Annotated in this window: 57 protein-coding genes, 1 pseudogene and 1 riboswitch (1 of these 59 running past the window's edge); of the genes and pseudogenes, 25 read left to right on the top strand and 33 right to left on the bottom strand. The window is 67.1% G+C overall.

The annotated features are described in order from the left end of the window. The 8 genes from Q8814_RS02650 to mnhG all read left to right on the top strand — a co-directional run. Positions 1-99, top strand: the final stretch of a protein-coding gene (locus Q8814_RS02650; protein ID WP_330150444.1) for an AAA family ATPase. The gene continues 2,082 nt to the left of window position 1, outside the view; only the last 99 of its 2,181 coding nucleotides appear in the window; its start codon lies off the left edge, out of view; the stop codon is at positions 97-99. A gap of 227 nt (positions 100-326) precedes the next feature. Then, positions 327-1,274: a hypothetical protein gene (locus Q8814_RS02645; RefSeq protein WP_330150443.1), complete on the top strand. Its 948-nt coding sequence runs from the start codon at positions 327-329 to the stop codon at positions 1,272-1,274. Positions 1,275-1,456: 182 nt separating this feature from the next. Next, entirely contained in the window at positions 1,457-4,294 is a 2,838-nt protein-coding gene (locus Q8814_RS02640; protein WP_330150442.1) for a Na+/H+ antiporter subunit A, read from the top strand. Continuing rightward, positions 4,291-4,947: a Na(+)/H(+) antiporter subunit C gene (locus Q8814_RS02635; RefSeq protein WP_330150441.1), complete on the top strand. Its 657-nt coding sequence runs from the start codon at positions 4,291-4,293 to the stop codon at positions 4,945-4,947. Before Q8814_RS02640 ends, Q8814_RS02635 begins: the two co-directional genes overlap by 4 nt. Next, complete coding sequence (locus Q8814_RS02630; RefSeq protein ID WP_330150440.1) at positions 4,944-6,530, top strand: Na+/H+ antiporter subunit D; 1,587 nt, start codon at positions 4,944-4,946, stop codon at positions 6,528-6,530. The genes Q8814_RS02635 and Q8814_RS02630 overlap by 4 nt, the downstream gene beginning before the upstream one ends. Next, complete coding sequence (locus Q8814_RS02625; protein ID WP_330150454.1) at positions 6,530-7,078, top strand: Na+/H+ antiporter subunit E; 549 nt, start codon at positions 6,530-6,532, stop codon at positions 7,076-7,078. Before Q8814_RS02630 ends, Q8814_RS02625 begins: the two co-directional genes overlap by 1 nt. Further along, positions 7,075-7,335, top strand: coding sequence for a monovalent cation/H+ antiporter complex subunit F (locus Q8814_RS02620; protein ID WP_330150439.1), 261 nt, complete (start codon positions 7,075-7,077; stop codon positions 7,333-7,335). The genes Q8814_RS02625 and Q8814_RS02620 overlap by 4 nt, the downstream gene beginning before the upstream one ends. Beyond that, positions 7,332-7,667 (top strand): monovalent cation/H(+) antiporter subunit G, encoded by a 336-nt coding sequence (mnhG, locus tag Q8814_RS02615; protein WP_330150438.1) that lies wholly within the window; start codon positions 7,332-7,334, stop codon positions 7,665-7,667. Before Q8814_RS02620 ends, mnhG begins: the two co-directional genes overlap by 4 nt. On the opposite strand, the gene Q8814_RS02610 is transcribed toward mnhG, so the two are convergent. From Q8814_RS02610 to Q8814_RS02595, 4 genes are all read right to left on the bottom strand, one after another. Next, a complete protein-coding gene (locus tag Q8814_RS02610; protein WP_330150437.1) occupies positions 7,668-8,789 on the bottom strand; it encodes a glutamate--cysteine ligase in 1,122 nt (373 codons plus the stop codon). It lies immediately after the preceding gene. A 78-nt stretch (positions 8,790-8,867) separates the two neighbouring features. Then, a complete protein-coding gene (locus tag Q8814_RS02605) occupies positions 8,868-9,524 on the bottom strand; it encodes a superoxide dismutase family protein (RefSeq protein ID WP_330150436.1) in 657 nt (218 codons plus the stop codon). Positions 9,525-9,621: 97 nt separating this feature from the next. Further along, complete coding sequence (locus Q8814_RS02600; RefSeq protein ID WP_330150435.1) at positions 9,622-10,242, bottom strand: LytR C-terminal domain-containing protein; 621 nt, start codon at positions 10,240-10,242, stop codon at positions 9,622-9,624. 31 nt (positions 10,243-10,273) lie between these two features. Next, positions 10,274-10,600, bottom strand: a complete 327-nt coding sequence (locus Q8814_RS02595) for a DUF3263 domain-containing protein (protein WP_330150453.1) — start codon at positions 10,598-10,600, stop codon at positions 10,274-10,276. A gap of 168 nt (positions 10,601-10,768) precedes the next feature. Here Q8814_RS02595 and Q8814_RS02590 point away from each other — a divergent pair, with 168 nt between their 5' ends. Genes Q8814_RS02590 through Q8814_RS02580 form a run of 3 tightly spaced genes read left to right on the top strand, consistent with a single transcriptional unit; the run spans position 10,769 to position 13,142 of the window. Further along, positions 10,769-11,365, top strand: coding sequence for a peptide deformylase (locus Q8814_RS02590; RefSeq protein WP_330150434.1), 597 nt, complete (start codon positions 10,769-10,771; stop codon positions 11,363-11,365). Then, positions 11,355-12,329, top strand: coding sequence for an N-acetylglutamate synthase, CG3035 family (locus Q8814_RS02585; protein ID WP_330150433.1), 975 nt, complete (start codon positions 11,355-11,357; stop codon positions 12,327-12,329). Before Q8814_RS02590 ends, Q8814_RS02585 begins: the two co-directional genes overlap by 11 nt. A 9-nt stretch (positions 12,330-12,338) precedes the next feature. Continuing rightward, positions 12,339-13,142: an exodeoxyribonuclease III gene (locus Q8814_RS02580; protein WP_330150432.1), complete on the top strand. Its 804-nt coding sequence runs from the start codon at positions 12,339-12,341 to the stop codon at positions 13,140-13,142. A gap of 19 nt (positions 13,143-13,161) precedes the next feature. Here Q8814_RS02580 and Q8814_RS02575 read toward each other — a convergent pair whose 3' ends face one another. Beyond that, complete coding sequence (locus tag Q8814_RS02575; RefSeq protein ID WP_330150431.1) at positions 13,162-13,509, bottom strand: GNAT family N-acetyltransferase; 348 nt, start codon at positions 13,507-13,509, stop codon at positions 13,162-13,164. A gap of 152 nt (positions 13,510-13,661) precedes the next feature. On the opposite strand from Q8814_RS02575, the gene thiD reads away from it, so the two are divergent. Further along, positions 13,662-14,507 (top strand): bifunctional hydroxymethylpyrimidine kinase/phosphomethylpyrimidine kinase, encoded by an 846-nt coding sequence (gene thiD / locus Q8814_RS02570; RefSeq protein ID WP_330150429.1) that lies wholly within the window; start codon positions 13,662-13,664, stop codon positions 14,505-14,507. A 30-nt stretch (positions 14,508-14,537) separates the two neighbouring features. Here thiD and Q8814_RS02565 read toward each other — a convergent pair whose 3' ends face one another. The 6 genes from Q8814_RS02565 to thiO all read right to left on the bottom strand — a co-directional run bounded on the left by Q8814_RS02565 (position 14,538) and on the right by thiO (position 19,864). Next, complete coding sequence (locus tag Q8814_RS02565; RefSeq protein ID WP_330150428.1) at positions 14,538-16,022, bottom strand: M20/M25/M40 family metallo-hydrolase; 1,485 nt, start codon at positions 16,020-16,022, stop codon at positions 14,538-14,540. Positions 16,023-16,045: 23 nt separating this feature from the next. Next, positions 16,046-16,813, bottom strand: a complete 768-nt coding sequence (locus tag Q8814_RS02560) for an ABC transporter permease (RefSeq protein ID WP_330150452.1) — start codon at positions 16,811-16,813, stop codon at positions 16,046-16,048. 14 nt (positions 16,814-16,827) lie between these two features. Further along, positions 16,828-17,757, bottom strand: coding sequence for an ABC transporter ATP-binding protein (locus tag Q8814_RS02555; RefSeq protein WP_330150426.1), 930 nt, complete (start codon positions 17,755-17,757; stop codon positions 16,828-16,830). A gap of 52 nt (positions 17,758-17,809) precedes the next feature. Then, positions 17,810-18,595, bottom strand: coding sequence for a thiazole synthase (gene thiG, locus Q8814_RS02550; protein WP_330150425.1), 786 nt, complete (start codon positions 18,593-18,595; stop codon positions 17,810-17,812). After that, on the bottom strand, positions 18,588-18,803 hold the full coding sequence (gene thiS / locus Q8814_RS02545) for a sulfur carrier protein ThiS (protein ID WP_330150424.1): 216 nt from the start codon (positions 18,801-18,803) through the stop codon (positions 18,588-18,590). Before thiS ends, thiG begins: the two co-directional genes overlap by 8 nt. Then, positions 18,800-19,864: a glycine oxidase ThiO gene (gene thiO, locus Q8814_RS02540; RefSeq protein WP_330150422.1), complete on the bottom strand. Its 1,065-nt coding sequence runs from the start codon at positions 19,862-19,864 to the stop codon at positions 18,800-18,802. The genes thiS and thiO overlap by 4 nt, the downstream gene beginning before the upstream one ends. Beyond that, positions 19,862-19,974, bottom strand: a riboswitch (TPP riboswitch). (Overlaps the previous gene by 3 nt.) 26 nt (positions 19,975-20,000) lie before the next feature. Here thiO and thiE point away from each other — a divergent pair. The 3 genes from thiE to Q8814_RS02525 all read left to right on the top strand — a co-directional run bounded on the left by thiE (position 20,001) and on the right by Q8814_RS02525 (position 22,688). Beyond that, a complete protein-coding gene (thiE, locus tag Q8814_RS02535; protein WP_330150421.1) occupies positions 20,001-20,690 on the top strand; it encodes a thiamine phosphate synthase in 690 nt (229 codons plus the stop codon). Between the two features lie 244 nt (positions 20,691-20,934). Continuing rightward, entirely contained in the window at positions 20,935-22,452 is a 1,518-nt protein-coding gene (locus tag Q8814_RS02530) for a molybdopterin-dependent oxidoreductase (RefSeq protein WP_330150451.1), read from the top strand. Between the two features lie 14 nt (positions 22,453-22,466). After that, entirely contained in the window at positions 22,467-22,688 is a 222-nt protein-coding gene (locus Q8814_RS02525) for a heavy-metal-associated domain-containing protein (protein WP_330150420.1), read from the top strand. A 67-nt stretch (positions 22,689-22,755) separates the two neighbouring features. Here Q8814_RS02525 and Q8814_RS02520 read toward each other — a convergent pair whose 3' ends face one another. Beyond that, positions 22,756-23,610: an NUDIX hydrolase gene (locus tag Q8814_RS02520; RefSeq protein WP_330150419.1), complete on the bottom strand. Its 855-nt coding sequence runs from the start codon at positions 23,608-23,610 to the stop codon at positions 22,756-22,758. 99 nt (positions 23,611-23,709) lie between these two features. Here Q8814_RS02520 and Q8814_RS02515 point away from each other — a divergent pair, with 99 nt between their 5' ends. Genes Q8814_RS02515 through Q8814_RS02505 form a run of 3 tightly spaced genes read left to right on the top strand, consistent with a single transcriptional unit; the run spans position 23,710 to position 28,360 of the window. Beyond that, positions 23,710-25,047, top strand: a complete 1,338-nt coding sequence (locus Q8814_RS02515; protein ID WP_330150418.1) for a hypothetical protein — start codon at positions 23,710-23,712, stop codon at positions 25,045-25,047. Beyond that, entirely contained in the window at positions 25,044-26,018 is a 975-nt protein-coding gene (locus tag Q8814_RS02510) for a glutamate ABC transporter substrate-binding protein (protein WP_330150417.1), read from the top strand. The genes Q8814_RS02515 and Q8814_RS02510 overlap by 4 nt, the downstream gene beginning before the upstream one ends. 8 nt (positions 26,019-26,026) lie before the next feature. Then, positions 26,027-28,360 carry a serine/threonine-protein kinase gene (locus Q8814_RS02505; protein WP_330150416.1) on the top strand — a complete coding sequence of 778 codons (2,334 nt, stop codon included), beginning with the start codon at positions 26,027-26,029 and terminating at the stop codon, positions 28,358-28,360. Between the two features lie 50 nt (positions 28,361-28,410). Here the strand turns inward: Q8814_RS02505 and Q8814_RS02500 are convergent, their stop codons facing one another. The 3 genes from Q8814_RS02500 to fgd all read right to left on the bottom strand — a co-directional run bounded on the left by Q8814_RS02500 (position 28,411) and on the right by fgd (position 32,786). Further along, a complete protein-coding gene (locus Q8814_RS02500) occupies positions 28,411-29,619 on the bottom strand; it encodes an acetate kinase (protein ID WP_330150415.1) in 1,209 nt (402 codons plus the stop codon). 3 nt (positions 29,620-29,622) lie between these two features. Continuing rightward, positions 29,623-31,701: a phosphate acetyltransferase gene (gene pta / locus Q8814_RS02495; protein WP_330150414.1), complete on the bottom strand. Its 2,079-nt coding sequence runs from the start codon at positions 31,699-31,701 to the stop codon at positions 29,623-29,625. Between the two features lie 80 nt (positions 31,702-31,781). Continuing rightward, positions 31,782-32,786, bottom strand: coding sequence for a glucose-6-phosphate dehydrogenase (coenzyme-F420) (fgd, locus tag Q8814_RS02490; protein WP_330150413.1), 1,005 nt, complete (start codon positions 32,784-32,786; stop codon positions 31,782-31,784). Positions 32,787-32,981: 195 nt separating this feature from the next. Between fgd and Q8814_RS02485 the strand changes: the two genes are divergently transcribed. Further along, complete coding sequence (locus tag Q8814_RS02485; protein ID WP_330150412.1) at positions 32,982-33,749, top strand: DeoR/GlpR family DNA-binding transcription regulator; 768 nt, start codon at positions 32,982-32,984, stop codon at positions 33,747-33,749. Between the two features lie 9 nt (positions 33,750-33,758). Here Q8814_RS02485 and Q8814_RS02480 read toward each other — a convergent pair whose 3' ends face one another. The 12 genes from Q8814_RS02480 to Q8814_RS02425 all read right to left on the bottom strand — a co-directional run bounded on the left by Q8814_RS02480 (position 33,759) and on the right by Q8814_RS02425 (position 46,053). Further along, positions 33,759-34,844 (bottom strand): ABC transporter ATP-binding protein, encoded by a 1,086-nt coding sequence (locus tag Q8814_RS02480; RefSeq protein WP_330150411.1) that lies wholly within the window; start codon positions 34,842-34,844, stop codon positions 33,759-33,761. 24 nt (positions 34,845-34,868) lie between these two features. Beyond that, entirely contained in the window at positions 34,869-36,197 is a 1,329-nt protein-coding gene (locus tag Q8814_RS02475; protein WP_330150449.1) for an ABC transporter substrate-binding protein, read from the bottom strand. 32 nt (positions 36,198-36,229) lie between these two features. After that, entirely contained in the window at positions 36,230-37,123 is an 894-nt protein-coding gene (locus Q8814_RS02470; protein ID WP_330150410.1) for a carbohydrate ABC transporter permease, read from the bottom strand. Further along, positions 37,120-38,046, bottom strand: a complete 927-nt coding sequence (locus Q8814_RS02465; protein ID WP_330150409.1) for a carbohydrate ABC transporter permease — start codon at positions 38,044-38,046, stop codon at positions 37,120-37,122. Before Q8814_RS02465 ends, Q8814_RS02470 begins: the two co-directional genes overlap by 4 nt. Before the next feature lie 108 nt (positions 38,047-38,154). Beyond that, the gene (locus tag Q8814_RS02460) at positions 38,155-39,093 is read right to left on the bottom strand and encodes a L,D-transpeptidase (protein WP_330150408.1); all 939 of its coding nucleotides are present in this window, start codon (positions 39,091-39,093) and stop codon (positions 38,155-38,157) included. A 159-nt stretch (positions 39,094-39,252) separates the two neighbouring features. Then, on the bottom strand, positions 39,253-40,932 hold the full coding sequence (locus tag Q8814_RS02455; RefSeq protein WP_330150407.1) for a 4Fe-4S binding protein: 1,680 nt from the start codon (positions 40,930-40,932) through the stop codon (positions 39,253-39,255). A 127-nt stretch (positions 40,933-41,059) separates the two neighbouring features. Next, positions 41,060-41,284 (bottom strand): dodecin, encoded by a 225-nt coding sequence (locus tag Q8814_RS02450; protein WP_330150406.1) that lies wholly within the window; start codon positions 41,282-41,284, stop codon positions 41,060-41,062. Positions 41,285-41,389: 105 nt separating this feature from the next. After that, on the bottom strand, positions 41,390-42,598 hold the full coding sequence (locus Q8814_RS02445) for a serine hydrolase domain-containing protein (protein WP_330150405.1): 1,209 nt from the start codon (positions 42,596-42,598) through the stop codon (positions 41,390-41,392). An 85-nt stretch (positions 42,599-42,683) separates the two neighbouring features. Further along, entirely contained in the window at positions 42,684-43,223 is a 540-nt protein-coding gene (locus tag Q8814_RS02440; RefSeq protein ID WP_330150404.1) for a DUF6764 family protein, read from the bottom strand. A gap of 127 nt (positions 43,224-43,350) precedes the next feature. Beyond that, positions 43,351-44,406: a DNA polymerase domain-containing protein gene (locus Q8814_RS02435; protein ID WP_330150403.1), complete on the bottom strand. Its 1,056-nt coding sequence runs from the start codon at positions 44,404-44,406 to the stop codon at positions 43,351-43,353. Positions 44,407-44,408: 2 nt separating this feature from the next. Continuing rightward, complete coding sequence (locus Q8814_RS02430; protein ID WP_330150402.1) at positions 44,409-45,476, bottom strand: ATP-dependent DNA ligase; 1,068 nt, start codon at positions 45,474-45,476, stop codon at positions 44,409-44,411. A gap of 55 nt (positions 45,477-45,531) precedes the next feature. Continuing rightward, on the bottom strand, positions 45,532-46,053 hold the full coding sequence (locus Q8814_RS02425) for a CarD family transcriptional regulator (RefSeq protein WP_330150401.1): 522 nt from the start codon (positions 46,051-46,053) through the stop codon (positions 45,532-45,534). Between the two features lie 404 nt (positions 46,054-46,457). Between Q8814_RS02425 and Q8814_RS02420 the strand changes: the two are divergent. Next, positions 46,458-47,126: pseudogene (locus Q8814_RS02420) on the top strand (exonuclease domain-containing protein); the annotation flags it as partial. Positions 47,127-47,304: 178 nt separating this feature from the next. Here the strand turns inward: Q8814_RS02420 and Q8814_RS02415 are convergent. Further along, positions 47,305-48,183: a helix-turn-helix transcriptional regulator gene (locus tag Q8814_RS02415; RefSeq protein WP_330150400.1), complete on the bottom strand. Its 879-nt coding sequence runs from the start codon at positions 48,181-48,183 to the stop codon at positions 47,305-47,307. Between the two features lie 154 nt (positions 48,184-48,337). Here Q8814_RS02415 and Q8814_RS02410 point away from each other — a divergent pair, with 154 nt between their 5' ends. The 4 genes from Q8814_RS02410 (at position 48,338) to Q8814_RS02395 (ending at position 52,926) form a co-directional block, all read left to right on the top strand. Beyond that, complete coding sequence (locus Q8814_RS02410; protein ID WP_330150399.1) at positions 48,338-49,948, top strand: acyl--CoA ligase family protein; 1,611 nt, start codon at positions 48,338-48,340, stop codon at positions 49,946-49,948. Positions 49,949-49,982: 34 nt separating this feature from the next. Further along, on the top strand, positions 49,983-50,735 hold the full coding sequence (locus tag Q8814_RS02405) for a TetR family transcriptional regulator (RefSeq protein ID WP_330150398.1): 753 nt from the start codon (positions 49,983-49,985) through the stop codon (positions 50,733-50,735). A 125-nt stretch (positions 50,736-50,860) separates the two neighbouring features. After that, entirely contained in the window at positions 50,861-52,018 is a 1,158-nt protein-coding gene (locus tag Q8814_RS02400) for an acyl-CoA dehydrogenase (RefSeq protein WP_330150448.1), read from the top strand. 53 nt (positions 52,019-52,071) lie between these two features. Continuing rightward, positions 52,072-52,926 carry a 3-hydroxybutyryl-CoA dehydrogenase gene (locus Q8814_RS02395; protein ID WP_330150397.1) on the top strand — a complete coding sequence of 285 codons (855 nt, stop codon included), beginning with the start codon at positions 52,072-52,074 and terminating at the stop codon, positions 52,924-52,926. A 330-nt stretch (positions 52,927-53,256) separates the two neighbouring features. On the opposite strand, the gene Q8814_RS02390 is transcribed toward Q8814_RS02395, so the two are convergent. From Q8814_RS02390 to Q8814_RS02370, 5 genes are all read right to left on the bottom strand, one after another. Beyond that, positions 53,257-53,946, bottom strand: coding sequence for an SDR family NAD(P)-dependent oxidoreductase (locus Q8814_RS02390; RefSeq protein ID WP_330150396.1), 690 nt, complete (start codon positions 53,944-53,946; stop codon positions 53,257-53,259). Between the two features lie 30 nt (positions 53,947-53,976). Beyond that, positions 53,977-54,144, bottom strand: a complete 168-nt coding sequence (locus Q8814_RS02385; RefSeq protein ID WP_330150395.1) for a hypothetical protein — start codon at positions 54,142-54,144, stop codon at positions 53,977-53,979. A gap of 84 nt (positions 54,145-54,228) precedes the next feature. After that, positions 54,229-54,906, bottom strand: coding sequence for a GTP pyrophosphokinase (locus Q8814_RS02380; RefSeq protein ID WP_330150447.1), 678 nt, complete (start codon positions 54,904-54,906; stop codon positions 54,229-54,231). A 28-nt stretch (positions 54,907-54,934) separates the two neighbouring features. Further along, positions 54,935-56,275 (bottom strand): MFS transporter, encoded by a 1,341-nt coding sequence (locus Q8814_RS02375; protein ID WP_330150394.1) that lies wholly within the window; start codon positions 56,273-56,275, stop codon positions 54,935-54,937. 40 nt (positions 56,276-56,315) lie between these two features. Continuing rightward, positions 56,316-57,314 carry an aldo/keto reductase gene (locus tag Q8814_RS02370; protein WP_330150393.1) on the bottom strand — a complete coding sequence of 333 codons (999 nt, stop codon included), beginning with the start codon at positions 57,312-57,314 and terminating at the stop codon, positions 56,316-56,318. 116 nt (positions 57,315-57,430) lie between these two features. Between Q8814_RS02370 and Q8814_RS02365 the strand changes: the two genes are divergently transcribed. After that, positions 57,431-57,671, top strand: a 241-nt coding sequence (locus Q8814_RS02365; RefSeq protein WP_330150392.1) for a maleylpyruvate isomerase N-terminal domain-containing protein, incomplete at its 3' end; no start/stop codon positions are given.

Raw genomic sequence — 57,671 nt, 5'->3', positions numbered from 1 at the left:
GTCACTGCCGAGGACATGGCGGCGGCGCGGCAGAAAGTCCGGCCCTCACTCGATCCGGTGCAGGTCGAACATCTGCGGGCGTACGCGGACGGACGCTGACATGGCGCCGACGTCCACCGCGGTCCGTGCGGCGGGACCCGCCGCGGCTGTCGCCGCGCTGTCCGCCTGCGCAGTGGTGCTGTTCGTGTCGGCCGTCGGCGACTCGGTATTGCCGAGCGGCGCCCGCAGTGATGCCGCGCCGATCGCGACGGCGGTGCTGGCGGTGGTGTCGGTGGCGGGCCTGCAGCGTTCGGCGCCGCACCGCGTGGGCGATCGGCGCCGGAGCGGTGCTGGTACTCGGTTCGGTGCGGTATCTGGTGCCGGCGGAGGCGTCGGCGGACACGGTCACCGCCGTGGGACTGGTGATCTCTGTGACGACAGGGGTGCTCCTGGGCGCTGCGACGGCCGGCGCGTGGAGTGCGGCGACCGACCGATGGGCGCTGCCGGCGGGCGCGTGGGCGGCGTTTCTGGTCGCACCGGTGGTGGGTTCGCAAGTTCCGGTCGCCTGGATGCGCTGGCCTGTGCCGCAGTGGTTGTTCGCCGTCGCGTTGGTGGCACTCGTCGCAGCGATGTCGACGACGCGTCCGGGGGCGCGGGCACAGCGGATAGACGGCCGGGCGCTGATCGTCGCCGTCGTCGCCGCGTGTGTGCTGACCGCCGGTTACGTGCTGCTCGGCGACCTGGTGAGGTCCGAGTCCGCGGCCGGTGCCGTGCGGATGTGGCTCGTGGCGGCCGCCGCCCTGGTGGCCACGGTGATCGGCGCCGAGGTGACAGCGCGTTTTCTGCCGCTCGCCGACGACCGGTTCCCGATCGCCGTGACCGGTGTCGTGGCGGCGGCGTATCCGCTAGCCGTCGAATTGCGGGCTGCCACAGTGTGGGTCCTCCTCGTGGCGCCGGCCGCGGCGGTCGCAGGCGTCCTGCTGGCGCGGCGTCTGCCGTATCCCGGGGCGGGACTGGCGGTCGCTTTCGTGACCTCGACGGTCGCGGTGCTGTGGCCGGCAACGTTCGCCGACCACATTCCACTGCCGGTGCGGGTGGCGCTGGTCGCGGTGGGCACCGGTCTCGCGCTGGGTGCATCGCTGCCGGGTACGGCGACGACCGCGGCGCTGGGAATGTCGTTGCTCGCGCCGGCGGCCGCCGTGTCGGGCGCGGTGTGGGCGCTTCCCGCCGACCCGCGGTGGGTGGTGACCGCACTGGCCGTCACCGCGGCGGCATGTGCCTGGCAGCTGCGCTGACCCGATTCGCAAGCCTGCGAAGACTCCCGTTAGGATGGCGTCAATCCGATTTGCCCTTAATGGCGAACGGCGCGCATGTCGGGGCCCCCGAGTTTCGGCGGTGTGCCGCGCGCGGTTGACAAGCCATTTATATCCGGAAATTGTTACACCCCGCCGCCTGGCCCGACCCCGACGGAGTGCCTTTGCTCGCCATACTCATTGCTCACGCGGTGGCCGCATTGGTGGCACCGCCTCTGGTCAGAGTCATGGGGAGAAACGCATTCCTGCCGCTGTCGCTGGTGCCGCTGGCGAGCCTGGGATGGGTCGTAGCCAACTGGGGAACCGAACAGCGACTGCAGATCGCGTGGGCGTCCGTGCTGTCGATGGATATCGACATGCGGTTCGATTCGCTCGCCGCCGTGATGTCGGTGCTGGTCCTGGGTATCGGCGCACTCATTCTGCTCTACTGCGCTCGGTACTTCGAGGACGACGAACCTCGCCTGGGCATCTTCGCGGCCGAAATGGTCGCCTTCTCCGGGGCCATGTTCGGTCTCGTCACCAGCGACAACATGCTGCTGCTCTACACCTACTGGGAACTGACGACGATCCTGTCGTTCCTGCTGGTGGGCCACTACGCCGAGCGTGCGTCGAGCCGCCGCGCCGCGACGCAGGCACTGCTCGTGACCACCGCCGGCGGTCTGGCGATGCTCGTGGGCATCATCATTCTCGGGCAGCTCGCCGGCAGCTACAACCTGTCGGAAGTGATCGAGGTCGCCCCGCAAGGGTGGCTTGCCGGCGTCGGTATCGCATTGATGCTGATCGGCGCACTGGCGAAATCCGCTGTCGTACCGCTCCACTTCTGGCTTCCGGGTGCGATGGCCGCCCCCACCCCGGTGTCCGGATATCTGCACGCTGCGGCGATGGTCAAAGCCGGTATCTACCTGATCGCGCGTCTCGCACCCGCCTTCGCGGACTCCGCGCCATGGCGCCCGATCGTGATCACGCTCGGTCTGGTGTCGATGATCCTGGCGGGTTGGCGGGCGTTCCGCGCGTTCGACCTGAAGCTCATTCTCGCGTTCGGTACCGTCAGCCAGCTCGGCTTCCTCACCGCACTCGTCGGGATCGGTAGCCGGGAAGCGGCACTGGCGGGGCTCACGATGGTGGTTGCGCACGCCATGTTCAAGGCATGTCTGTTCATGATCGTGGGCGTCATCGACCATTCGACAGGCACCCGCGATATTCGCAAACTCGCTCATCTGGGTACGAAGACGCCGTATCTGGCGGCTCTGGCCGCATTGGCGGCGGCGAGTATGGCCGGTCTGCCGCCGTTCATCGGATTCCTCGGTAAGGAAGCAGCCCTCGAAGCCGCGCTCGTCACGGATGTTCTTCCCGAGTCGGCGCGGATCGCGGTGGTCGCGGGCATGGTGATCGGTTCTGTCCTCACCCTCGCCTACAGCATCCGGTTCATCTGGGGAGCGTTCGGCCGCAAGCAGCTCAAGCGACCGAGCCCGGTGGTGCAGCAACTGCATGCCCCCGGGCCGCTGCTGTTGACCGCGCCGTCTCTGCTGGCGTTCGCCGGTCTCGCCGCCGGACTGGTCGCGCCGTGGATCGACGGCCTCGTCAGTCCTTACGCGCAGACCCTGCCGACCGCCCTCGACAAGCCGTACCACCTGGCACTGTGGCACGGATTCACCCTGCCCCTGGGTCTGACCGCTGTCGTGATCCTCGGCGGTACCACGCTGTATCTCGCGCACCGCACGGTCGCGCGGATGCGGTTCGAGCATCCCCCGCTCGGCAACGCCGACCGCATCTACGACGCCACCCTGCGCGGCATGGACACCCTGTCGATGAGGCTGACGGCGTTCATCCAGCGCGGGTCGCTGCCGCTCACCCAGGCCACCATCCTCATCACCCTGGCGTTGCTGCCCACCCTGCTTCTGCTCGTGTTCGGCCCGAATGCCACCCCCGGGACCCGCATGTGGGACACCCCGTGGCAACTGGCCGTGGGCGTGGTGATGGTCGGCGCCGCGATCACCGCGGCGGTGTTGCGCAACCGGCTCGGCACCGTTCTGGTCGTGGGTGTGACGGGCTACGGACTCGGTGTGCTGTTCGCGTTGCAGGGCGCCCCCGACCTGGCCCTGACCCAGTTCCTCGTCGAAACCGTGACGCTCGTGATGTTCGTGCTGGTGATGCGCAAGCTGCCCGCCGAAGTGGACCCACGAGCCTTGCCGGGAAACAAACTGCCGCGGGCTCTGCTCGGGATCGCCGTCGGCGCGGTGGTGGTCGGTGTCGGCCTGTTCGCGGTCGCCGCCCGCACCGCCGAGCCCATCTCGCTGTTGTTGCCGGATGCCGCTTACAACGTGGGTGACGGCAAGAACGTCGTGAATGTGCTTCTCGTCGACATTCGTGCCTGGGACACCCTCGGCGAGATCTCCGTGCTGCTCGTCGCGGCGACGGGCGTCGCGAGCCTGGTGTTCCGCACCCGGCGATTCGGCACCGCACCGCGGGTCTCCGACGCGCCGGCGTCGCAGTTGGACGCGGTGACGTCGAGCCACGAGACCACCTGGTTGCGGGGCGGCGACCTGATCGACCCGAAGTACCGGTCGCTGGTTCTGGAGGTCACCACCCGCCTGGTGTTCCCGACGATGATGGTGCTGTCGGTGTACTTCTTCTTCTCCGGGCACAACGCGCCGGGCGGCGGATTCGCCGGCGGTCTCGTCGCCGGGCTCGCGCTCGTGCTGCGTTACCTGGCCGGGGGACGCTACGAACTCGGAGAGGCCGTTCCTATCGACGCGGGCAAGATCCTGGGCCTGGGCCTGACGTTCTCGGCCGGTACCGCACTGGTCTCGTTGTTCCTCGGGGCACCGGTCTTGTCGTCGGCGACGATCGAGTTCGCGTTGCCTCTGCTCGGCGACATCAAATTGGTCACCGCGCTGTTCTTCGACCTCGGGGTGTATCTGATCGTCGTCGGCCTCGTGCTCGATGTGCTTCGTAGTCTCGGGGCCCGGCTGGACGCCGAGATCGTGAGTGAGAAGCGATGACCTCGAACCTGACCCTGCTGATACTGGCCGGCATCCTCGTCGCGTCCGGGGTGTACATGTTGCTCGAGCGCAGCATCATCAAGATGCTGCTCGGGCTGCTCCTCATGAGCAACGGCATCAACCTGCTCATCCTCACTGTCTCGGGGCCCTCCGGCAGCGCCCCGATCATCGGAACGACCAGTGCGATCCGCGACGACATGGCCGACCCGCTGGCGCAGGCGATGATTCTGACCTCGATCGTGATCACCATGGGAGTCGCCGCCTTCGTACTGGCACTGACGTACCGGTCCTACGTCTACCGTGCGCGCGACGAGGTCGAGAACGACCCCGAGGACACCCTCGTCTCGAAACGGCGCAGTCCCGCGGATGCGCCGGTGCGCGACCGATCCGACGATCCCCTCACCGGCGAGCCGAGCAAGAGCGGCGACGCCTTCGACGCGGAAGGCAACCCGATTCCCCTGGAGGCTCTCACCAACATCGAGGATCTCGAGGTCTACGAGGATCTCCACGACGGCGACTTCGACGACCCGGAGGATTCGGCCTACACGGACGCGGCGGTATCCATCTCGACTCCCGACGGCAGGAACCGTCCCGAGGCGGACAGTGCCGACGACAGCGGTGCCGGTGGCGAAGGAAAGGGTGACCGCCGATGACGCTGTCCGTGGCCTACCTGATTCCACTTCCGGTGCTGATCCCGCTACTGGCGGCTGCCGGCACCCTCATCCTGGGACGACGTCCCCGCGCCCAACGCGCGGTGACCGTCATCGCGCTGGTCGCGTCCCTCGCCGTGGCGGTGATGCTGCTCTACTTCGCCGACCGCGACGGCATCGAGGTCGTTCAGGTCGGCGGCTGGGAAGCCCCGATCGGCATCTCGCTCGTAGCCGACCGGCTTGCCGCACTGATGCTTGTGGTCTCGGGGATCGTGCTGCTCTCGGTCATGTTGTTCGCCGTCGGACAGGGCATCCACGACGGCAACGAACAACAGCCGGTGTCGATCTTCCTGCCGACGTATCTCGCGTTGACCGCCGGTATCAACATCGCGTTCCTCGCGGGCGACCTGTTCAACCTGTTCGTCGGCTTCGAAGTATTGCTCGCAGCATCGTTCGTGCTCCTGACGTTGGGAGCGAGCGCCGACCGGGTTCGGGCGGGTGTCTCGTACGTCATGGTGTCGATGGTGTCGTCCATGGTGTTCCTGGCCGGCATGGCATTCGCGTACGCGGCGACGGGCACGCTGAACCTGGCACAGATGGCGCTGCGGATGGACGAGGTGCCCTCGGGCACCCGTGCCGCGATCTTCGGTGTGCTGCTGGTCGCGTTCGGGATCAAGGCGGCGGTGTTCCCGCTGTCGACCTGGCTTCCCGACTCCTACCCGACCGCGCCTGCCCCGGTGACCGCCGTGTTCGCGGGCCTGCTCACCAAGGTCGGCGTGTACGCCATCATTCGCGCGCACACCCTGCTGTTCCCGGGCGGCGAACTGGACAGCGTGCTCCTCGTCGCGGGCCTGCTCACGATGCTCATCGGCATCCTCGGTGCCATAGCCCAGAACGACATCAAGCGTCTGCTGTCGTTCACTCTCGTCAGCCACATCGGGTACATGGTGTTCGGTATCGCCCTGTCGTCGCAGACAGGGCTGGCCGGCGCCATCTACTACGTCGGCCACCACATCCTCGTGCAAACCACGTTGTTCCTGGTGGTCGGCCTCATCGAGCGTCAGGCCGGCTCGGCGTCGCTGCGTCGTCTCGGCAGTCTCGCAGTCCTGAGTCCGCTGCTCGCGGTCCTCTTCCTGATTCCCGCGCTCAACCTCGGCGGCATCCCTCCGTTCTCGGGATTCATCGGCAAGGTCGCGCTGCTGCAGGCCGGTGCAGAAGACGGCTCGGCGCTCGCCTGGATTCTCGTCGGCGGAGGCACCCTGACCAGCCTGCTCACCCTGTATGTGGTGGCGCGGATCTGGACGAAGGCGTTCTGGCGTGCCCGCGCCGATGCCCCCGAAGGAGAGCTCGCCGACATCGGCCCCTCGGCGTTGATCGACGAATCCGAGGTGGATATCGCGTTCGACGACCGTGAGGACGTCGGCAAGATGCCGGCGGCGATGCTGGTCCCGACCGTGTGGCTGGTAGCGATCGGACTGTCGCTGACCGTGTTCGCCGGCCCGCTGCTCGATATCAGCAACCGCGCGGCGGACAATCTCCGCGACCGGTCGGTGTACATCGAGGCCGTGTTGGGAGAGCAACCATGATGAAGCGCTCGAACGTCCTGCGCATGTTCGTCCTGGGATGGATGACGTTCGTCTGGGTCTTCCTGTGGGGCACATTCAGCGTCGCCAACATCCTGGGCGGTCTGGCGGTCGCGGTGATCATCACCGTGCTCCTTCCCCTGCCCCGGGTCCCGGTCGAAGGTCGCGTCCACCTGCTGTCCGCTGTACGGCTGGGTGTGGTCATCTTCGTCGAATCGATCCAGTCGACGGTTTCGGTGGCGTGGCTGGCGATCCGCCCGTCGGCACAGCCGGTCACCGGAGTTCTGCGGTGCCGGCTCACCATCAAGTCCGACCTCGTCCTCACCCTGTGGACCGACATCATGAACAACATCCCCGGCACGATGGTGCTGGAGATCGACCAGGTTCGCCGGATCATGTACCTCCATGTGCTCGATGTCAGTACCGACAAGGCGGTCGCAGACTTCTATCGCTCGGCCCGGTTGATCGAACGTCTGCTGATCGACACGTTCGAGCGAGACGAGGAATGGCAGCCGAGTCCCTGGCGGAGCGGAACGGAGGAAGCGATATGAGCGTGATGCTCACGATATCCGGGGTGCTGCTGTTCCTCGCGGCGCTGCTGATCGGCTATCGGGTGCTGGCCGGGCCGAATTCGCTGGACCGGCTCGTCGGCGTCGACTGTCTTCTCGCCATCGCCATGTGCGGACTGACGGTGTGGACGGTATACACCCGCGACACCACCGTTGTCCCCGCCATCGTGGCGCTCGCGCTCGTCGGGTTCATCGGCTCGGTGTCCATCGCTCGATTCCGGGTGCGTGACGAACAATGAGCACCATCCTGGACGTCTTCGGTCACCTGTTGATCCTGTGTGGCGCGCTCATCTCGCTTACCGCCGCAGTCGGAGTGGTCCGTTTCCGCGACACGCTCTCGCGCATGCATCCCGCGACGAAACCACAGGTCATCGGGCTGCTGTTCGTGCTCGGCGGTGCGATGCTGAGCCTGCGCGGCTCGGTCGACCTGTGGATGCTGGCGCTCGCCGGCATGTTCATGGTGCTCACCGCTCCCGTGATCGCACACCGGGTGGGCCGCGTCGCCTACCGGGAGCAACTCGGCCGCGACGGACTGCTCGAGGGCGACGATTTCCCCCCGGACCGCGCCTGATCAGGCTCGAAGTTCGTTCACCAGCGAGTTCACCACCGCTACGAGGTCACCGCCCGATTCCTCGGCGATACGTCGCTGTCGCTGATACGACGCCCCGTTTCGCGGGATGTCGGCGACCTTCGCGAGTTCGTCGGCGCAGCCGAGACGCACCGCGGTGGGGGTCAGTTGCTCGAGAAGGTCGTGTAGGTCGTCGGTGACCAGTCGTTCGTGGCATGCGGGGTCGAGAATCACCTCTGCGTCGAGCCCGTACCGAGCGGCCCGCCACTTGTTCTCTTTGACGTGCCATGGCTGCAAGGTCGGCAGGTCTTCACCGCGTTCGAGACATTCGTCGAAGTAGACGACAAGGGAGTGCACCAGTGCGACGAGCGCCGCGAGTTCGGCGCGGTTGGTGACGCCGTCGAAAACCCGGACTTCGAGGGTGCCCCACTTGGTCGCGGGGCGGATGTCCCAGTGCATACCACCGGGTTTGCTGATCACGCCGGATCTGAGCTGATCTTCGATGAAGCTCTCGTACTGCGCCCAGTTGTCGAAGTGGTAGGGCAGACCGGCAGTGGGCAGCTGCTGGAAAATCAACGCGCGGTTGCTGGCGTAGCCGGTGTCCAGGCCCGCCCAGATCGGGGACGACGCCGACAACGCGAGGAGATGCGGATACTTGACCAGCATCGCGTTGAGGATGGGGATGACCTTCTCGGCGGACGAGATACCGACGTGCACGTGCACACCCCAGATCAGCATCTGCCGGCCCCACCAGCGGGTGCGCTCGATCATCTCGTCGTACTCGGGGCTCTTGGTGACGACCTGGTCCGTCCACTGAGCAAAGGGATGCGTGCCGGCGCACATCAGGTCCACGCCGAGCGGGTCGGCGGCGCGACGCAGCAAGCCCAGCGATTCGGACAGATCGTCGATCGCCTCACCGACCGTGGAATGCACGTCGGTCACCAGTTCGACGGTGTTGCGGAGAAACTCCTTGGTCAGTCGCGGAGTGTGCCCTTCGACGCTTTCGACGGCGTCGAACACCACGGAAGCGGTGTTCGACAGATCGCGGGTGGTCTTGTCGACCAGCGCGATTTCCCATTCCACACCGAGGGTGGGCCGAGGTGATCCCGGAAACTCAACCGCCACGAAATGATCCAACCACAGGGCCCCGCGACCCGCGTACGGGTCGCGGGGCCCTGTGAGTGGGATTACCCGTCCGGGCTTCTACTCGATCACACCGCAGGCGAGGCGTTCGCCGGCGTTGTCGCGATGCACGACCACGGACGTGCCGTCCTCGCCCTGCAGATCTTCGAGCGAGAACTCGGAAGTCGTCAGGGTCGCGGTCGAGGAACCGTCGCCGCGGACGACGAGGGAGAGTAGGTCGCCGCTCTCGGGAATGCTGGTGTTGCCGCCTGCCTGGAGGTGACCGCCGGCCGACAGGAACGCGCCGGTCGGGCCGCCGGCGGGTGCGGCCGAATCGGGCTCGCACACACCGAATTCGTGGACGTGTACGCCGTAATAACCGGGCTCGAGACCTTCCACCTCGACGGTGACCTCGACGCCGCCGTCGCCTTCCGCGAAGGTGACGGTGCCTGCGGAGTCACCCGAGACCGACTCGAGTGCAGCTGTGAGCGAGTCGCCGGACGAGGCAGCGCCCCCGGTTCTGCTACCGGTCTCGCCGCCGGTCGCGCCGCCATGCGACTCACCGCCCTGCGACTGTTCACCTTGCGGTGCGGCCGATGCAGTCCACACCGGCGGCGTGGTGCCCGGCTCGGTGCTCGGCGCCTCGTTGTTCGAGCACGCGCTCAGGCCCACCGCAGCGATCGCAACGATCGGGGCCAGGGCACGCCAGGACATGCGACGGGTGGAACTGGAGGCCATCAAACCGCTCCTTCGAAGTGCCGAAAAGTCACCCGATCATAGCCGGGCCCGGATCGGGACAAACGCCGCGATGGCCGAAGAGCCCTGGCGAGCGGGCTCACTGCTCGGTGACAATCACGATCACACCGGGCGAGGAGTCCTCGATCCCGGCGAACCGCGGCTGCGCGCTCACCCCCAACGCGTCGGCGACGGCCATCGCGGTTTCCCGCTCCCCGGCGCCCGTGCCGTAATACACCGCGGTCTGGGCCAGCAGACCGTCGCTGTAGTTCCCGGTCTCGGCGACCGTGAACCCTTCGTCCTCGAGCAGACTCGCGGTCTGCGCCGCGAGCCCCGCGACGTTGCTGTTGTTGAACACACGCACCGGAGCCGCCGACGCGGGTGCGCTCTCGAGCAGGGCGGAGGTGGGCGCACTCCCCGATGTCGCGCTTTGCGCGGCGGGCGACGGAGTCCGCGCATCCGTCGCCGGGGACGGGGACGCGGCGTTGCCGAAGACCCCGCCACCGGACGGTGCCGCCGCAGAAGTGGACGGCGCCGCGGCTGCTTCGCTGGTCGGCGGTATGGGTGATTCGTCGTCGTCTCCGCCGAACCCCGCGAGACCGAGACCGGCGAACAAGATGGCCAGGGAGATGAGCACCATCGCGAACGCCCGCAGGGGCGGTCCCGATGATCCGGAGGTTCGGCTCGCGTTCTCGACGGTTCTGCTCACGCAGTCGACCATAGTTGCCCTGGCGACCGTCCGCTGCCGTCCGCTACCGCGTGGTTTCGAAACCGAGCCGGCGCGCGGCGCGCGCCTTCTGCCTGCTCGACCGCAATCGACGCAGTCGCTTGACGAGCATCGGGTCGGCGGCGAGCGCTTCGGGACGGTCGATCAATGCGTTGAGCACTTGGTAATAGCGGGTGGCGGAGAGGCCGAACAGTTCTTTGATGGCTTCTTCCTTGGCACCGGCGTATTTCCACCACTGCCGCTCGAATGCCAGGATGTCGTGTTCTCGACGGCTCAGGCCGTGTTCGCCGAGATCGTGGGGGCTGCCCGCGTCGGCTGGTTCGGTGGCGGCGGTGCCCTCCCGGCTTTCCATATCGGACCGGTCCGTACCGCGCGCTGCTGCGCTGTCCATCTCACTCCTCGCCTGCTCGAATCACGCCCACGACAGGTGCCTGCGTGTTTGCGACGTCATTGAACCACGGTGCGCCGACACTCACCGGCCCGACGAGCGAGCGGGCGCGGCACACTATTCTGATTGACCATGGCCATTCTTCCCATCGTCATCGTCGGCGATCCCGTACTCCACAACCCCACGGCACCGGTGACCGAGTCGCCCGACGAAATCGCCCCGTTGATCGCCGACATGTACGAGACGATGGACGCCGCGAACGGGGTGGGCCTGGCTGCCAATCAGGTGGGGGTCGCCAAGCGGCTGTTCGTCTACGACTGCCCCGATCTCGACGACTCCGGCAAGGTCGCGCGACGTCGCGGCGCGGTGATCAATCCGGTGCTCGAAACGTCGGAGATCCCGGAGACCATGCCCGACCCGGAGGACGACCTCGAGGGCTGCCTGTCTGTGCCCGGCGAAAACTTCCCGACCGGCCGTGCCGATTGGGCCAAGGTCACCGGCACCGATGAGAAGGGCGACCCCATCGAGATCGAGGGCCGTGGATTCTTCGCCCGGATGCTGCAGCACGAGGTCGGCCACCTCGACGGTTTCCTCTATGTCGATGTGTTGATCGGCCGCAACGCGCGCGCCGCGAAGAAGACCATCAAACGTGCAGGCTGGGGCACTCCCGGCCTCACCTGGCTGCCCGGAACGGTCGAGGACCCGTTCGGGCACGACGATGACGACTGACGAACCCGCCACCGGCGCGGTACCTCTCGGCAGCCGAGTGGTGCTGCGTTACCGGCTGCCCGCCGGCTACAGCCATCCCATGACGGATGTCATCGGTGAACTGGTCGCGCTCGAACCGGCCGTCGTGGTGCGCACCGAGAGCAAGCAACTCGTGCAGGTGGCCCCCAGTTCGGTGGTCGCACTCAAAGCGCTGGGGGTGCGGCCCATCCGCACCTCGGAGATCCGGGCGCTCGAGCACGCCGCAGCGGCAGGATGGCCCGGCCTCGAGCAGGACTGGGTGGACGGCTGGCTCGTGCGGGCCGGCGCCGGTTTCACCGGCCGTGCGAATTCTGCGACGCCGCTGGGTGAACGCGGCACCGTCGCCGACCCGGCCGATCCGGCTGTCGCCGCGCGCCTGCGCGGCTGGTTCGCCGCGCGCGGGCTGCCTCTGCGACTGCTCCTGCCCGATCGGCTGGCGCGTGTCCCGCACGGCTGGACCGTCGGCGACGAAGTCCTTGTGATGGCCGCGGACCTCGAGAATGTGCCGCTTCCAGACGGCGGCACCCCCGTGCTCGTCGAACCCGTCGCCGACGATCAGTGGCTTTCGATGTATCGCGGCGGCGACGTTCCCGCAGCTCGCGCGGTGCTCGGGTCGGTCGCCGACGGCACGCTCGGATTCGGGCGGATCGGCGCACCCGGACAGCCGCCCCTGGCGATCGGCCGGGCGGCGGTCACCGACTCTCCCGACGGACGACGCTGGGTCGGGCTCACCGCGGTCGAGGTCGCGCCCGAGCATCGCCGGCACGGACTGGGCACATTGCTGTGCGGGGCGCTGTTGCGCTGGGCCCGCGACCGCGGCGCCACTCATGCATATCTGCAGGTCCACGCCGACAATTCGGCGGCGCGCGCGTTGTACCGGGACCTGGGATTCCTCGACCACCACCGTTACCGGTACGCGACGGAACCTGTCGGTCCGGTGTCCTAAAGTGGCGGTGTGCGCCTTGCAACCTGGAATGTGAACTCCGTCCGTGCCCGTACCGACCGGATCGTCGACTGGCTGCAACGGACCGACACCGATGTGCTCGCCATGCAGGAAACCAAATGCAAGGACGAGCAGTTCCCGTTCGCCCGGTTCGAGGAACTCGGCTATCAGGTTGCGCACGTCGGACTGAGTCAGTGGAACGGTGTGGCGATCGTGTCGCGGGTCGGGCTCGACGATGTGCAGATCGGGTTCGACGATCAGCCCGGATTCTCGAAGGATTCCGAAATCTCCCCCGCGCTGGAGGCACGCGCCATCGGCGCCACGTGCGGCGGTGTGCGGGTGTGGAGCCTGTACGTGCCCAACGGTCGCGCGGTGGACGACCCGCATTACGTCTACAAGCTCGATTGGCTCGCCAAGCTGCGCGCCGACGCCCAGGGCTGGCTGGACGCCGATGCCGGGCAGCAGATCGCGCTGGTCGGCGACTGGAACGTCGCGCCGACCGACGAGGACGTGTGGGATCCGGCGTTCTTCGAGGGCAAGACGCACGTGTCGCAGCCCGAACGCGACGCGTTCCATGCGTTCACCGAGTCCGGATTCAGCGACGTGGTTCGTCCGCACGCCCCGGGCCCCGGCGTGTACACCTACTGGGATTACACGCAGCTGCGCTTCCCGAAGAAGCAGGGCATGCGCATCGATTTCGTTCTGGGTTCCCCCGCGTTCGCGGCCCGCGTCACCGGTGCCGAGATCGACCGCAACGAACGCAAGGGCAAGGGCGCGAGCGATCACGCGCCCGTCGTCGTCGATCTCGCCGACTGACGTCGCCGCGACCGCCGCGTCAGGCCCTGCGCACCGGCTCGAGCGGGACGATGAGGTCTCGGTAGTCCGGATGCGACGCGAGGTACCGCTGCACATACGTGCACACCGGACGGACCCGCCAACCGCGCTTGCGCGCGAGGGCGAGGGAACCGCCGACCAGGACACCGGCGAGGCCGCGGTGGCCGAAATCTTCCACGATCACGGTGTGCATGAAATCGACGACCGGCCGAGCTCGTCCGGGGACGCCGGAGGGGCGGTCGGAATCGTAGTAACCGAGGATGCCGACGAGATCTCCGTTGAGCCGTAGTTCGAAACGGTTCTGGTCGGCGTTGTCGGACACATCGGCGCGTGGCGTGTTCATATCCATGAACGCCTCCCGTAATACCGTGATCGTACTGTGACCTACGCCACTATAGAGCACCTCGGTACCGCACAGAAGAAGTGACCACATTTCCTGTACCAGTGCCTTCGAACTGCCGCGCGAGGAGTGAGAGGGCACAGCTCGGTAGGGTGTGGGCCGTGAAACTACTGCCCCTGCCGTCCCGCGCCGAGACACCGGTTCGCGTTCTCACCATCGCCGGTACCGATTCGGGTGGAGGCGCCGGAATCCAGGCCGACTCGCGCACCATGGCCATGTGCGGAGTACATGCGTGCGTGGCCGTGGCCGCAGTGACCGTGCAGAACTCGGTGGGCGTGAGCGGTTTCCACGAGATTCCCCCTGAGATCGTTGCTGCGCAGGTGCGAACCGTCGTCGACGACATCGGAGTCTCCGCCGCGAAGACCGGGATGCTCGCCTCCACGGAAATCATCGAAGCCGTCGCCGAGGTGTGCATCGAAGTCGGTATCGGTGGCGACCGTCCCGTACCGCTCGTGGTGGATCCCGTGTGCGCCTCCATGCACGGCGATCCGCTGCTGCATGCCGACGCGATCGAAGCGGTCCGCTCGGTGCTGATCCCACAGGCAACGGTGGTGACCCCCAACCTCGACGAGGTGCGGCTCATCACCGGCATCGAGGTGATCGACGACGCGTCGGCGCGGCGTGCCGCCGAGGCCCTCCACGCACTCGGTGCGCAGTGGGCCATCGTCAAGGGCGGTCACCTGCGTACTTCGGAGCTCAGCACGGATCTGCTCTTCGACGGGGATCGGTTCCTCGAATTCACCAGTCCCCGTATCCCCACCGGCAACGATCACGGCGGCGGCGACACTCTCGCGGCCGCGATCGCGTCGGCCCTCGCACACGGCCGGCCGGTGCCCGAAGCGGTGGAATTCGCGAAGGAATGGGTCACCAAGTGCCTCGAGTGGGCGTACGACCTCGGCAGTGGGCACGGGCCGGTCAGCCCGCTGTGGCGCCTGCAGGAGAACTAGCGGGTTTCCGCTCGAACGGGCCGGCCGGTTTCACTCGGTGAACTCGGCCCGTGCCTGCGTGCGCGCTTCTCCGACGGGCACACCGTCCGGCCCCTCGAGCGACTGTGCGTACACGGCGGTGCCGTACCCGACCGCCGACGCCGCCGCGGCGAGCGCCTCGCGGTCGATGTTCTCGACGGTGTCCTCCGGGGAGTGATAGTTGGGGTCGAACGCCTCGCCGGGCGTGCCACCCCATTTACCGGCCTGCTCGGCGGTTTTGGTGTCGTCGGCACCGCTGAACACTCCCCCTGCGGGAATGCCGACGGCGACGAACGGACCGTAGTCGGATCGGCCGTCGAAGTCGGTACCGTCGACGTCGATTCCGCGGTCGGCGAAGTACCTGGCGAAGATCCGTTCGATTCCGGCGGAGCCTTCCGGTCCCGGTCCGGCACCCACCCGGTCGGAGTCGTCGCCGTCGAACACGAGATAACCGGGGTTGGGCGAACCGAGCATGTCGAAGTTGAGATACAGGGCGATGTCGTGGCGCTCCTCGTCGGAGAGCGACTCGATGTAGCGGCTCGAGCCGACGAGCCCGACTTCCTCGGCGCCCCAGAACGCGAACCGTACCGCGTTGCCGATGTTCGGTTCGTTGCCGAGTTGCAGCGCGGTTTCGAGCACGGCCGCGACACCGCTGCCGTTGTCGTTGATGCCGGGTCCTTCCGGCACGCTGTCGAGGTGGGCGCCGACCACGACCACATCGTCCGGCGAGCCGGTCGCCGTCTGCGCGACCACGTTTCGGGAACGCTGCCGGTCGGTGGCGGTCACGAGCGTCAAGGTGATCACGCCTGCCTCGGAGACAGTCTGCGCCTCGGTGCCGGCGAGCCCCCCGACCGGGATACGCGGTTGCTGGTCTTCGGCGAGCGCGGCGCCCGTGAGTGGCCCGTCCTGATTGTTGACCACCAGCAGCGCGGCGGCACCGAGGTCCGCGGCGACCCGCTCCTTGACGGAGAACGTGCACACGCCGCGGTCGACGATCACGACGGCACCGGCGGCATCGAGTCCGTCGTAATCGGTGGATTCACAACCGGGGGTCTCGTCGGTCGGTACCCGCACCACGGGCGCGGTCAGGCCCTCGGGCACCGTCGACGGCGAGAATCCCAGTGCCCGCACCTCGACCGGCGCGCCGTCCGCAGTGAGCGTCTCCGTTTCGACCCGGAACATCGTCGCGTCGAACTCGGGGGTCTGTACCTCGAATCCGGCGTCGCGCAACCGTTCTGCGACGTAGTCGACGCTCGCGTCGTATCCGGCGGTGCCGAGCGCGCGGTTTCCGTCGTGTTCTCCGGCGATGCGACCGAGTTCGGTCAGATGCCCCATCACGGCGTCGATCCGGACGGCGTCGGCGAGTGCGGTGGCCTCGACGGGTGGCGGTGGCGGATCGGTATCGAGGCCCGACTCACCGTCGCCCGCACACCCGCCGACCAGCAGCACGACCGCAGCGACCGACACTCCCGCACGACCGAGCACTCTGCGCGCCATCGCCCGAGAATACTCGACGGGGCTCAGGCGTCGCGCTTGTTCACCACCACCAGCGACACCGCGAACACGACCACGACGAACGCCGTGAAGTACAGCAGCGAACCCCACGGACCCCAGTGGAATTCGACGCCTTGCTCGAGGCCGAGGAAGTTGTTGACGTTGTAGAACGGCAGGAACGGCTGGATCTCCCGGCCCACCGACCCGAACAACGCGAACAGCGACTCGATCAGCAGCGGCCACAACAGCAGCAGCGCAATGGTGCCGGCCGACTGCCGGAGCAGCGTGCCCACTCCCACCGCGAGGATCACCGCGAGCAGCGCGTAGATCGGGATGCCGTACACCGACCGCCACGTGGTCTCCCCGCTCAGCACGAGTTCGCGTCCGGCCTCGGGGCCGGCGAGTGCCCGCGCGACGAACACGGCGGCCAGGCCGACGAGTCCGGTGAAGATCGCTCCCACGATCCCGATGAACAGGGACTTGACGATCAGCACCAGCGAGCGGTTCGGCATCGCCTGAAAGGTGGTGCGGACGATCCCGAATCGATATTCGCTGGTCACCGACAGCGCCGCGAGGATCATCAGCACCATCACACCGAATCCGGTGATACCACTGACCGCGACATCCACCGTCGGATAGAAGCGGGCCATCTCGTCGTCCATCGTCAGCGAGCTCCGTGAGACCGCCCCGATCGCGGCCGCGACCCCGAGTCCCAGGGCGAGAATCACCGCGAGACACCACCACGGCGACTGCACCGACGTCAGCTTGATCCGTTCCGCACGCAGCGTGTCCAGCGCCATCGCCGCCATCACAGTCCGCCCTTCATCACGTCGTCGAATCCGGTGCCGTGGAATTCCACGTCGCCACCGGTGAGTTTCATGAACGCGTCCTCGAGGGACGCGTTGCGGGCCGAGAGTTCGTGCAGCACGACCGACCGGGCCGCGGCGAGCTCACCGATTTCGGCGGCCCCGGCGCCGGACACGAGCAGAGCCCCGTCGTCGTCGCGCACCGTGTGCCCGCGTTCGGCGAGGGCGGCACGCAACGTGTCGAGTTGAGGACTGCGCACCACCACCACCGATTCGGCGGCGCGGTCGACGAACTCCTTCACCGTCGTGTCGGCGATGAGCCGCCCCCGGCCGATGACGACGAGATGGTCGGCGGTCTGCGCCATCTCCGAGAGCAGGTGGCTCGACACGAGCACCGTGCGTCCCTCCGCCGCGAGGGCCTGCATGAAGCGGCGGATCCACACGATGCCCTCGGGGTCGAGCCCGTTCACCGGTTCGTCGAAGAGCAGCACCTGGGGATCGCCGAGGAGCGCTGCCGCGAGACCGAGTCGCTGCGACATGCCCAGCGAGAACCCCCCGGCTCGCTTCCCGGCGACCTCGGTCAGCCCCACCTGCCGCAGCACCTCGTCGACGCGGGAGCCGGGCAGCCCGTTGGACGCGGCGAGCCACCGCAGGTGCGCGCGCGCCGACCGATTGGGATGCACCCACTTCGCGTCGAGCAGCGCACCGACGGTCTGCAGCGGCCGCGTCAGATCCTGGTATCGCCTGCCGTCGATGAGCGCAGTACCCGAGGTGGGACGATCCAGCCCGAGGATCATCCGCATCGTCGTGGACTTCCCTGCCCCGTTGGGGCCGAGGAACCCGGTCACGATGCCCGGGCGGACCGTGAACGTCACGTCGTCCACCGCGGTTGTCGAACCGAAGGTCTTGGTCAATCCGGTCACTTCGATCATGGTGACAGCCTGCCGGAAAACCCCTTCGCGTGCAGCACGCCGGTCCGGGGCGTTACGGCTCGAGCGGCGACGACGCCTGTGCCCAGAAGCGCTTCGGGATCCGTCCGGCGTGCCGCGCCCGGAATCCCGCCTCGACGGCGTGCCGCATCGCCGACGCCATCAGCGCCGGATCTTTCGCACGGGTCACGGCGGTGGCGAGCAACACGGCATCGCAGCCCAGTTCCATGGCGAGGGCGGCGTCGGAGGCGGTGCCGATGCCGGCGTCGAGAATCACCGGCACACCGGCCGATTCGACAATCATCTCGATGTGATGGGGGTTGGCGATACCGAGGCCGGTGCCGATCGGGGAGCCCAGCGGCATCACCGCGGCGCAGCCGACGTCCTCCAGACGCCGCGCGAGCACCGGATCGTCGGTGGTGTACGGCAGCACCACGAATCCGTCGTCGACGAGTTGCTCTGCTGCCGCGACCAATTCGATGGCGTCGGGCAACAGGGTGCGTTCGTCTGCGATGACTTCGAGCTTGACCCAATCGGTTTCGAGCGCTTCACGTCCGAGCTGCGCGGTGAGCACTGCTTCCTTCGCGCCGCGGCAGCCCGCCGTGTTGGGCAGCAGGCCGATGCCGAGGCGCCGCACCAGATCGAGCACACCGGTGCCCGACGTCGCGTCCACGCGCCGCATCGCGACGGTGGTCAGTTCGGTACCGGAGGCCACCAGCGCCTCCTCGAGCACTGCGAGGTTCGCGGCGCCGCCCGTACCGGTGATCAGACGCGAGGAGAAACTGCGGCCGGCGATGGTCAGCGGCGGCAGGTCGTGTCCCGGCTCACGATGCTCAGCCACCCTGGACCGCCGTGATGATCTCGATGCGGGCGCCCCGGCCGACCTTCTCGGACCAGCGGCCACGGGGGAAGACCGCGCCGTCGAGTGCGACGGCGATGCCCTTCTCCGGCAATCCCAGTTCTGCCAGCACTTCGGTCATGGTCGGCGCCTCGGCGAAGTACTTTTCTTCACCGTTGACGGTGACGCCCACCGATACCGGATTCGTCATCGCACACCTTCTTCCGTGAATCGTCGGGGATCGGCGTATTTCGCCTCGGGAAGCGATTCGTCGCCCAGTTCGGCGAGAACCGCGTCGACGGTGATCGGAGTGAGGAGCACCCCGTTGCGGCCGTGTCCGGTCGCCGCGATCACCCGCTCCGACACCCGGCCGATCAGCGGCAGGTTGTCGGGGGTCATCGGGCGCAGCCCCGCGCTCGCCTCGTGGAGTTCGTATTCGCCGATCGCCGGGAACAGCGCTTCGGCATCGGCGATCAGATCCCGCACTCCGGCAACCGTGACCTGCGTATCGACGGCTTCGTACTGCGTGGCACCGACGACGAGACCACCGTCGCGCGGCACCAGATACACCGGCCGGCCGTGCACACTGCCCCGCACGGTGCGCTGCGGTGACGGTGTCGCGCCGGGACGTGTCCGCAGTCGCAGGATTTCGCCCTTGACGGGACGGACGGGCAGTTCCGGCCACAGTTTCGCCGACGCCGACCCCGCAGCGAGCACGACCCGGTCGGCGGTCAGATCCGCGACATCGCGTACCGGGGCGTCGACGAACCGCACTCCGGTCTCGGCGGCAGCGCGGCGCAGTGCGTCGACGAGGGCCCGGTTGTCGACGGACAGTTCGGTGGGTGCGAGCAGACCGAGCCGGATGCGCGGGCCCAGTTCCGGCTCGAGTGCGCGCACCTCCGCACGCGACAGGATCCGCATCTCGTGGCCGTGCCCGGACACCCAGTCGGCGATGGTGCGCAGGTCCGCGGCGTCGGCGGTGTCGAGAGCGACGGTCAGCGACGGCCCGGAGGTGAACAGTTCGGTGTCCACCGTGCGCTGCAGACGCGCGCCGAAGTCGGGCCAGCGTTGCAGCGACGCGGCACCGAGATCGAGGACACGATCCTCTCCGGGCCAGCCCTCCGACAGCGGCGCGAGCATGCCACCGGCCACCCACGACGCTCCGGAACCGGGTGCCGGGTCGTGCACCGTCACCGTCCAGCCCGCACAGGCCGCGCGCCAGGCTACGGACAGCCCGATCACCCCGCCGCCGACCACGGATACTGTTGCCATTGATCCCACCTCACTCCCTGCGCCGGCATGATCCGGTTCAGGTCATAACGGTCGGGGCCGGCAGGCCCCCTCTCAGCCCCGCGTTCCTCGGGACTCCCGTGTTGTCACGTTCTCTTCAGAGGTTACCGTCTTGTCCGTGAGCACCTATCGCGGCAACCATCCCGATCCTCGCGGACGCCTTGCGACCGCCCGGCTGTACCTGTGCACCGACGCCCGCCGCGACACGGGCGACCTGGCACATTTCGCGGAGGAAGCGCTCGCCGGTGGCGTCGACATCATCCAGTTGCGCGACAAGGATTCGGCAGGGGAAAAGAAGTTCGGCCGCCTCGAGGCACGGGAGGAACTCGCGGCGCTCGAGGTCCTCGCCGATGCCTGCGCCCGGCACGGAGCGCTGCTCGCCGTCAACGATCGTGCCGATATCGCGTTCGCCGCGGGCGCGGACATCCTGCACCTCGGCCAGGGTGATCTTCCGGTCGCGCAGGCGCGGCGCATCCTCGGCGACGACATCGTCGTCGGCCGGTCGACCGCCAGCCGTGCGCAGGCTGCGCTCGCGGACATCGAGGAAGGCGTCGACTACTTCGCGTCCGGTCCGGTATGGGACACCCCGACGAAGCCGGGACGCAGCGCCGCGGGCCTCGACGTGATCCGCGAGGTCGCGCAGTCGCGCCCACAGCGGCCGTGGTTCGCGATCGGCGGTGTCGATCTCGAACGGCTTCCGGAGGTACTCGACGCCGGGGTCACCCGCATCGCGGTGGTGCGCGCGATCACGAAGGCCGCCGATCCGCGCGCGGCCGCGGCCGCATTGAAGGCCGCTCTGGGCGGCTGAGCGGCCGATGCGGATCGCGGGGCGCAGGCTTCGCCCCTGACGAGGACGAATCGTCATACCGGTCGAATCTTCCCGGTGGCGCCTCTAGGGTGGCAACCACAACTGGATGATCATGTTCTCCGATTTCGGTGCTCGTCGGCTGCCCCGAACTGCGGGAGCGCTGCTCGGTGCGCGACCGAACCCGGCGAATCGCCACGCAAGGTGGGCTCCCACTGCCCGCTGCCTGCGAATCGAAAGGCCCGTGATGGACCCGGATTTCCCGCTCTGGCTGCGCACCACCCACCTCCTGAACTTCCTGCTCATGGGCATCGTCCTGCGGAGCGGCTGGGAGATCATCTCCTCGCTTCCACGCTTCTGGTGGCGAAACGACTGCAAACCCGGCACCGAATGGATCAAGTTCACCCGCCGGAAAGTGCCGCAGGAGGAGGGCGTCTACACCTCGCTCATGGACGAGCGCAGCGCAAGTCCACTGCTCACACTTCCCGGTAACAAGAACATCGGACTGGGCCGGCACTGGCACGGGCTGGGCGTGACCCTGTGGCTGCTCAACGGCCTCGTCTACGTCGTCCTGCTGTTCGCTACCGGACTGTGGCGACGCATCGTCCCGACCTCCTGGGACGTCTTTCCCGACGCCTGGGAATCATTGACGATCTACCTCGGCTTCGGCGTCCCGTCGATCGAGCATTTCCAGCCCTACGATGCGCTGCAGATGCTCACCTACACCGGTGCGGTATTCATTCTCGCGCCGCTGCTCATCCTCACCGGCATCGCCATGGCCCCGGCGGTCCGCTCCCGGTTCCCCTGGTACGTCGAGCTGTGGGGCGGACACCAGGGCGCGCGTTCCCTGCACTTCATCGGCATGGTGCTGATGAGCGTGTTCATCCTCATGCATATCGGACTGGTATTCCTCGTTCACGCCGATTACAACCTGCCGCACATGGTCTTCGGTGTCACCGACACCGCCCGCTACGCGCAGGCCTTCACGATCGCGCTCGGGACGATTGTCGCCGCCATCGCGCTGTGGATCGGCCTGAGCTACCTCACGCTCGCCGACCGGGTCCGCGCACGGCGCGTCCTCGTCGCCCTCACCGAACCCGTCCGCATACTCACCCTCGGTTGGATGAAGCCGCGCATGGGCACCCAGCGCACCTACACCGACAGGGACATCTCCGAATACCACTGGACCAACGGGCTCGCACCGACCGCCGACGAATCCACCGAATGGCTCGCGCACAAGGCGACCGGCTTCCGCGACTGGCGCCTCGAAGTCGGCGGGACACCGGGCGGCGAGACTCTCCGGCTGAGCCTCGATGATCTGCGGGCACTACCCAAAACCGAATACATCGCAGTCCACTCCTGCATGCAGGGCTGGACGGCGACGTCCAAGTGGGGCGGAGTCCGGCTCGAGAACGTACTCGACCTCCTCGGCCCCCGCCCGGAGAACGCCCGCTACGTGATGGTCACATCCCACGGGCTCGCCCAGGAAATGTACGACCACCGGGAACGGGAACCCTTCTACGCGGTGCTGTCGATGGACATGGTCGAGGAGGACGACACGATCCTGGCCTACGAGCGCAACGACCGGCCTCTCGACATCCATCTCGGTGCGCCGCTACGGCTGCGGGTCGAGTCCAACCACGGTTACAAGATGGTCAAATGGATAAGGTCCATCGAGTGGATCGAGGATTACGCCGACTACGGCGACGGCAGGGGCGGCACCCGGGAGGACGCCGCCCTGCAGGCGTTCAACGGCCGCATCTAGAGGAGAACCGCGCAATGCAGAGCACCACCTACCGGGTTACCGGCATGACCTGCGATCGCTGCGCCCGCGTCATCAAGGACCACGTGGGCACGGTGCCCGGGGTTGGGGCGGTATCGGTGGAGATCGTCGCGGACGGCGAGTCCCGGCTGATCCTCAAACACAAGGAGGACGTCGAGCTCAGCCGCTCGGACGTGAAGGCTGCAGTGCGCCGCGCCGGTGACTACCGGCTGATCTGAACCTTCCCGGTTCCCTCGACGCCGCCGCACCGACCGGGTCGCAAACGGGTTGCCGACGTCGAGTCGCCTACAGCCATCCCAGCACCGTCGACGGCGACAGCGCGACCGTGTGCTGCGGCAGCCGCTCGCGCAGCCCGCGGTCGGCAGTGACCACCACGGTCACCGCCGGATCGACGGCGGTTGCGGTGCTCGACGCGAGTCGTGCGAGCTCGTCGTCGCCGCTGCCGTCGGCGGTGTGCACGGGAATGCGGGCGTCGTCGACGGCGGCATCGCGCGCGTGCCCTTCCAGCACGGCCTCGAGCCGCGCCACCCAGCCGAACACTCCGCCGGGCAGGTCCACGGTGCGGGGTAGCACCTTCGCGAGATCCGCCAGCAACACGCTGGTCGCGCCGGGACGGTCGCGCCACCAGCCGGTGGGGCCACTCGCCCCGAGCACGTTGGCGGTGTCCAGCAGCATCCGGACCGAACGGGTCCGCAGCGCCGGCCAGGCCTCGGCGAAACCGGCGTGCAGCGGCATCGTTTCGACATCGGCCTCGGCCACCCAGCGCAGTTCGGTGCTTTCCCCGTTCGGGGTCGTGCCGAGTGGCGTCCTCGTATCGGCGATCACTGTCGTGTAGGTCCAGCCGCCGGTGGCCCCCGACGTGACCCGCTCGGCGCGGACGGACACCGCCGCGATGTCGATTCCGGTTTCCTCGTGCGCCTCGCGCACCGCCGCGTCGACCGTGCTTTCGTGGCTGTCGCGGGCGCCGCCCGGAAGTGCCCAGGTGCCGCCCTGGTGGCTCCAGGCCGCACGGTGCTGCAGCAGCACGGCGGGTGTGCCGTCCGGAAGGGGCGCACGCAGGAGCAATCCGGCCGCACCGTGCACGCCCCACCGTCGATCACCGTCGGGCCCGAGCGCCCAGCCGTCCCCGTCACCACGCATCGCGTCCGCCTCTCCGTCCGTGGACGGCAACAATACCGCCGTACTGCTTATATGCTCCCGGAAGGAGTGTCGTGTGAAAGGGGTGCGGAAACTGTGCGCGTGACCCCTCCGATCGACCTGATCGGCAGCCGCAGCCAGACTACCGGCGATTCGGTCCGGCAGGGCGAGCCCACCGATGAATTGCGCCGCACACTGCAGTCCACCCCCGCCCGGATCATCGCGCTCGGCGTGTTGCTGTCGGTACTGCTCATCGTCTCGGTGGTGGTGTCCGCCGACATGGTGAGCACCCGCAAGGCCACCCACGACCGGTTGCTCTCCACCACCGAACCCCTCGCCAACGCGGCCCAGAATCTGTACAGCGTCCTGTCGGTGGCCGACGCTGCAGCGGTGACCGGTTTCATCTCGGGCGGCATCGAACCGGAGTCCGTCCGCGACCGCTACATTCAGGCGATCGGCGAAACCTCGGATCACCTGGTAGCCGCAGCCGCGGGCCTCGCCGCGGGCGACCGGCCCAGCACCCGGAACGTCACGGAGATCGCGCGGATGCTGCCCGTCTACACAGGTCTGATCGAGACGGCACGCACCAACAACCGCATCGGCAACCCGGTCGGCGCCGCATACCTGAGCGAAGCGTCGCACCTGATGCAGTCCTCGCTGCTGCCGGCGGCGCAGGAACTGCACACGGCCGGAGTGGAAAACGTCGAATCGACACAGCGCGCCGCGGTGGCACCACCCTGGCAGGCGATCGCCCTGCTGCTCGTGACGGTCGCCGCGCTGGCCGCCGGACACGTGGTCGTCAGCCGGAAGAGCCGGCGCACGTTCAACCCGGGACTGATCCTGGCCATCGCCGCGACCGGGCTGTCGCTGGGCTGGTTGCTCGTCGCCGGGTTGGTGTCGTCGAGCGCGACCCAGCGTGCCATCGAGCAAGGCGCCGAGCCGCTCGCGTCCCTCACCGAAAGCCGGATCCTCGCGCAGCAGTCCCGCACCGCCGAAACACTGCTCCTCGCACGCCGCGACGCGACCGGTGCGTACGACGGTGCGTTCGCCGAGACCATGACCCGCCTCGGCGAGCTGCTCGACCGGTACACCCGGGACGGCGTCGAGGTTGCCACCGAACCGGTCGCGCAGGCCGTAGCGGCACGAGAGGCGTGGATCAATGCGCATGCGCGAACCGTGGCGGCGCTCGACCGCGGCGACTACACCGCGGCGGCCGTCCTCGCGACAGGTCCCGGCCCGGACGAAGCCACCGCACAGTTCGCGGCGTTGGACCAGGCACTCGGTGAGGGCATCGACGAAACCCGGGCCGAACTGCGCGACAACGAGTTCCGGGCCTCACGTACGCTCTCGGGTCTCGAACCGATGCTGTGGACGCTGCTGGGTCTGTCGCTGGTGAGTCTCTGGGGCGGGCTCATCCCCCGACTGAGGGAGTATCGATGAGCGCGCGACGGCGGCTGCGGACCCTGCTCGTGGTGCTGTGTACCGCGGCGACCCTGGCCGCGGGCTGCACCGCAGAGGTACCCACCCGCGACACGGTGGACGAATCGTCGCCGATCACGCTGCCGCTACCCGAGGAAGCCGTCATCGCCCCGTCTCCCACGGCGACGGCCCCGGCTCAGGACTGCGACGACCCCACCGCGAGCCTGCGACCCGACGGCACCACCTCGGGGCCGGTCCTGGACGTGATCCGCGCACGGGGCCGCCTCCTCGTCGGACTGGACACCGGCAGCAACCTCATGAGTTTCCGCGACCCGGCGACCGGCCGCATCGCCGGTTTCGACGCCGACATCGCCCGGGAGATCGCGCGCGATCTGCTCGGCTCCCCCGATCTCGTCGAGTACCGCATCCTCAGTTCGGCCGAGCGCGAGCAGGCGCTGCAGAACTCCACCGTCGACATCGTCGCCAAGACCATGAGCATCACGTGCGCGCGCCGCGAACGCGTCGACTTCTCCGCCGTGTACTTCCGTGCCCACCAGCGGGTGCTCGTGGTCCGGGGATCCGACATCCGCGGTGTCGCCGACCTCGCCGGCCGGCGGGTGTGCATCGTGGACGGGACCACCTCGCTCGGACGCATGCGGAGGGTGCAGCCGTCGGCGTCGATCCTGACGGTTCCGTCGTGGGCCGACTGCCTGGTCGTGCTGCAGCAGCGCCAGGTCGACGCGGTCAGCACCGACGACACCATTCTCGCGGGTCTGGCCTCGCAGGATCCCTATCTCGAATTGGTCGGTGGTTCATTGGGTTCGGAGCCGTACGGCATCGGAATCACCCGCGGCAACGACGATCTGGTGCGGTTCGTCAACGGTACCCTGGAACGGATCCGGCGCGACGGTACGTGGACGGGACTGTACAACCGGTATCTGACCGTCCTGGGCCCCGCACCCTCCCCGCCGGCCCCGACGTACGTGGATTGAGGAAAACCATGTCCGGCACCGGCACCCCCGACGGTCATCGCGAGGAGACCGACAGCGGCCCGGCCACGCAACGCAGTGGCAGCGACCCGGCCGCCCCGCGAGGTGACAGCGGCCCGGCCACCCGGCGCGCCGCGCCGGAACGGTCGACGCCGCCCGCCACACAGCGCGCGATCGTCTCGACCAGCACGCCGTCGCAACGTTCGACAGGCCGACGCTCACGTCCGCGCGGTGCGCTGCGACGCCGCATCGCGGGGCTGGTGGACGTGCCCGTTCCCGCACCCGTCGACCCGACCAGTGTCGTGCTCCGCGATCCGCACGTCGCGGAAGGCAAACGCTTCTGCTGGAAGTGCGGCGAACCCGTGGGGCGCAGCACCGCGAGCGGGCCGTCACCGACGTCGGGTGCCTGTCCGCACTGCGGCACGGGGTACGAGTTCACACCGATCCTGCAGCGCGGCGATCTCGTCGCCGGGCAGTACGAGGTGCAGGGCTGTCTCGCGCACGGCGGGCTCGGCTGGATCTATCTGGCCATCGACCGCAACGTCAGCGATCGTTGGGTCGTCCTCAAGGGTCTGCTCCATTCCGGCGACGCGGAGGCGCAGGCAGTCGCGGTCGCCGAACGGCAGTTCCTGGCCGAAGTGAGTTATCCGAGCATCGTCCGGATCTACAACTTCGTCGAGCACCCGCGCCCCGACGGCACGCCGATGGGCTACATCGTCATGGAGTATGTCGGCGGCCACTCGCTCCGCGAGGTGCTCGCCACGTGCGCACCGAAGCGCATGCCCGTCGAGCAGGCCATCGCCTACGTGCTCGAGGTGCTGCCGGCCCTCGAATACCTTCACGAAATCGGGCTGGTCTACAACGATTTCAAACCCGAGAACATCATGCTGACCGACGAGCAGGTCAAGCTCATCGATCTCGGCGCGGTCTCGGGCATCGAGGACTACGGATATCTGTACGGCACACCCGGTTATCAGGCACCGGAAATCGGTCGGACCGGCCCGACCATCGCGAGCGACATCTACACCGTCGGGCGCACCCTCGCGGTGCTCACACTCGACATGCCGTCGGACAAGGGCCGCTATCTCGACGGCCTGCCGACCCCCACGCAGGCACCGCTCCTGACCGAATACGACTCGTTCCATCGCATTCTCCTGCGGGCCACGAATCCTGATTCTTCCCAACGATTCTCGTCCGCCGAGGAAATGTCCGCGCAGCTGACCGGCGTGTTGCGCGAGATCCTGTCCCAGCAGACGGGCGGCGAGCATCCGGGCCTGTCGCAGATGTTCAGCCCCCAGCGAACCACCTTCGGCACCGACGAAGCGATCGCGCAAACCGACGTCCTCGCGGACGGCAAGGAACGCGACGACAAACTGTCTCCGCGCGATGTCGCTGCGGCGCTGCCCGTTCCGCTTGTCGACCCCAACGATCCGAGTGCCGCCCTGCTTGCCGCCGCAGTGCACAGCGAACCCCAGCAGACTCTCGACTCGCTGCGGCACGCCCGCGAGAGCGGCATCGAACGCATGGTGGGCGCCTCGGACGTGTCGCTCTCCCGGGAGATCACGCTCGCCGAGGTTCGAGCGCACCTCGACCTCGGCCAGGGCGAGAAGGCAGCCGAGATCCTCGCTCACCTCCAGAGCGACATCGGTCCGGACTGGAGAATCGACTGGTACTCGGGACTGTCGTCGCTGCTGCAGGAGGAGTACGAGGCTGCGTTCGCGAGATTCGAGAGGGTTCTCCAAGCGCTGCCCGGCGAGACCGCGCCGAAGCTGGCGCTCGGCGCGACCGCGGAGCTGATCCTCCAGCACTGGGAGAGCGACGACCCCACGGCGTGGTGCGAGTTCTGCGAAAGCTGTTACCGCACCGTCTGGCGCACCGACCATACGATCGTCTCGGCCGCGTTCGGGCTCGCTCGACGACTCGCCGAGCGCGGCGAGCACGCTGCCGCGGTCACGATCCTCGATCAGGTTCCGCCGTCGTCCCGCCACCACAGCGCCGCCACCATGACGAGCGCACTGCTCCTCATGCGCAATGGGCAGGTCGACGACGTCACCGAGGCCGACCTGCGTGAAGCGGCCCGACGGGTTTCCCTACTTCCTCCCGACGAGGGCAGGGCACCGCAGATGCGCGCGATGGTGCTCGCCACCGCCCTCGAATGGATACACGCGGGCAACACGTCCCACCGTCAGCACGACCGGATTCTCGACACGCCGTTCACGGAGAAGGGCCTGCGTTGCGGCACCGAGAGCGCCCTGCGCGCCCTTGCCCGCAGCGCCCCTGCGCGCACGCATCGCTACACCCTCGTGGACCTCGCGAACGCGATCCGTCCCCGCAGCATCATGTAGGGCGCTGTTGCCGGAGAGCCTGCTCGCCGACCCGGCCCGGCCACGGCCCGCTACGCGAATTCGGCTGCAGCGCGGGCGATCGCGAGTTCCTCGTTGGTCGGGATCACCAGGACCTCGACCTCCGAGTCATCGGACGAAATGCGGCGCTCGCCCCTGCCCGACGCCTCGTTACGTTCCGGATCGACGACGATCCCGAGGCGACCGAGGCCCGCGAGGGCATCACGACGCACGTCGACGTTGTTCTCCCCCACGCCGCCGGTGAAGACGATGGTGTCGATACCGCCGAGTTCGACGAGATACGCCCCGATGTACTTGCGCAGTCGGTGCACGTACACGTCGTAAGCGAGCTTCGCGTCGTCGTCCCCGCCGGCGATCAACTCCAGCAGTGCGCGGAAATCGTTGACCCCCGACATGCCCTTGAGCCCCGACCGGCGGTTGAGCACCTCGTCGATCGCGTCGACATCCATTCCGGCCGCGCGATTGAGATGCATCAGCACCCCCGGATCGATGTCACCGCAACGGGTTCCCATCACAAGGCCTTCGAGGGGGGTGAGTCCCATCGACGTGTCCACGGGACGCCCACCGGCGATCGCGGATGCCGACGCCCCGTTTCCGAGATGCAGCACCACCTGATTGAGCTCGCGAATGTCCCGGCCGAGGAACTCCGCGGCACGGCCCGAGACGTATTCGTGGGACGTGCCGTGGAAACCGTAACGGCGGATGCGGTGTTCGCGCGCGATGTCCCGGTCGATCGCGTAGGTGGCGGCCGCCGCGGGCAGCGTGTGGAAGAACGCCGTGTCGAACACTCCGACATGCGGCACGTCCGGCAGTTCCTCACGGGCGACTTCCATGCCGACCACATTCGCCGGATTGTGGAGGGGCGCAAGGACGGACAGATCGGAGACGGTCTTGACCACTTCGTCGTCGATGAGGGTGGGCTCGTGGAAGACGTCGCCACCGTGCACCAGTCGATGTCCGACCGCGATGATCCCCACCTCGAGCAGCGGTCGTCCGAGCCCCTCGAGCATTTCGAGTACCTTGCGCAGCCCGGACCGGTGATCGGGGATCGCTCCGACGTGCTCGTCTGTTCCGGTGGTGTGGTGGAACACGATCCGGCCCTCGGTCTCGCCGATCCGCTCGATCAGACCGTGCGCCACCGACTCCCCGGCCTTCGGGTCGAGCAACTGGAACTTGATCGACGACGAACCCGAGTTGAGGACCAGGACGGTGCCGGCAGTAGCCGGATTCGGGACGTTCACAACTCAATCCTCCTGTGCCTGGATCGCGGTGATCGCCACCGTGTTGACAATGTCCTCGACGAGGGCGCCGCGGGACAGATCGTTGACGGGCTTGTTCAACCCCTGCAGGACAGGGCCGACCGCGACCGCACCGGCGCTTCGCTGGACGGCCTTGTAGGTGTTGTTGCCCGTGTTCAGGTCCGGGAAGATGAACACCGTCGCGCGTCCCGCCACCTCCGAATCCGGCATCTTCGTGCTGGCAACAGAGGGTTCGATCGCAGCGTCGTACTGGATCGGTCCTTCTACCGGCAGATCCGGGCGTCGTTCGCGGACAAGGGCCGTGGCGGCCCTGACCTTTTCGACGTCCGCCCCGGACCCGGATTCACCGGTCGAGTACGAGAGCATCGCGATACGCGGTTCGATGCCGAACCGCGCCGCCGTGGCAGCGGAGGAGATCGCGATGTCGGCGAGCTGCTCGGCCGTAGGATCCGGCACCACAGCACAGTCACCGTAGGCGAGGACCCGGTCGGACAGGCACATGAGGAAGATGCTCGACACCGTCGAGACTCCGGGTTGGGTCTTGACGATCTCGAGGGACGGCCGGATGGTGTGCGCGGTGGTGTGCGCGGCGCCCGACACCATGCCGTCGGCGATTCCGAGGTGGACCATCATCGTTGCGAAATATGAGATGTCGCTCATGATTTCGCGTGCCCGATCGAGTGTCATTCCCTTGTGGGCACGCAACTTCGCGTATTCCTCCGCGAAGGTGGCGGTGTACGCCGACTTGCGGGGATCGGAGATCCGCGCGGCCGACAGATCCACACCGAGCTGTGAGGCACGGCGGCGGATTGCCGTCTCGTCGCCGAGGATGGTCAGGTCCGCGATACTCCGCTGCAGCACGCGTCCCGCTGCGCGCAGGATCCGATCGTCGTCTCCCTCCGGCAGCACGATGTGCCGTCGCTCCGCCCGAGCGCGGTCCACCAGCTGGTATTCGAACATCTGCGGTGTCGTCACCAACGGTCGCGGCAGCCGTAACCGTTCGAGCAGCGTCGGTGCGTCGACCCGTTGCTCAATCAGCGCGAGGGCGGTGTCGATCTTGCGGTGCGCCCCGAGGCTCATCCGCCCTCGTGTACGGTCGGCCGCCGACGCGGTGTCGAAGGTACCGAGATCGGTGGTGAGGATAGGCAGGCTCGGTTTGAGCCCCGCGACAAGTTGCGCGACAGCCGGGTGCGGCAGCAGGCCACCGTTCATGATGATGCCGGCGAGCGTCGGAAATCCCTCGGCTGCATTGGCATTGACGAGCGCAAGAAGTACGTCGGTCCGGTCGGCGGGCACGATCACCACCACACCTTCGGTGAGTCGTTCGAGAATGCGCTCGGCGGTCATACCACCGACCATGATGCGCAGCGCTTCGCGTTGCAGCAGATCGGGATCACCGCTGTAGAGCCCACCCTTGATCGCCGTCTGCAGTTCCGCCATCGTCGGCGCCACCAGAGCGGGCACCTCCGGCAGTGCCCACACCGGCTCGTTCCGGTCGGCGAGCGCGGCCGTGACATCGTCGAGCATCTCGGGGTTGCAGCGGTTCACGGCCACCGCGCTGAGGTGGGCGTGCTGACCGGCGAGTTCACTCGCGCACACAGCGGCGAGCTGTGCGATCTCCTCGGGTGTGCGGCGCGACCCCCGGAGCACGAGCAGCACCGGGGAGTCGAGATTCGCGGCGATCCTGGCGTTGTACGACAGTTCGCTGGGGTTCGCGATCTCGGTGTAGTCGCTTCCGACCACGACGACGGCATCGCATCGGTCCGCCACGGCGTGATACTTGGTGACGATGTCACTCAATGCGGCGTCGGGGTCGGTGTGTACGTCGTCGTAGGTGACGCCGATGCAGTCCTCGTAGTCGAGTTCGGCGGTGGTGTGCTCGAGCAGGAGTTCGAGGATGTAGTCGGTGGCGCTGTCGGAGCGGGCGATGGGACGGAACACCCCGACGCGCGCCGTGGACGCGCACAGCATCTGCAGTACGCCCAGCGCGACGGTCGATTTTCCGGTGTCGCCCTCGGGGGCTGCGATGTAGATGCTCGACACGGACCCTGCAGCAACGCTCATGGATGCCACCATAATGCGGGGCGCCCCGGCGCGAGGGGCGCCCCGCCCGATCCACGTCACGCCGGGATGCGGTATGCCGCTCAGGCCAGGGCGCGCAGGCGCGGCGCCAGATCCCGCTCGAACAACTCCAGAAAACGCTTCTGATCATGACCCGGCGCATGGAACACCAGATGAGTCAGCCCCGCCTCCACATACGCCCGCACCTGCTCGACCGCCTCGTCCGGATCCGACGCCACGATCCACCGCTTGGCGACCTGCTCGATCGGCAACGCATCGGCCGCCGCCTCCATCTCCATCGGATCCTCGATACTGTGCTTCTGCTCCGCCGTCAGCGAGAGCGGCGCCCAGAACCGCGTATTCTCCAACGCCCGCTCCGGATCCGTATCGTAAGAAATCTTGATCTCGATCATCTTGTCGATCTGCCCCACATCCCGCCCGGCCTTACCCGCCCCCTCGGCCACAGCCGGCAGCAACTTGCCGGTATAGAGCTCCATCCCCTTACCCGACGTGCAGATGAACCCGTCCCCGGCCCGGCCCGCATACCGCGCCACCACCGGCCCCCCGGCCGCGATGTACACCGGAATCCCGGCCTCGGGCACGTCGTAGATCGACGCCCCCCTCGTGCTGTAGTACTCCCCCTCGAAATCGACCCGATCCCCACCCCACAACTGCCGCATCAACGCCACCGACTCCCGCAACCGCGCGAACCGCTCCTTGAACTCCGGCCACTGCCCCGCATACCCGGTGGCGATCTCGTTGAGCGCCTCCCCGGTGCCCACCCCCAGAAACACCCGCCCCGGATACAGACAACCCATCGTCGCGAACGCCTGCGCGATCACCGCCGGGTTGTACCGGAACGTCGGGGTCAACACCGAGGTCCCCAACTGCAACCGCCGGGTGCGTTCCCCGACCGCGGTCATCCACGCCAGCGAGAACGGCGCATGCCCACCGGTGTGCCGCCACGGCTGGAAATGATCCGACACCGTCGCCGAATCCATCCCGTGCGCCTCGGCCAGCACCCCGAGCTCCACCAGCTCCCGCGGCCCGAACTGCTCCGCCGACGCCTTGTATCCCAACTTCAGCATGTGACCTCCGAACAAACGTCGTTTAGCGAAGCTTCTCGATCAATGCACGAATTCGCGCATATCCTGCTCGAAATCATGCACAGATATGCTCGTATGTGTCAATATATGAGCAATGGTGAATTACCAAGTGCGTTATGGTCGTTCACTGCGCCCACCCGACGCGCAGTCCGAGACGCACAGCCCCGAGGAGAATTCGTGTCCGCGAGTGCACGGCGACGTGAGATCTTCCATCGACTGCATGCCGACGGATACGTCGATGCGAAGACGCTGTCCAGCGATCTCGGCGTCGACACGTCGACCATCCGGCGCGACCTCGACGCCATGGCCCGCGAGGGCAAGATCGAACGCACGCACGGCGGTGCGCGGCCCGTCGACGGAGCCACCTTCGAGGTTCCCTACGCCCTCAAGAAGGAAGTGCGCCGGCACGAGAAGACCGCGATCGCGACAGCGGCGGCCGCGCTGGTGGCAGACGGCGACAGCGTCATCCTCGACAGCGGCTCGACCACCTACGAGGTCGCGGTAGCTCTGCGGCACAGGTCGTCGCTGACGATCCTCACGAACGACCTGCGCATCGCCAAGTTCGTGGCGGCATTTCCCGATGTGCGTCTTCTCGTCTCCGGCGGCGAACTCCTCGGGTCGGTGTACACCCTCATCGGGGAACATGCGGTGCGGTTCATGTCGCACTATTCCGCCGAATGGGCGTTTCTCGGCGCCGACGCCATCGACCCGGTCGCGGGCATCACCAACACCAACACCCTCGAGGTGCCGATCAAGCGTGCCCTGATCGACGCCGCCGCCCGAACCGTCGTCGTCGCGGATCACTCCAAGTTCGGACACCGCACACTCGCCAAGGTCGCGACGATCGAGGAGGTCGACTCGATCGTCACCGATGCGAACCTCGACGAAGACCAACGCGGGTTGTACGGAGACAAACTCGTCGTCGCAGACCCGGACGGTTCATGAGAGACCGGTTCACGACCGGATCCGGCGTCCCGTCGCAGCGGAGAAGAAGTACACCTCATCCGACTTCGGGATCAGATGAATCTCTTCCCCGGACTTCACGGGAGCGCGACGATCCCACCGCACCACCACCCTCCCGGTCGCCGGACGCTCGGCGGGGTCCGCGGGCACCGCGTACACGAAGGACTCCGCTCCCAGTTCTTCCACGAGTTCTGCCCGCACCGTCCACGCCCCGGAGCGCCACGCGCCCACCGGAACCCACGATTCCGGACGGACACCGACGACTACCCTGTTCTCGTCGACCGACCGCGGCACGGGCACACGCAGGGCGCCGAGTCGCACGGATCCCTCCTCCACCGGCACTTCGATCAGATTCATACCCGGTGACCCCACGAATCCCGCGACGAAGGTGTTGACCGGATCGTCGTACAACCGGCGCGGAGACGCCACCTGCTGCAGGCGGCCCCCGTCGAGCACCGCGACCCGATCGCCCATCGTCATCGCCTCGACCTGATCGTGGGTGACGTACACGGTGGTCGTGCCCAGGCGCCGCTGCAGTTCGGCGATTTGAGCTCGGGTGCTCACACGCAGCTTGGCATCGAGATTCGACAGCGGTTCGTCCATGCAGAACACCGCCGGATCCCGCACGATCGCCCGCCCCATCGCGACTCGCTGGCGCTGCCCACCCGACAGCTTTCCGGGCTTACGGTCCAGAAGCGGTTCGAGCTCGAGCATGCGAGCCGCCTCGAGCACCCGTCGCGTACGTTCCGGCTTCTTCATCCCCGCGTTCTGCAGCGCGAACGCCATGTTCTCGGCGACGGTCATGTTCGGATACAGCGCGTAGTTCTGGAAGACCATTGCCACGTCCCGGGCCTTGGGCGGCACGCCGGTCACGTCGCGCCCGCCGATCTCGACGCGGCCGGAATCGACCGCCTCGAGACCGGCGAGCATCCGCAGGCTCGTCGACTTGCCACATCCGGACGGACCGACCAGAACCAGGAACTCGCCGTCGGCGATATCCAGTTCGAGCCGGTCCACGGCCGGCCGGTCCGTCCCCGGGTAACGATGGGTGACGTTCCGGAAGCTGATCTGAGCCACTGTTTGTCCTCCGACTGCGGTCGTTTACAGGTTCGGTGTGATCTGACGGTCGATGACCCGCTGAAGCTGTTGCTGCACATCGGCGAAGGTTGTGGCAACGTCCGCGTTCTGCAGCGCGATCCGTTCGAGACCGGTGCCGATGATCTGGTCGCCACCGGGCACGAACACGCGCGCGTAGTCTTGCGACCTGGTCACTGCGAGCTGATCGACGGCGGTACGTGCGTTCGGGTTCTCGTCGAGATACTTCTTCATGTCGGCAGTCTCGACCGCGGACTTGCGGACCGGCATGTACCCGGTGTTCTGCGAGAAGTACGCGGTGTTGTCGCCGTTGGTGATGAAGTCGACGAACTTCAGGGCGTTGCGCTTGCGCTCATCCGAGATGTTCGCGGGAATCGCCAGACCCGCTCCGCCCGTGGGGCATCCGGGTACACCGTCGGGCGCGGGCAGGAACGCGGTGCCGAACTCGAACGTTGCATTGCTGCTGATGCCGGAGAGGTCGCCGGTGGAGGCGATGGTGGAGCCGATGAGCCCGGCCGCGAAGTCGTTGGCGATATCGCTGGAGACGGCCGCGTACTTCTTGGTGTGGATCATATCCTTGAGGAATTGTCCTGCCGCAATGGTCTTTTCGTCCGAGAACTTCAGTGCCCACTCATTCGAGTAGCCACCACCGAACGTCCAGATCGGGCCCTCGAATGTCCAGCCGAGGTAGTCCTTCGCATTGCCCCACCCGTGTGCGAATTTGCCGTCGCCGACGACCTGCTGGATGCGCGGACCCCACTCGTCGAACTCCTGCCACGATTCGGGCCCGCGGTCGGGCAGACCGGCCTGCTCCCACACCTGCTTGTTGTAGTAGAACAGGGGCGTCGAGCGCGCGTACGGGAGCGCGAAGTGCCGATCCTCGTAGCGGTAGTCGGCGAGCAGCGAATCGACGTAGTCGCCTGTGTCGACACCCACCTCGGTGAAGAGCTGGTCGAGCGGGGTGATGGCACCGGTGATCGCGTAGTTGAACCACCACACGTCGGACAGTACGACGACGTCCGGCAGGTCGCCGCCCGACAGCGCCGCGTTGAACTTCTGCGAGACTTCCTCGTAGTTCTTGCCACCGTCGATGAGATTGACGGTCAGATCCGGATACTGCGCCTGGAACCGGGAAATCAGTTCCTTCTCGAGGTCCATGGATTTGCCGGGGTGATTGGACCAGAAGTTGATGGTGCTCGCGTCGCCGGACGCCGCGGACGTTCCCGAGGCGCCGGTCGAACTGCCGCCGCCGGTGCCGGCGCATGCGGTGAGGGCCGCACCCGCGGCCACGAGTCCCGCCAGCCCCAGGAAGCCGCGCCTGTCGAGGTTGTTGATGTCGATACCCATTCCCGAGCTCCCTTGAGAATTCAGCCTTTGACCGCACCGGAGGTGAGGCCCTTGATCATGTGACGTTGCAGGAGAAGAAAAATTGCGAGGATCGGCAGCATCGTCAGCACGGTGCCTGCCATCACGGGCCCCCAATTGGTGACACCGTCGTTGTTCTGCAGCAGCGTCAGCCCGATCGGCAGCGGCGCCACCGATGCGTCGTCCGCCATCAGGAACGGCCACAGGTATTCGTTCCATTCGTTGACCACCGTGATGAGCGCGAAGGCGACCATCGTCGGCCCCGAGACCGGAAGCACCACCCGCCACAGCAACCGGAACGGTCCGGCGCCGTCCATGCGCGCCGCCTCGATGATCTCCGCAGGAATCGACAGGAAGTGGTTGCGCATCAGGAAGGTACCGAACGCGACGCCTGCCAGCGGCACGATGATTCCTTGAAAAGGATTGCGCCAACCCCACTCCGAAACGAGCGCGTAATTGGAGATGACGGTGATCTGGTTGGGCACCATCAGCGCAGCGATGATTACGAGAAATACCAGGTTCTTGCCCGGGAAACGCAGGAACACCAGCCCGTAGGCGCTGAGCACCCCGAGCACGAATTTCACGCTCGCCAGCACGGTCGTGATGATCACCGAGTTGCGCAGGAACATACCGAAGGCCACCGATTCGACGGCTTCGGAGTAATTCTGCGGATGAAACACGCTCGGCCACCAGGTCACCGGGATCGTGTAGATGTCGGGGCGTTCCTTCAACGACGTCACCACGATCCAGTACAGGGGCAACGCGACGATCAGCAGCACGCACACCATCGCCGCGTAGGCGAGCACCGTCACGGTACGTTCGCGCCGGCGATGGTGCCGGGTTTCGGGCGGCACCGGTTCGGTGTGAACGACCGGCTTGTCCGCGACAGCGGTCATCGTTTGTCGCCCCCGTCCATGATGCGCACCTGATACACGGTCACCGCGAGCAGCACCACGAACATGATGGTGGCGACGGTCGCGCCGTAGCCCGCGCGGAAGTTCCGGAACGATTCGTCGTAGATCTGGTAGACCATCGTGGTCGTGCCGGTGCCGAGGGGACCTCCACGCGTCATCACATTGATCATGTCGAACACCTGGAACGAATTGAGCAGCACCGTGATCGACAGGAAGAATGTCGTGGGCCGCAGTTGCGGCAAGATCACGCGGCGGAATGTCGTTGCGCCGGAGGCGCCGTCGATGGCAGCGGCTTCGCTCAGCTCCGGGCGCAGTGCCTGCAGGGCCGCGAGATAGATGACGAAGGTGTAGCCCAGGTTCTTCCACATGTAGGTGACGGTGACCATCACCAGCGCCCACGTGGGATCCTGGTAGAAGTTCGGGGCGGCGATCCCGATTCGATCCAGAAGGTCCTGCACCAGACCGAAGTTCGGATCGAAGACGAACTGGAATGCGACGCCGACGGCAGCACCCGAGATGACGAACGGCGCGAAGAGGGTGGAACGGACCAGATTGCGGCCCAGGAGCTTTCGGTCCAACAGCAGAGCAAGTCCGAGACCGATCACCATCGATCCGACGACGGCCGCGACGGTGAATACGACCGTGTTGCCGACGATCTGCCAACTGTCGGAGCGATCCCACCACTCGCGGTAGTTGTCGAAGCCCACGAATGTCGACGTGGGATTCGAAATGTTCCACTCGAAGAAGGAGAGCCGTATGTTGTCCACCAACGGGCGGTAGGTGAACAGGATCAGCAGGGCAAGATTCGGTCCCAGCAGTACAGCGAAGAGCGCATAGTCGCCCCACGGGCGGAGCCGCAGGCTCCGGCCGGCTTGCGGCAGTGTTCGTTCCGGACTCGATCGCACTGCGGCAGTGTGGACGTCAGGAACGAACCGCAGGTTACATCGAACCGACGCCGGCGCGTACTTCCTGTATGAAATACGCGCCGGCGTCGGTTGCGGGAGGTGGAAGGACTACAGGTTCCAGTCTCCGAGGCCGTCCCAGCCGTTGAGAGTGCCACCGGCGGTGTTCTGCACGATCACCGGATCGCCCTTCTTCGCGTTCTCGAAGAACCACTTGCCGTCCGCGGTGCTCACGTTGAGGCAGCCGTGGCTGACGTTGGTGTTGCCCTGTGCCCACTCGGACCACGGAGCAGCATGGAGGAAGATGCCGCTGTTGGACATCCGGGTGGCGTACTCGACGTAGGTGCGGTAGCCCTCGGGCGAGTCGACCGGGACACCGTAGGTCGACGAGTCCATGTACATGTCGCGGAGTTGCTCACCGACGATGTAGGTGCCGTTGGGGGTGTCGTAACCCGGCTTGCCGAACGACGTCGGCATGGTCCGCACGACCTCACCGTTGCGGGTCACGGTGATGGTCTTGGTGTTGTTGTCCGCGACCGTGACGAGCGCGTCGCCGACCGTGAAAGACGACTGGGTGCCGCCGGCGTTGACGGTCACGGCCGTATGGGCCGGCCAGAATTCGAACGGCTTCCACCGCACCTGGGTGTTCGAGGCCCAGTAGAAGTGTCCCCCGACCGGGGGCTGCGTGGTGATCCCGATGGCGCGTTCGGCTGCGGCACGGTCGCCGACCGCTTCGTTGAAGCGGATGATGATCGGCTGCGCGACGCCCACCGTCTCGCCGCTGGACGGATTGACCGAAGGTGCGGAGAACGGGGCTGCTGCCGCCGGCGGAGCAGGCAGGACTGGTGCCTGCGACCCCGTGGGCGGCACGAATCCCTGGATGAGTTCTTCGACGCTCGGCGCGTCCGGTCCTCCGGGCCACAGCGGCGCCGCGCTCGCGGGACCGGCCATCGACAGGGCGACCGCGGCCGCGCCTGCCAGTGCGGCGACCACTCGCGCGGATCGTCGTCGGGTCTTCCCCCGGCTCGTCAATGCCTGCGTTTCGAACATTCCACAACCCATCGTTCGACGGTGCACCGCATCTTCGTATGCCCCCATTGCGGTGCTGCGTACATGCTCATTAGACACACGTGAAATGCACGTGAGCAATTCGGGTGAGGCTCACGAGCACAAAGATGCAGATCAGAGGCAGAAGTGTTTCGAAAGTCCTTATGTCTCTTTCCGCGATGCAGCCAGCAACTCGTCGATCGAAACGAATTTCGCCCGAGACCGTCCGGCGGCCGCGCCGCGCGCCTTTTCCTGCTTGTCGATCTGCTGCCAGCCGCGGTAGTCGACGTAGTCCGGCCGGCGCTCGGCGACGAGCGCGGACAGCTTCTCGCGGTCGGCGACCGGCTCGGGGAGCCGTCCGGCGACGAAATCTTCGACGAGTTGCTCGACGGTCTCGCCCGAGCACTGCTTGTTGGTGCCGATCACACCGCTCGGGCCGCGTTTGATCCACCCGGCCGTGTACACACCCGGAATGGGGTCACCTGTCTCGGGGTCGACGACGCGCCCCGCATTGTTGGGGATCACGCCGCGGCGTTCGTCGAACGGAAGGTCGGGGACGGGGGTGCCGCGGTAGCCGATCGAGCGCAGCACGAGGCCGGTTTCGAGGGTTTCGGTCTGCCCGGTGGGCCGCGCTTCGAGCCGACCGTCCACCTCGACGAGTTCGTTGCGTTCGAGCGTGATCGAGTCGACCTTGCCGTCTCCGCCGATCTCGACGGGTGACGCGAGGTACCGCAGCACGATGCGCTTGTTCGCCGGGTTCGGAGTAGCGGCCGCGAAACCTTCGACCTGCCGCACCTTGAGCGTGGTCCACGGCGCGACTTCGGGATCGTCGAGAACGGCCTGGCTGACCGGGTCGAGTTCGACCTCGGCGGGATCGACGATCACGTCGATACCCTCGAGCTGCGACAGGGCGAGCAGTTCGGGGTTGGTGTAGGCGGCCTGCGCGGGTCCGCGTCGTCCCACGACCACGACCTCGCGGATGTTCGAATTGCGCAGGGCTTCGACCGCGTGGTCGGCGATGTCGGTGCGGGCCAGGTCCTCGGGATCCATGACGAGGGCACGCGCGACGTCGAGGGCCACGTTGCCGTTGCCGATGATCACCGCGCGCTCACCGGACAGATCGAACTGCCGGTCGGCGAAGTCGGGATGTCCGTTGTACCAGGCGACGAATTCGGTGGCGGCGTGCGAGCCGGGCAGGTCTTCGCCGGGGACACCGAGGCGCCGATCGCTCGCCGCGCCGACCGCGTAGATCACGGCATGGTGGTGTGCGAGCAGATCCTCGTGCGTGAGGTGGGCGCCGACCTCGACGTTGAACCAGCACTGGGTGTTCTTGTGGCCGATCGCGCTGCGGAACAGTTCTCCGACGGTCTTGGTGCTCTGGTGGTCGGGCGCTACTCCCGCGCGCACCAGCCCGAACGGGGTGGGCAGCCGATCGAAGATGTCGACCTGCACGCAGGAGTGCCCGACGAGGTCGAGGGCCGCGTAGCAGGCGGCCGGTCCGGAACCGACGATCGCGACGCGCAAGGTGCCCAGCTCGGCCGGGATCTTTCTCCGAGAGCGCAGTTCGGGCCAGTCCGGTCCGATGGGGTAGCGCTCGTAATAGGCGGCATTGATCTCGAGGTACGGCTCCTGCGCGACCGTGAGTTCGTTGTCCGCGGCGATCGCGTCGACCGGGCACTCGTCCACGCACGCCCCGCAGTCGATGCACGTCTCGGGATCGATGTAGAGCATCTCGGTGGTCGCGAACGGCGCTTCGTCGGGCGTCGGGTGTATGCAGTTGACCGGGCATACCTCGACGCAGGAGGCGTCGTTGCAACATGCCTGGGTGATTACATAAGCCACTGTGGATCCCTGCCTGAGAGTGCCGGTTGGGGTATGTCGAGCAAGCCCCAGACTATAACACGTTACAGCCTTGGTCGAGAATTACATTCTCACACTCTAACAGCAGATTTACATAAAAGAGAACGGTCTAGTCGGACAATTCGTCGCCCGACTCGATCCGGAACCCGATCTTGAGGGTGACCTGCGTGTGCGCGACCGCACCGTCGTCGATATGGCCTCGCACATTGACCGTTTCGAACCATTCGAGATGCCGCGTGGTCTCCGCGGCGCGCGCTACCGCCTTGGCGATCGCGTCGTCGATGCCCACGGTCGACGAACCGACCACCTCGATCACTCGGTACACATGGCTCATCGCGGTGCTCCTTCGTATCGACGTCGGCAGCCTGACTGCCCTGTGTCGGATACTGCCCGCTTCCGGCCTCCCGGCGTGCCGGAAACGGTGAAATAACCCGCGAAATCATGCTTTTCGAGCGAGCTCCCGCGCCACCGTCCCGAGACGCGCCAGGCGCAGATCGCCGAGCGGCATCGGACCGCTGCCGAGCCGGTTGGTGACGAACCCGACCGACAGACCGGAATCGAGATCGGCGAACGCCCCCGAACCACCTACGCCGTAGTGGCCGAGCGCGCCGCGGGGACGCTCGAGGCTCGCGAAGATCGGCTGGTGGTACCCCAGCCGCCACGCCATGGGCACCCCGAGCACGTGGTCGCGACTGCGCACCCGCACCTCATCCATGGCGGCGATCGTCTCGGGCCTCAGGAACTGCACGCCGTCGATGGTGCCGCCGGCCGCGATCGCGCCGTACATCCGTGCCAGCGAGCGGGCGGTGAACACACCGTTCCAGCCGGGCATCACCGAATCGTGGACGGCCGGATCTCGCACGAGGTCGTCGAATCCGTCCGGCATGGCAGCCTCCGCGAGGCCGCGGGTGGGGGCCACCCGGGACAGCAACGACGCGCTCAGACCCCAGTGGAGACCGGCGGGGTTGAGGCGCGGGAAGAGCGGCGCGATGCGGTGGCGCTCGCGCGGCGGTACCCGGTACCAGAAATCCGGGGTGCCGAGCGGCGTGGCGATCTCCTCGTCGACCACGTCGACGAACGCCTTCCCGGTCACCCGTTGCACGATCTCCGCGACCAGCCAGCCGTAGGTGACCGCGTGATAGCCGGACGACTGGTGTCGCCGCCGATCCGGGCGCGCGGCCGCGAGCGCGGCCACCGTGGTGTCGTAGTCGAGGATCCCGTGGGTGCCCGGTACCAGGCCGCGGATCCGGTGCAGACCGGCGCGATGGGTCATCACATCGGCCACGGTGATGGCTTCTTTTCCGGCCGCCGCGAACTCGGGCCAGTACTGCGCGACGGGCGCGAAGTAGTCGATGAGCCCGCGATCGGCGAGCCGGTGCACGACCGTCGACGCGACACCCTTACCGGTCGAGAACGACAGCGCCATCGTGTCGCCGGCCCAGCGGCGGTTGCGGTCGGCCGATCCGGCCCAGATGTCGAGCACCTTCTCGCCGTGGAGGTACGCCGTGAGCGCGCCGCCGCCCTGATGCGGTTGCCGGTAGAGGGCGAAGAAGCGATCCGCCAATGCCAGAAACCGATGATCCACGTGCATTTCGGTCGCGGGCAGTGGCTCACCCGCGACCGGAACGATCCCCATTGCGACCGTCATCGACGTCTCCCCTCGAACATTTCGGTCAGGCTACGCGCGAAAGAAGGTTGACGGAAGAGTTTGCGTACAGACTGTAGGCTGAGGTTCAGGAAGCCGGCGACACGTAGCGCCACGAACCGAACACGGCGCAACCACGCCCGGTCGTGAAGTTCACCGCCGACGCCATATCGCCCTCGCACAAGATCGGGTCGTCGACGTCACCGACGTAGGCCTGCGACTGCGGTCCTGCCACGACGACCGCCGTAGCGGGGTTGTCGAGCACGCCCAGCGCCAGTGCCTCGGCCCCGAAGCCGACTGCGGCGAGTTGTCCGCCGCGACTCTCGCCGGCGCCCACGCCGCCGTCTGCACCCGCGGCCACCACCGTCGAGCCGTCCTTCGCGTCCGCGAAACCGACACCGCCGCTACCGTGGCTCCACGCCGCGCCGGTGGTGTCCGTGTTCGCCCCGCACCCTTCGGAGCCCTGGATCTGGACGATGGACGCCTCGGCGCCCGGGGGTGCCGAGCACGTGGTCGCCGCGTGCGCGGAGCCCGCGACGCCGAGCGCACTGCCGGCAGCCGCGACGAAGACCACCCCGGCTCCGAGAACTCGGCCCGACACCTTGGTCATCCACGTTGCACACGGCACGGCAACGGCCTCCTGAGTCTTCGACGAGCTGGCCCCGGAGACAGTCTAGGGAGTTTCAAGTAGGTGTGCTTCACAGTGCGGGCAACGAGCGGGACACGATTTTCGCCCGGACCCACGCCCCGCACCTTCAGTCCGGGTTCCTCCGGTCGGTGTCGCGCGAGGGCTGCACCCGCTGCGGTTCGCCGGGCATCTTCGGATGGTTCGGGGGATACGGCAGGTCGCCGAGGCCGGCGGCGGCGTCGCGGTCCGCCATCTCGAGCAGCACGTCGAGCGAGTGCGCGGTGTCGTCGAGGGAGGACATGGGGTCGCCGCGCCGCGCGAGCAGGTCGGGCACGGTCACGATCGTGAAGTCGTCGGGTTCGGCATCGGCCAGCTCGTCCCACGTCAACGGGGTCGACACCGTCGCGATCGGGGTGCGGCGCACCGAATACGCCGAGGCAATCGTCTTGTCCCGCGCGTTCTGGTTGTAGTCGAGGAACAGCCGTTCGCCGCGTTCCTCCTTCCACCAGGCCGTCGTCGCGCGACCGTCGCTGCGGCGTTCGATCTCCCGCATGAGCGCGATCCCGGCACGCCGCACGCCCACGAAATCCCACTCCGGCACGATCCGCAGGTACACGTGCAGGCCTCGTCCCCCGGACGTCTTCGGAAAGCCGACCAATCCCAGTTCGTCGAGCAGCGGCCGTACCACCTCGAGCGCCACTGCCCGAGCATCGTCGAAATCCGTGCCGGGCTGTGGGTCGAGGTCGATGCGCAGTTCGTCCGGCCGGTCGGCGTCCCCACAGCGCACCGCCCACGGATGGAAGGTGACGGTGCCCAGGTTCGCGGCCCACACCACGTCCGCCGCCGAGCGGACCCACAGCGCGTCCGCGGTGCGGCCGGATGGGAAGGTGATCTCGCACGTGGCGACATGCTCGGGCCGTTTCGCCGGTGCCCGCTTCTGATAGATCTCCTCCCCCTCGATTCCGTCCGGGAACCGCTGAAGATGAGTGGGGCGATCACGCAATGCACCCAGCAGTGGGGCACCGAGGGTGGTGGTCACGGTGCGGTAGTACTCGACGAGGTGCCGTTTCGTCCCGCCGGACGCACCGAGGTTCGGGAAGTACACTTTGTCCGGATTCGACAGTCGCACCGGCACGCCGTCGACGTCGAGTTCCTCGGCGGGTGATCGCTTCGCGGTTGCCACGGTCAGTCCTCCGTTCGGTCGAGCACGTCGGCGAGGTCGTACCGCACCGGCACGTCCAGCTGGTCGTAGGTGCAACTGTGTGGATCCCGGTCCGGGCGCCATCGGAGGAACCTGGCCGCGTGGCGGAACCGCATCCCGACCTCGGGCGTGCCCTCCATCTGGTCGTAGGCCACCTCGAGTACCCGCTCCGGCCGCAGCGGGATCCAGCTGCGGTCGACCGACGAGCGCCACCGGGTCGGTTCACCTTCGGCGACCACGTCGTCGCCCACCCGCAACGGCTGTAGTTCGTCGAGCAGTTCCCGGCGACGCTCCGCTGTGAACGCCGATGCGCCGCCCACCATGACAGGCTCGCCGTCGTGATACATCCCGAGCAGCAACGATCCGACACCGTCGACGACTTTCTTGTGCTTGCGGTATCCCATCAGCACGCAGTCGGCGGTTCGAGCGTGCTTGAGCTTCAACATCTCTCGTTTGTCGGGCAGGTAGATGCCGTCGAGACGTTTGGCGACCACGCCGTCGAGCCCCGCGCCCTCGAACGTCTCGAACCAGTGTTGCGCCGTCGCCGAGTCGGTGGTCGACACGGTCACGTGACAACTGGGCCCGCCGCCCACCTCGGCGCGCAGCCGGGATCGCCGCTCGGAGAACGGCCGGTTCATCAGATCGGTGTCGCCCAGTGCCAGCAGGTCGAAACCGACGAACTGCGCCGGGGTCTGCTCGGCGAGCATCTCGACCCGGCTCGCCGCGGGATGGATACGTTCCGACAACGACTGCCAGTCCAGCCGGGTGCGACCGTCGCGTTGTCGCGGCACCACGATCTCGCCGTCCACGACGCAGCGCGCCGGTAGTTCCGCACGCACCGCGTCGACGAGTTCGGGAAAGTACCGCCCGAGATCCTTGCCGCCGCGGGACGAGAGCACCACCTCGTCCCCGTCGCGGAACACCACGGCGCGGAAGCCGTCCCACTTGGGTTCGTACGACCACTGCGGAGGTCCCTCGTCGGGCTGGGACGGCACCGCGGACGCGACCTTGGCGAGCATCGGCAGGATGGGTGGCACCACCGGCAGGTCCATGCGCACATCGTCGCATCGCGAGCCGCGACGCACATCCGATGCGGCGGAACAGCCGTCAGCCGACTGCGGTCTGCTCGCGGTCGCGGTGCGATTCGGGATCCAGAATGGCCGCGTCGATCAGGCCTTCCGCCTTCTCGTCGCTGACCTCCAGCGCCAGGGCCAGTTCGGTGGCCACGGGCAGACGAGCCGTGCGGAGCATGTTCTTCTCGCCCGTGGACAGTCCCCGATCCCGCTCGCGTCGCGTGAGGTCGCGCACCACACCGGCAGTGACGAGCAGATCACCGAGCTTGATCTTCTCCTGGTTGTCCTTGAACCGCCGCGACCAGGCCTCTTCCTCGTGACCGGTGGGAGCGCGCAGCACGTCGAACAACTCTGCAAGCTCATCGGTGTCGTAGACCTTGCGCAGCCCGAGTTCTTCGGCCCGGTCGAACGGTACGTGGACCGTCATATCGGTTTTGTGCACACGGAGGCCCAGGTACGTGACGGAGGCGCCCTTGATGATGCGGCTGGTGACGTCGGTGACGGTGGTGGGGCCGTGGTGGGGGTGAACGATGATCTGACCTGCCGAGAACTGCATGCATGCAACTTCCTGTACGCGTGACGTCGCGCTCGATCGCCCATGTCGCGGGTGTCTCCGCGGTCCGAGCGACCTCCGCACCGTCCCTCGATGCGCAGCACCGTAGAACGCGTGCGAACGCGGGACGGCGAACCCATATCCGACGAGTCCGCAGGAGCCCGCGAGCCGACGTTCTCCATTGTCCCACGTCATCGACACACGGGACTGCGGTGAAGTCGCTCACACGGTGCACCGTGTCCAGCGGAAATCCGGCGACGGCATATACGCACCCGCATGTCCGATTCTCGGGGTGACCCTGCATCCGTACGCTTGCGACCCATGAGAATTCTCGTCGTGTCGGTGCCTCCCGCCACAATGCCGGAAGCAACACCGATCACCGGCAGACCGACGCGAGGACTTCGAGAATGACGCACTGGCCAGACAGACCCATCTGCGCATTCGACCTCGAAACAACCGACCGCGACCCCCGGGTCGCGCGCATCGTGTCGGCGTGCGTGGCGACGTTCGACGGCGATCGCGTCGACTCCCGCACCTGGCTGCTCGATCCGGGGATCCCGATTCCGGCGGAGACCACCGCCATCCACGGCATCACCACCGAACACGCGCGAGCCGAGGGCATGGACTATCTCACCGGGTACCGGGAGATCCGTGCGGCGCTGTGCGACGCATGGGAGCGTGGGTACGTCGTCGTGGCGTTCAACGCCAGCTACGACCTGACGATCATCGAGGCAGAGGGCGGCCGCCTCGGTTTACCCGCGCTCGACATCGGCACGGTCGTCGATCCCTACGTCATCGACCGCGAAATGGACCGGGAGCGAACGGGCAAACGCACCCTGCAGGCGGTGTGCGACGCATACGGCGTGACGCTGTCGTGCGCACACGAAGCACAGGCCGATGCGCTCGCCGCCGGGTATCTGACCCGCGCGCTGGTGACCCGCTTTCCGCAGCTCGCCGAGCTCGACATCATGGCCGACCAGGCGGCATGGCACGCCGAACGTCAACGTAACTTCGCCGAATATCTCACCGGACTCGGCCGCGACGTCGACGATGTCGACGGGAGCTGGCCTCTGCGCCGGGCGGTGCCCGAGCCCGGCGCGGTGCTCGTGCATCCCGGCGACACGGTCACCGTCCGGTACGACACCGGACCGTTGCCGGCCGGGCGGCTCGCGCGGCTGTCGTGGCGGGTACGCCGCCGCGTCCGGGCCTTCTACGCGCGCGTGAAGACGGGGCAGCGATCGAGGTAGTGCACCGTCACGGGAGCAGGCCCTGACGACGCGCCTCGACGACCGCTTCGTGACGGCTGCGCACTTCGAGCTTGGCCATCAGATGCTTGAGGTAGCTCTTGACGGTCTGCACGGTCAGGCCGAGCCGGTCGCCGATCTCCGCGTTCCGGCAGCCGAGCGCGACGTATGCGAGCACCTCACGTTCCCGTTCCGTCAGGTGGACACCAGAGGTCGACGGCCTGCCGGCGACAGTACGCAGTGCCGCTTCGACCTCCCCGAGCTGCATCAGAGCGGTGGGATCGCTTGTCCTCGAAGCGATTTCACGGATCTTCAGGAAGCTCTCCGTAATAACTTCGGAGACCGCGGCGGGTAGCGGCGCGGCGCTGCACTCGGTGTCGCGCGCGGTTTCGAGAAGCTGGACGCGCCGGTCGACCTCGTCGCGGATCTCGATCTCACGTGCCAGCGCGCGCGCCGCCCGCATCACCCGTTCGGCGACGACGTCACCGATGGGCAGGCCGGCTCGCAACCCGCCGTACAGGGCGGCGCGGGTACGTCCGCCCACCACGACGGGAACCGCGAGCAGCGACTCGATACCCTCCCCCGCAACCTCCCGGTCGTAGTCATGGGTGATGTGGGCCGAGTGGAAATAGTCGGCGACGGCACCGGGCCGCTGCTCGGCGATGACGCGGCCACCGAGACCCCGCTCGGAACTGATCACCAGATTCCGCAGGACACGGCTGCGGGTACCGACGAACCCGGACAGCACCAAGTCCGGCCCGTGGACCGTTCCGCCGAACAGGACGGGCAGGTCCGTGGACGAGCGCAGTGCCCGCAATTCGGCGCGGAGGGCATCCACGTCGCTCGGCCGCAGCAGACACGTTCGGTCGACGGCCGTCACAGCGCTCACCGATCTCCTCCCGCATCCCCCACACGAACCGCATCCCCGAACACCCTCTTCGGAGGGTAGCGGTGCCGATCTGGTGATTCATAACCTCCACTGCGTCCGCTGTTGCGACCATCACATCAGCGCCCCTTCTCGAAACACCCGCCCGGAGGTACCTGTGTCCACCGCGACTGCCAACCACACCCCGCTCAGCCCACTGCGATTCCTGGAGCGTTCGGCGTCGGTGTTCCCCGACCGCACCGCGATCGTTCATGGTGACCGTCGCTACAGCTACGCCGAGTTCGCCGACGAAACCCAGCGCCTCGCCCGGGTGCTGCGCAGCCGGATCCAGCCGGGTGACCGGGTCGCATACCTGACGCCGAACGTCCCCGAGATGCTCATCGCGCACTTCGCGGTCCCTCTCGCGGGCGGAGTGCTCATCGCGCTCAACTCGCGGTTGGCCGGGCCGGAACTCGAATACATCCTCAACCACTCGGAGACGTCGCTGCTGTTCGTCGACTCCGAACTGGTCGGCTCGGTCACCGGGGTGCGCGAGAACGTTCCGACGGTCACCGACATCATCGAGATCCCGGACTCGACCGTGCCGTACCCGGACGTGCCCGCCGGCGTGGTGACCGGACGATACGACGAGTTCCTCGCGCTCGCCGACACCGTCGACACCACCCCGCTGCCGTGGAGTGTGGACGACGAGCTCGGCGTGATCACCCTCAACTACACGTCGGGCACCACGGGTAAGCCGAAGGGCGTGATGTACACGCATCGCGGCGCCTACCTCAACTCCCTGGGAGAGACGTTCCACAACGGCTTCACCGGGAAGAGCAAATACCTGTGGACGCTGCCGATGTTCCACTGCAACGGCTGGTGCACACCGTGGGCGGTCACCGCGGCCGGCGGCACCCACATCTGCCTGCGTGCTGTGCGGGCCGACGCGGTGTGGGACGCCATCGACAACCTCGGTGTCACCAACCTGTGCGGTGCGCCCGCGGTGTGCTCGACGATTGCCAACGCCGACCAGGCGCATTCGCTGGACCGGCCGCTGCACATCACCACCGCCGGTGCGCCGCCGTCACCGACCGTGATCGCGCAGCTCGAGAAGATCGGCATCACCGTCGTGCACGTGTACGGGCTCACCGAGGTGTACGGGCCCTACACGATCTGCGAATACCAGGACTCCTGGGACGACAAGACCGGTGACGAACGCGCGGCGCTGCTGTCGCGACAGGGTGTCGGCATGCTGCAGGCCGAGACCGCGCGCATCGTCGACGACAACATGAACGACGTCCCCGCCGACGGCGAAACGATGGGCGAGATCGTGCTGCGCGGCAACAATGTGATGCTCGGCTATTACAAGGATCCCGAGGCCACGGCGGAAGCGTTCCAGGGCGGCTGGTTCCACACCGGCGACCTCGGCGTGATGCACCCGGACGGATACATCCAGCTCAAGGACCGCGCGAAGGACATCATCATCTCCGGCGGCGAGAACATCTCGACGGTCGAGGTGGAGCAGGCGATCATCAGCCATCCCGCCGTGCTCGACGTCGCGGTGGTGGGGGTTTCCGACGAGAAGTGGGGAGAGCGTCCGAAAGCCTTTGTGATCCTGAAGCCGGAGGTTACCGCGACCGCGGAGGAGATCATCTCCTACACCCGCTCGTTGCTGGCCGGGTACAAGGTTCCCCGCGATATCGTCTTCCCGCTCGATCTGCCCCGCACCTCGACGGGCAAGATCCTCAAATTCGAGTTGCGCGCGGCGGAGGGGCGGCAGTCCTGACCTGCGGGGCGCAGCGATCTTGGATACTCGAGACATGAACTCCGGAGCAGGTTCCACCCGTCGTCCCGATGCTGCGGGACCCGATCCCGCGCAGTTCCGGGTGCATGTAGTCACGCAGGCGATCCGGTTGTTCACGGAGTACGGGTACGAGTCGACGACGGTGGAGCAGATCGCGGCTGCCGCGGGAGTGTCGCGGCGGACGTTCTTCCGGCAGTTCCGCTCGAAGGAAGACGTGATCTTCGCCGACCACGAGTCACTGCTCGACCAGGTCTCGGAGTACCTGTCCGGCCGCTTCGACGATCCGTGGGCCGCGGCGTCCGACGCCGCTCAACTCGTGTTCGGCCATTTCCGGGACCGACGGGAACTGTCGGTGTGGCGCTATCGGGTCGTGCAGCGGGTGCCGGCGCTGCGCGAGCGGGAACTGGTCACGACCTACCGTTACGAGCGGTTGTTCACCGACTTTCTCCGGGCGGCGGTGCCAGGAGAGAAGCCGATCCGGATCGTCAGCTTCGCTGCGGCGATGACCTCGGCGCACAACTTCCTGCTGCGCGCGATGATCCGCGGTGACGAGACCGCCACGTCCGAGGCGCTCGCACGGGAGTTGTTCGAATTACGTCGCACCTTCGGAGTCGTGCCGGGGCGCGGGGGCGACACCGCGCTGCAGGCACCGCGTGCCGTGACTGTGGTGACGTATCCGCCGGATGCGTCACCGGCCGAAGTGGCCGAGCAGGTGCGACGCCAGCTCGAAGCCGACCCCTCTTTCGGATCCAATCCAATTCGGCATTGACCTGGCACTCAGTGCCGTGCTTACAATTGACTAATTACGCCACGTCGCGCCGTATCGAGTCAGTAGACTAGGCGCGGATCCCCCTTCAGGAATGGCACCGCGTGCCGATAGGAGTCCCCACCCTCATGGCCCTCAACGCCGCTTTCGATCTGTTCCAGCTCAGCGAAGAACACGATGCTCTCCGCGAGGCGATCCGCGCGCTCGCCGAAAAGGAAATCGCCCCGTACGCGAAGGATGTCGACGAGAACTCCCGCTTCCCCCAGGAAGCCCTCGACGCCCTCAACCGGTCGGGCTTCAACGCCATCCACGTCCCGGAGGAGTTCCAGGGCCAGGGCGCCGACTCGATCGCCACCTGCATCGTGATCGAAGAGGTCGCGCGTGTGTGCGGCTCGTCGTCGCTGATCCCGGCCGTCAACAAGCTCGGCACCATGGGTCTGATCCTGCGCGGTTCCGACGAGCTCAAGGCGAGGGTGCTGCCCGACCTCGTCAACGGGGACATGGCGTCCTACGCGCTCTCCGAGCGGGAGGCCGGTTCCGATGCCGCGTCGATGCGTACCCGCGCGAAGGCCGACGGCGACGACTGGATCCTCAACGGCTCGAAGTGCTGGATCACCAACGGCGGCAAGTCCAGCTGGTACACCGTGATGGCCGTGACCGATCCCGACAAGGGCGCCAACGGCATCTCCTCGTTCATGGTCCACAAGGACGACGAGGGCTTCGTCGTCGGGCCGAAGGAGAAGAAGCTCGGCATCAAGGGCTCGCCCACCGCCGAGCTGTACTTCGAGAACTGCCGCATCCCCGGCGACCGCATCGTCGGTGAGCCCGGCACCGGCTTCAAGACCGCGCTCGCGACACTCGACCACACCCGCCCGACGATCGGCGCGCAGGCTGTGGGCCTGGCACAGGGCGCACTCGACGCGGCGATCGCCTACACGAAGGACCGCAAGCAGTTCGGCAAGCCGATCTCCGACAACCAGGGCGTGCAGTTCATGCTCGCCGACATGGCCATGAAGGTCGAGGCAGCACGGCTGATGGTGTACACCTCCGCAGCGCGCGCCGAGCGCGGCGAGCCGAACCTCGGCTTCATCTCCGCGGCCGCGAAATGCTTCGCGTCCGATGTGGCCATGGAGGTCACCACCGACGCCGTGCAGCTGTTCGGCGGCGCCGGCTACACCACCGACTTCCCGGTCGAGCGCATGATGCGCGACGCCAAGATCACCCAGATCTACGAGGGCACCAACCAGATCCAGCGCGTCGTCATGTCCCGCGCTCTGCTTCGCTGACCCCGCGGCAGTACCTTCACCTGGACAGAATTTCGGATCCGAGGAGTATTTCCGTGGCAGTACAACTGGTAGGCGTAGTCGGCGGCGGCACGATGGGTGCGGGCATCGCCGAGGTGTGCGCAAAGGCCGGCAGCGACGTCATCGTGCTCGAGACGAGCGAGAAATTCGCCGACGCGGCACGCGAACGGGTGAGCACCTCGATCGGCAAGGGCGTCACCCGCGGCAAGATCACCCAGGAAGACGCCGACGCCGCCATCGCGCGGGTTCGCGTCACCACCGAGATCGCCGATCTCGCCGACCGCGACCTGGTCATCGAAGCGGCGCCGGAAGTCGAGTCGATCAAGACCGACATCTTCGCCAAGCTCGACGCCGTCGTGAAGCCGTCCGGCATCCTCGCGACCAACACCTCGTCGCTGCCGGTCATCAAGATGGCACAGGCCACCAACCGTCCCGGTCAGGTCGTCGGCGTGCACTTCTTCAATCCGGTGCCGGTGATGCCGCTGGTGGAAGTCATCTCCGCGCTCACCACCGACGATGCCGCCGCGAACGAGGTGTACGACTACGTCAAGAGCACGCTCGGGAAGACGGCGGTACGCGCCGGCGACCGCGCGGGTTTCATCGTCAACGCCCTCCTCATCCCGTACCTGTGTGACGCGGTTCGGATGCTCGAGTCGGGTTATGCGACAAAGGAAGACATCGACGACGCGATGAAGGGTGGCTGCGGTTACCCGATGGGTCCGCTGACGCTGCTCGACACGGTCGGCCTCGACATCGCCCTCAACGCCGCGCAGGCGCTGTACGACGAGTTCGCCCAGCCGAATTACGCTCCGCCGGCGCTGCTGCGCCGCATGGTCGACGCGGGTCGCCTGGGTCGCAAGACCGGCGAAGGCTTCTATAGCTACAAGTAGGCCTTCACTCGGACGCCCTCGCCGTTCCCTTCCGGAACGGCGGGGGCGTCTCCGTGTCCACCCCTTGGATATCGATGTGCGGTGCCGGATACCGAAGCACAATCTCGCCTTCGGACTCCCAGTGGCACAAGAGGTTTCCCTCGAGACGAATGTGGGACGTCACCGGCTCCTTGCGAAGGCCGAAACGGGCCTCTGCTATCCCAGCGAACCGAACGCCCTGATCGGGCTCATCGACCATCTGCATCGGAATCCCGAGGATCGACACCTCGTCACGACACCCGAAGAGGGCCGCAACGTCATCCGAAGGTTCGCAACACCGTCGGTGACCAATCATCGCCGGACAGGGGCCTGTTCGGGCGGTCGACCGGCGAGAATAGTATCGATCACCTCGTCGCCGAACTCCTGGCGCAACCGCGGCTGCACGTCAGGGGCCCGCCGCAAGTGCGCGCCGCCGTCGACGGTGACCGACGTTCCGGTCGCCCACGACGACTCCGGTCCCGCGAGGAATCTGATAGCCCCGGCAATGTCGGTGGGGACGCCGAGTCTGCCGAGCGGTGTCCGGTCGAGAAACGCGGTGGGACGATCGCCGGCAAAGCTGGCTGCGACCTTCGGGTTGTCGGGCGAGTTCACCAGTCCGGGACGGACGCAATTGATCCTGATCCCCAGATGAGCGAGTTCGTCCGCGGCCGTGCGGACGAGCGCCTCGAGACCGGCCTTGCCCGCACAGTAGCCGCTCATGTAGGGGAAGGACCGGGCGGCAATCACCGAGGAGATGAAGACCATCGATCCACCACCGGCGAGCGCCATCGCGGGCACGCAGGCCTTGATGGCGACGAAGGCACTGGTGACGTTGATCCTCAGCTCGTTGGTGAAGTCCTCGGCATTGTTGAGTAGCAACGGTGTCGTGCTCCCACGTCCGACGGTGCTCACACAGATGTCGAGGCCGCGGCTACCGCCCGCCCGCGCGACGGCTGCCACCACATCCTGCTCGACAAGGCAGTCGCCCGCGATGTAGTCCACCCCGGCCCCTCGGGTGCCGTCGCGGCCAGCTCAGCCGCGAACGCCGCGATCCGGGCCTCGTCCCGGCTCATGATCGTCACCGATGCCCCGGTCGTCGAGCCGGGCGCGCACAGCGGCGCCGCCGATGCCGCCGGCGCCACCGATGGCCACAGCGCTCTTCCCCTTCAGGGAGGGGAAGAGCCTCAAATTCTCCGTCATGTGGTCGAAGCTGAACCGGCGGCGCCGCACGTTGAACCCGCCTGACCGATCATCGGGATTTCGATCAGGAATATCCCGCCGAAGCTACTGCCCCGTCCACTGGGACGGACTCGACCCGCCGGCGAGTTCCTCGCCGCCACCGCCGTGGACCCGGTCGTGCAGCGCTTCCATCCGCACATCCAGTTCACGCGCGGTCTCGGCAGCGACCCGCAACTCCTCCCGCAGTCCGTCGGGTACGGCCCGGTCGTGCTTGTAGTAGATCTTGTGCTCGAGACTGGCCCAGAAGTCCATCGCGACCGTGCGGATCTGCAGTTCGACATACACCGGCTCCACCCGATCCGACATGAACACCGGGATCTCGACCAGCACGTGCAGGCTGCGGTAGCCGTTGGGCTTGGGCCGGGCGATGTAGTCCTTCACCTCGACCAGACCCACGTCGCCCTGGCGGGTGATCATGTCGTGAATCCGGTAGACGTCCGACGTGAAGCTGCACGTGATCCGGATCCCCGCGATGTCGCGGATGTTCTCCCGGATGGCTTCGGGGGTGTGCGGCACACCGAGGCGAGTGGCTTTGGCGAAGATCGATTCGGGAGATTTCAACCGAGATTTGACGTGCTCGATGGGGTTGTAGGCACGCACGTAGGTGAACTCGTCCCGCAAGATGTTGATCTTGGTCATCATCTCGTCGATGCCGAACTTGTAGACCATGAGAAATCGCGACAGATCGCGATTCGGCGCCGGGATCGGTACCAGCACACCCATCGGTTCTCCGGGTAGCGGTACGTCTTGATCAGGCTCGCCCATCGTCGTCGTCACTTCTGTCCTCCTCGGCATGTATCGCTGTCGAGTCTGCCAGCTCCGACCGGCGCGAGGCGTTTCGCTCACGCACGACCTGACGCAACGTGCGGGGATGGATGCCGGCCTCACGCCGCGCTTTCTTGCGGGTGACCAGCACACCGACGATCGCGATCACCCAGATCGGATACTGCGCGAGCCATGCGACGCGGAACGCGTCGAAGCTGTATCCACCGAACTGCTGCAGCAGCACACCCATGGCCTGGACGACGATCAGCGTCGCCAGGAACCCGCCGATGTTGACGATGCCCTGGGCGGTGCCGAGCGCGGTACTCGGATTGAAGGTGCGTGCATAGTCGAACCCCACCATCGAGCCCGGCCCGCCGACGGAGATGACGACGACGAGCAGTACGAGCAGCCACACCGGTGCCGGTCCGGGCAGGGCGAGCACCACCGACCACGCCACCGCGTTGCTGAGCATGATCGACAGCACGAGCCACGACCGCCGGTTCGGGAACCGGCCCGTGAGCACGCCGAGCACCGGACCCGCGGCGATCGCGGTCACCACCGACACGGTGAGCATCGAACCGGCCGCTGCCGCCGACAGCCCCTGCGCCGACTGCAGGTAGGGCACACCCCACATCAGCGCGAACGTGGTCACCGAGAACTGGGTTCCCATGTGGGTGAAGAAGCCGAGGCGGGTACCGGGCCGTCGCCACACGACACCGATCTGGCGGGCCACGGCAGTCAGCCCGGCCGACGCGACGTCCCTCGTCTGACCCGCCGGGGTATCACGCACGACCGCGACGACCAGCACACACGCAAGGGCCCCGAGGGCCGCGGCGCTACCGTATGCGGCGCTCCACCCCACACTGGTGAGGATCAGGACGAACGGTACCGCCGAGAGCACCTGCCCGAGCTGACCGAGGATGCCCGTCAGCTGCGACACCACCGGTACGCGACGCGTCGCGAACCACACCGGCACGAGGCGCAGTACGGAGATGAATACGAGGGCGTCACCCGCCCCGACGAATACGCGCGCACCGTAGGCGAGCGGCAGCGAGTCGGTGACGGCGAGGACGGACTGCGCGACGGCGGTGATCGCCGCGCCGGCCGCAATGACGATCCGTGACCCGAACCGGTCGAGCAATACACCCGCGGGGATCTGCATGCTCGCGTAGACCACGAGTTGCAACACCACGAAACCGGAAAGTACGGCGGGGGTGATGTCGAATCGCTCGGTGGCGGCGAGGCCGGACACACCGAAGGTGGTGCGGTGCAGAACAGCGACGACGTACGCGAAGACACCGGCGCCCCACACCAGCCACGCTCTCATGAGGCGAACCCGCTACGCGAGATGATGTCGGCCGAGGTAATCATTCGCGTCCCAGGGACACCCACTGCGGATCCGCTGCCCGCGGCCCGGCGACCTGCGCTGCCAGCGCATCGAGCCGTGCGACGTGTTCACCGGTGAGCGTCACGTCGAGCGCTCCGGCATTTTCGGTGACGCGTGCGGCGTACCTCGTGCCGGGAATCGCCACCGACGGCAACCCGAACTCGCGGCCCTTCGCATCGAGCCACGCCAGCGCCACCTGAGCGGCTGTGGCACCCGCCTCCCGCGCGACGGCCTGCACCTCGCTGCGCACCGACAGGTTCGCGGGCAACGCCTCGTCGTCGAACCGCGGGAACCGCCGGCGCAGATCCTTCTCACCGATCTCCGCCGGATCGAACCCATCGGTGAGCAGACCACGACTCACCGGTGAGTACGGCACGAATCCGATGCCGAGTTCGACGGCTGTGGGCACCACGTTCTTCTCGACGTCGCGCGACACGATGCTCCACTCCGACTGGATCGCCGCGATCGGATGGACGGCGTGTGCGCGGCGTAATTCGTCGCCGGTCGCCTCGGACAAGCCGATATGACGGACCTTGCCGGCCTGCACGAGGTCCGCGAGGGCACCGACGCTCTCCTCGATCGGCACCTGTGGATCCACCCGATGCAGGTAATAGAGGTCGACGCTGTCCACCCCCAGCCGCGACAGCGACTCGTCGATGCACTGCTTCGCGTACTCGGGACGGCCGTCGATACGCCGGTTCCCCGAGCTGCCGACCGCACCGACGAGCCCGAATTTCGTGGCCAGCTGCACCTCGTCGCGACGATCGGCCAGCAGCTTGCCCACGACCGTTTCGCTGACGCCGTCTCCGTACACGTTTGCGGTGTCGATGAAGGTGATCCCCTGGTCGACGGCATGATGCAGCGTCGCGAGTGCCTCGTCCGGATCGGCCGGCCCGTACGCCGGGCTTACGGACATCGCGCCGTAGCCCTGTGCGCTGACGGTCAGTCCGGGGGCGAGTCGGACGGTGGGGACGAACATGGATTCTCCTTCGAACCGAGAAGCAGGCGATGTACTCGATCCTTGCGCATGTCGGCGTCCCACGCATGAGATCAAATCGCGGTGATCGACGCGGGCTCACGCCTAGGCTGGAATCCATGGCAATCGACTGGCTCGCGCTGCAACGCACCGCCCGACGGGAATTCGACACGCGCCTTGCGCAGGTCACCGACTGGTCCGCTCCTACACCCGACACCGAATGGGACGTCGCCACGCTGGTTCGGCACGTCGTCGACGAACAGCGCTGGGTGATGCCGCTGGTGTCCGGCCGCACCCTCGAAGAGGCCGAAGCGTCCCTCGAACCGCTCGGCGACGATCTCGCCGCCGAATGGGCTCGCT

Source organism: Rhodococcus chondri, from assembly GCF_036327435.1.
GTDB classification, from domain to species: Bacteria; Actinomycetota; Actinomycetes; order Mycobacteriales; family Mycobacteriaceae; genus Rhodococcus; species Rhodococcus chondri.
The sequence above is the reverse complement of the archived record's forward strand: the minus strand, read 5'-3'. Positions and strand labels throughout refer to the sequence as shown.

Excerpts from the sequence above, each read along its gene's own strand:
- Q8814_RS02635 (WP_330150441.1), top strand. The coding sequence starts at position 4,291 with ATGACCTCGAACCTGACCCTGCTGATACTGGCCGGCATCCTCGTCGCG.
- Q8814_RS02630 (WP_330150440.1), top strand. The coding sequence starts at position 4,944 with ATGACGCTGTCCGTGGCCTACCTGATTCCACTTCCGGTGCTGATCCCG.
- Q8814_RS02625 (WP_330150454.1), top strand. The coding sequence starts at position 6,530 with ATGAAGCGCTCGAACGTCCTGCGCATGTTCGTCCTGGGATGGATGACG.
- Q8814_RS02620 (WP_330150439.1), top strand. The coding sequence starts at position 7,075 with ATGAGCGTGATGCTCACGATATCCGGGGTGCTGCTGTTCCTCGCGGCG.
- mnhG (WP_330150438.1), top strand. The coding sequence starts at position 7,332 with ATGAGCACCATCCTGGACGTCTTCGGTCACCTGTTGATCCTGTGTGGC.
- Q8814_RS02605 (WP_330150436.1), bottom strand. The coding sequence starts at position 9,524 with ATGGCCTCCAGTTCCACCCGTCGCATGTCCTGGCGTGCCCTGGCCCCG.
- Q8814_RS02600 (WP_330150435.1), bottom strand. The coding sequence starts at position 10,242 with ATGGTCGACTGCGTGAGCAGAACCGTCGAGAACGCGAGCCGAACCTCC.
- Q8814_RS02595 (WP_330150453.1), bottom strand. The coding sequence starts at position 10,600 with ATGGAAAGCCGGGAGGGCACCGCCGCCACCGAACCAGCCGACGCGGGC.
- Q8814_RS02590 (WP_330150434.1), top strand. The coding sequence starts at position 10,769 with ATGGCCATTCTTCCCATCGTCATCGTCGGCGATCCCGTACTCCACAAC.
- Q8814_RS02585 (WP_330150433.1), top strand. The coding sequence starts at position 11,355 with ATGACGACTGACGAACCCGCCACCGGCGCGGTACCTCTCGGCAGCCGA.
- Q8814_RS02575 (WP_330150431.1), bottom strand. The coding sequence starts at position 13,509 with ATGGATATGAACACGCCACGCGCCGATGTGTCCGACAACGCCGACCAG.
- Q8814_RS02565 (WP_330150428.1), bottom strand. The coding sequence starts at position 16,022 with ATGGCGCGCAGAGTGCTCGGTCGTGCGGGAGTGTCGGTCGCTGCGGTC.
- Q8814_RS02555 (WP_330150426.1), bottom strand. The coding sequence starts at position 17,757 with ATGATCGAAGTGACCGGATTGACCAAGACCTTCGGTTCGACAACCGCG.
- thiS (WP_330150424.1), bottom strand. The coding sequence starts at position 18,803 with ATGACGAATCCGGTATCGGTGGGCGTCACCGTCAACGGTGAAGAAAAG.
- thiO (WP_330150422.1), bottom strand. The coding sequence starts at position 19,864 with ATGGCAACAGTATCCGTGGTCGGCGGCGGGGTGATCGGGCTGTCCGTA.
- Q8814_RS02530 (WP_330150451.1), top strand. The coding sequence starts at position 20,935 with ATGGACCCGGATTTCCCGCTCTGGCTGCGCACCACCCACCTCCTGAAC.
- Q8814_RS02525 (WP_330150420.1), top strand. The coding sequence starts at position 22,467 with ATGCAGAGCACCACCTACCGGGTTACCGGCATGACCTGCGATCGCTGC.
- Q8814_RS02520 (WP_330150419.1), bottom strand. The coding sequence starts at position 23,610 with ATGCGTGGTGACGGGGACGGCTGGGCGCTCGGGCCCGACGGTGATCGA.
- Q8814_RS02510 (WP_330150417.1), top strand. The coding sequence starts at position 25,044 with ATGAGCGCGCGACGGCGGCTGCGGACCCTGCTCGTGGTGCTGTGTACC.
- Q8814_RS02505 (WP_330150416.1), top strand. The coding sequence starts at position 26,027 with ATGTCCGGCACCGGCACCCCCGACGGTCATCGCGAGGAGACCGACAGC.
- pta (WP_330150414.1), bottom strand. The coding sequence starts at position 31,701 with ATGAGCGTTGCTGCAGGGTCCGTGTCGAGCATCTACATCGCAGCCCCC.
- fgd (WP_330150413.1), bottom strand. The coding sequence starts at position 32,786 with ATGCTGAAGTTGGGATACAAGGCGTCGGCGGAGCAGTTCGGGCCGCGG.
- Q8814_RS02470 (WP_330150410.1), bottom strand. The coding sequence starts at position 37,123 with ATGACCGCTGTCGCGGACAAGCCGGTCGTTCACACCGAACCGGTGCCG.
- Q8814_RS02460 (WP_330150408.1), bottom strand. The coding sequence starts at position 39,093 with ATGTTCGAAACGCAGGCATTGACGAGCCGGGGGAAGACCCGACGACGA.
- Q8814_RS02450 (WP_330150406.1), bottom strand. The coding sequence starts at position 41,284 with ATGAGCCATGTGTACCGAGTGATCGAGGTGGTCGGTTCGTCGACCGTG.
- Q8814_RS02445 (WP_330150405.1), bottom strand. The coding sequence starts at position 42,598 with ATGACGGTCGCAATGGGGATCGTTCCGGTCGCGGGTGAGCCACTGCCC.
- Q8814_RS02430 (WP_330150402.1), bottom strand. The coding sequence starts at position 45,476 with ATGGACCTGCCGGTGGTGCCACCCATCCTGCCGATGCTCGCCAAGGTC.
- Q8814_RS02425 (WP_330150401.1), bottom strand. The coding sequence starts at position 46,053 with ATGCAGTTCTCGGCAGGTCAGATCATCGTTCACCCCCACCACGGCCCC.
- Q8814_RS02405 (WP_330150398.1), top strand. The coding sequence starts at position 49,983 with ATGAACTCCGGAGCAGGTTCCACCCGTCGTCCCGATGCTGCGGGACCC.
- Q8814_RS02400 (WP_330150448.1), top strand. The coding sequence starts at position 50,861 with ATGGCCCTCAACGCCGCTTTCGATCTGTTCCAGCTCAGCGAAGAACAC.
- Q8814_RS02385 (WP_330150395.1), bottom strand. The coding sequence starts at position 54,144 with ATGACGGAGAATTTGAGGCTCTTCCCCTCCCTGAAGGGGAAGAGCGCT.
- Q8814_RS02380 (WP_330150447.1), bottom strand. The coding sequence starts at position 54,906 with ATGGGTGTGCTGGTACCGATCCCGGCGCCGAATCGCGATCTGTCGCGA.
- Q8814_RS02375 (WP_330150394.1), bottom strand. The coding sequence starts at position 56,275 with ATGAGAGCGTGGCTGGTGTGGGGCGCCGGTGTCTTCGCGTACGTCGTC.
- Q8814_RS02370 (WP_330150393.1), bottom strand. The coding sequence starts at position 57,314 with ATGTTCGTCCCCACCGTCCGACTCGCCCCCGGACTGACCGTCAGCGCA.